This window comes from Pseudomonas sp. NFPP25, from assembly GCF_900116505.1.
Lineage (GTDB): Bacteria > Pseudomonadota > Gammaproteobacteria > Pseudomonadales > Pseudomonadaceae > Aquipseudomonas > Aquipseudomonas protegens.
The window spans coordinates 1-57671 of record NZ_FPBG01000010.1 but is presented as its reverse complement, the minus strand read 5'-3'; the positions used below and the strand labels follow the sequence as shown (position 1 = coordinate 57671).

Here is a 57671-nt window from a genome sequence, read left to right as displayed (position 1 = left end):
CCGGCCTTGAGCACCGCCAACAGGCCCAGCACCATCTCCAGGGAACGCTCCACAGCGATACCCACCGGCACTTCCGGCCCCACGCCACGCGCCACCAGCGCTGCGGCCAGACGGCTGGCACGCAGGTCCAGCTCGCGGTAGCTCAGGCACTGCCCGGCGAATACCAGGGCCGGTGCTTCGGGCTGCGTGGCGACCTGGCGGGCAAAGAGTTCGAGCACCGATTCGGCGCTGAACACCTCTTCTGCGCCAGCCCCCTGGGCCAGGAAGCCCCGGTGCTGCTGGGCACTGAGCAGCGGCAGTTCGGCAAGCGCCGACTGCGGCTCGCGCACCATCGCCCACAACAGGTTCTGCCAGTGGCCGGCCATGCGCTCGATGGTCTGCGCTTCGAACAACTGGCAGTCGTAGGTGAAGGCGGCCTGCAACTGGCCACCGCGTTCGAAAGTGTCCAGGGTCAAGTCGAACTGCACCGTGCGCTCGTTGCGCGGCAAGGCCTGCACTTGCAGCCCGGAGCGGCTGTGCAAGGTGGTCAGTTCGGTGACCTGGGGCTGGTGGTTGTACAGCACCTGGAACAGCGGGCTGTGGCTCAGGCTGCGCTCCAGGTGCAGGGCTTCCACCAGGCGCTCGAAGGGCAGGTCCTGATGGGCCTGGGCGCTCAGGGTAGTCTCGCGGATATCGGCCAGCAGTTGCTGCACTGTCAATTGCGGGCTCAGTTCGGTACGCAGTACCTGGGTGTTGACGAAGAAACCGATCAGCCCCTCGGCTTCCTGGCGCGTGCGGTTGGCGATGGGCACGCCGACCCGGATGTCCTGCTGGCCGCTGTAGCGCGATAGCAGCAGCTTGAAGCCGGCCAACAGCACGGCAAACAGGGTCACCCCCTGCTGGCGCGCCAAGGCGCCCAGTTGCTGGGCCAGGGGTTGTTCCAGGGCAAAATCCAGGCGGCGCCCCTGGCGGCTGGAATGGGCCGGCCGCGGATGGTCGGTGGGCAGTTTCAGCGGCGGATGCTCGTCACCCAGCTTGGCGCGCCAGTAGTCCAGTTGCCGCTCCTGCTCCCCTGCCTCCAGCCAGCTGCGCTGCCACAGGGCGTAGTCGCGGTACTGGATCGGCAGCGCCGGGACGTTCGGCACCTCACCCTGGAGCAGGCTGTCGTAGGCGTGCAGGAACTCTTCGATCAAGACCCCCATCGACCAGCCATCCGCGACGATATGGTGCAGGGTCAGCAGCATCACGTGCTCCTGCTCGCCCAGGCCCAGTACGCAGACCCGCAGCAAAGGCCCCTGTTGCAGATCGAAGGGCCGGCGCGCTTCGGCGTCGGCCAGCTGTTGCACCCTGGTTTCGCGCTGCGCCGGGTCGAGGTCGCAGAGCTCCCGATAATCGATGTCGACCCGCGCCTCCTGGATCACCTGCCGAGGCTCATCGTCCTCCAGGGCAAAGACCGTGCGCAGGCTCTCATGCCGCTCCAGCAGCCAGTCGAAGGCCTGCGCCAGCACTGCCCGGTCCAGCGGCCCGCTCAGGCGGACCGCGTTGGGCAGGTTGTAGGCCGCGCTCTGCGGATCCAGCTGCCAGAGAAACCACATGCGCTGCTGCGCATAGGACAGGGCCTGGCGATCAGGCACCGCAACCCCCGCCGGAATCGGCAGCAGAGAGAAGTCGACGCCTTCCTTGTCCAGAGCCTTCAAGAACAACCGGCGCTTTTCCAGCGGCAGTTCAATGAATCTGCGGGCGAGCTTCAAGGAGTCTTCTGCATTCATCGGGAGTCATCCGTACTTACTTGTTGGGTATCGAGCATTGGCTCGGTCATCCCTACGGAACGGATGAAGGCCGGGGAAAATTAACCCCGCACAGCGCCAGAACAACCCGCTTGCGGGCCCCTCAGGGTGATTGGGCAGGCGCCGCCGGCAGTAAATCACCCCGCTCATCCTTCGTTCCTTCCTTATCCTCCCCTTGCAGCAGGTACCCGCCCATGTCCTCCGCTCAATCGCTGACCGGCCTCCTCACCCAAGGCTTGCGCAAACTGACCGGCATCGACCGGTCCAGGCCAAAGGGCTACCGGGTAATCAACGTCGAGCTCAAGCAGCGCATCCACCTCAGCCCGTCCATGGCCCGCCTGGTGTTTACCGGCGAGGACATCGCCCAAGCGCGCACCCTGGCACCGGACCAGCGCATCAAGCTGCTGTTTCCCGGGGCCGATGGCACGCCCTCGCAACTGCCGGTGGAAGGCGACTGGCAGGCGGCCCGGCGCAAGCTGCCGGCCGAGCAGCAACCGCCGATGCGCACCTACACCATTCGCGCCCTGCGCCTGCAGCCTGCGCAAATGGATGTGGATTTCGTCCTGCACGGGGTCAACGGCCCGGCCTCCGCCTGGGCCACCCATGCCCGGCCCGGCGACCGCCTGCAGATGGTGGTGCCGAACAAGGCCTACAGCGGCGACCCCGGTGGTTATGAATGGCTGCCGCCGGCGGGGATCCGCAAGGTGCTGTTGATGGGCGATGAAACCGCGCTGCCGGCGATTGCCGGCATTCTGGAAGAACTGCAGGGTTATCCGGACCATCCGGATGTGCAGGCGTTTATCGAAGTGCCCTATGAAAGCGATTGCATCGACCTGCGCTGCCACCCGCTGGCGCGGATCAACTGGTTGCCCCGGGACCTGCTGGGCGCACGCCATGGCGAAACCCTGATCCATGCCGCCCGGGAGCTGGCCGAACTGCCGCCGGCCAACAGCCAGCGCCGGCCGATCAAGGTTTCCGAACGCAACGACGAACAGCGCCTCTGGGAAACCGCCCAACCGGCGGACAACGATTTCTACGCCTGGGTGGCCGGCGAGTCGGCCACGGTAATGAACATTCGCCGCCACCTGATCAACGAGCGCGGCCAGGAGCGTCGCAACCTGACCCTGATGGGCTACTGGCGCCTGGGCAGCTCCCTGGGTTGAGCCCCACCAACCGCCCCACCCTCTTCCCTGTAGCCGCTGCCGAGCCCGCGAAGCTGCGCAAAGGCCCGCCGGGCCTTGCTTGGCGATCGCCAGCCGAACCCCTGGCGAACCCGGGATTTTTGCCTCCCTGCGGGCCGTGCGCAGCCTGCGCCAGCGGCTACAGCAAGCAGGTGTGTAGCCGCTAGGAAACCGCGGCTACCGGTTGCAGGTGGCGGCGGCGATGCACCTCCAGATGGCCCTTGAGCAGGCTCAGCACCTTGGCCTCGTGCTCGTGGATGAAGAAGTGCCCGCCCGCCAGCATGTCCACCGAAAAACTGCCGTGGGTTTCCTTGCTCCAGCCGATCAGTTGCTCGGTGGTGGCGCGATCCGTCTTGCCGCCCAGCACATGCACCGGGCAATTGAGCAGTGGCCGTTGCACCGGGCGAAAGCGCCCGCACAAGAGAAAGTCGGCCCGCAGGATCGGCAAGGTCAGGCTCATCAGTTCCTGGTTGGCCAGCACTTCTTCACTGGTGCCGTTGAGGGTGCGCAACTGTTCGATCAGTTGCTCATCGGTCTTGGGCTCGGCAAACCCCCGGTCGTATTCGGTGCGCAGGGTCGGCGCAGCAGTGCCCGAGGCAAACAGCGCCACCGGCTCCGGGCACCCCAGGGCGCGCAGGGCATGGGCCAGTTCGCAGGCCAGCAAGGCGCCCAGGCTGTGGCCGAACAGGGCGTAAGGGGTGCGCAGCGTGCCCCGGATTTCCAGGGCAAGCTGCCGCGCCAGCTCGCGCATGTCGGTGTGCAGCGGCTCGGCATAACGGGCGCCACGCCCGGGCAGCTCCAGCGGTTGCAGGTGCAGCCACTGCGGCAGCTTGCGGCGCCAGCGGCTGTAGACCATGGCGCTGGCGCCGGAATACGGCAGGCACAGCAGGTTCAACTGAGTCACGGTTATTCCCTCGACGGATGGACGCTAAAGAAACGCAGCACGAGGGGAACAAATTAGTCCACCGATCACCTCAGCGCATGCGCCGATAGCTCTGCAACGCCGCCCCCAGTACCACCGCGCCGCCCGCCAGGGCCAGCCAGAAGCCGCTGCGGGCGCCGAACTGGTCCACCAGCGCTCCGGACCCCGCGGCCCCCAGGGCCACGCCGATGCTCAGGCCGGTGACCAGCCAGGTCAGGCCCTCGGTGAGCTTGGCCGGCGGCACGCTGCGTTCCACCAGGGCCATCGCGACGATCAGAGTCGGCGAGAAAAACAGCCCGGCAACGAACACCGCCAGGGACAGGCCGAGGATGTTGCTCGCCAGCAGCAGCGGCAAGGTGGTCAGCGCCGTGGCGATACCGCCGTACATGAACAGCCGGGGCAAGGGCGTGGCCAGTTTCAGGGCGCCAAAGGCGATGCCCGCCAGGCATGAGCCGATGGCGTACACCGAGAGCACGATGCTCGCCGCCGCCGGCTGCCCCTGTTGCTGGGCGAAAGCCACGCTGACCACGTCCACCACCCCGACGATGGTGCCCATGGCGGTCATCAGCAACAGCAGCAGGCGGATTTCCACCGAGCGAATGATCGAGCCAGCGTGCCCTTCCTCGTGAGGATGGACCGGCGGCTCGGTGCTCTTCTGCATGACGAACACACTGACCCCCAGCACCAGCATCAGCAGCGCCGCCAGGGGCCCGGCTTCGGGAAACAGACCGACGCTGAGGCCCACCGACAAGGGCGGGCCGACAATGAAGCAGACCTCATCGAGCACCGACTCCAGGGCATAGGCGGTCTGCAGCTGCGGCTGGCCGCGGTACAGCTCGGTCCAGCGGGCACGGACCATGGCCGACATGCTGGGCATGCAGCCGGCCAGGGCGGCGCAGAGGAACAGGGTCCAATGCGGGGCCTGCAAGCGGGTGCACAGCAGCAGGGCCAGCAGCGCCCCGCCCCCCAGGCCGGCGGCCAGGGGCAATATCCGGCTCTGGCCGTAACGGTCCACCAGGCGCGATACCTGGGGCGCGCAGAACGCCGTGGCCAAGGCGAACGTCGCCGCCACCGAGCCGGCCAGGGCGTACCCGCCGTGCAGTTGAGCCAGCATGGTGATCAGGCCGATGCCGGTCATGGAGATCGGCATGCGCGCGATCATCCCGGCCAGCACAAAGGCCCGGCTGCCGGGGGCCTTGAACAGTTCGCGGTAGGGGTTTGCCATTTACAACGACTCCTTGGGGGGCTGCAACTTGCCACAAAGGGCAGGCACAGTAGAAACACATACGCCTCGTATGTTAAAAATCATGTAAACATACGCCTCGTATGTCAACCCGCCATTTGTTGGAGAACTGTGTCCATGAGCAGCCGCCCACGCGCCGCGATGATCGAGCAAACCCGCGCCAGGCTGATTGCCAGCGCGCGCCAGGCCTTTGCCCGCCTGGGCTACGCCAAGACCTCGATGGACGACCTGACCGCCGAAGCCGGGCTGACCCGGGGCGCGCTGTATCACCACTTCGGTGACAAGCAGGGGTTGCTGGCGGCGGTGGTGGAGCAGATCGACAGTGAAATGGATGAGCGCCTGGAGGCCATTTCCGCAGCGGCCAGTGATCCCTGGCAAGGCTTTGCCCAGCGCTGCCGGGCCTACCTGGAAATGGCCCAGGAAGCCGAGATCCGCCGCATCGTCCTGCAGGATGCCCGGGCCGTGCTGGGGCAACGGCAGCCAGCCGAGGAACACTGCATCGACTCCCTCAGCCGCCGCCTGCAAGCGCTGGTCGAAGCCGGGCTGATCACGCCCGCGCCGAGCCAGGCCCTGGCGCGCCTGATCAACGGCAGCCTGGTGGACGCGGCGCTGTGGATCGCCGCCGCCGAGCAGCCCGGGCAACGCCTGCAACAAGCCCTGCAAGCGCTTGAGCTGCTACTGCGCGGGCTGCAACCACCGCGCTGAACTGAACTCCTGAACCGCGTCCGGGGTCAGCACAACAGGGGCCACTGATGCGTTGCGTGTCGCCTGGGCGCATCAGCCCCGGCCTTCGACAGCGGCGACAGGAGTGCAGTGCATGCAGATATCCCTCGACCAGCAGGTAGCCCTGGTCACTGGCGCCAGCTCCGGCATTGGCGCCGCCACCGCAATCGCCCTGGCGGCGGCCGGTGCCAGCGTGGTGCTCAACTACAACTCCCAGGCCGCGCCGGCCGAGCAGTTGGCCGCGCGGATCAATGCCGAAGGCGGCCGGGCCATTGCCATTGGCGCCGATGTGGCCGATGAGGCCCAGGTCGAGGCGCTGTTCGCCCAGGCCATCGAGGCCTTTGGTTTTCTCGACATCCTGGTGGCCAATTCCGGCCTGCAAAAGGATGGGCCGGCCGCCAGCCTGAGCCTGGACGACTGGAACCGGGTGATTGGCGTCAATCTCACCGGGCAGTTCCTCTGTGCTCGCGCGGCGCTGAACATCTTCCAGCGCCAGGGGGTACGCGCCGGGGTGTCCAAGGCGGCGGGCAAGATCATCCACATGAGTTCGGTGCACCAGTTGATTCCCTGGGCCGGGCACGTGAATTACGCGGCTTCCAAGGGCGGCGTGGACATGCTGATGCGCACCCTGGCCCAGGAAGTCAGCCAGCAGCGGATCCGCATCAATGGCATCGCCCCGGGGGCGATCCGCACCGCCATCAACCGCACCGCCACCGAGGGCGCGGCAGAGCAGGAACTGCTCAAGCTGATTCCCTACGGCCGGGTCGGCGACCCCGAGGATGTGGCCAATGCCGCGCTATGGCTGGCCTCGGACGCCTCCGACTATGTGGTCGGCAGCACCCTGTTCATCGACGGCGGCATGAGCCTCTATCCGGAGTTTCGCGGCAATGGCTGACCAGCATCCCACGGCACAACGCCCCATCGACGCCCACGGCATCATCGGCGACATGCGCAGCGCCGCCCTGGTCGACGACCAGGGCAGCATCGATTTCTTCTGCTGGCCGGAGTTCGACAGCCCGAGCATCTTCTGCTCGCTGCTGGACTCCCCCGCCGCCGGGATCTTCGAACTGGCACCGGTGCTGGCCGACGCCCGGCGCCAGCAGATCTACCTGCCCGACAGCAACGTCCTGCAGACCCGCTGGCTGGGAACCGAGGCGGTGGTGGAAGTCACCGACCTGCTGACCATCGACGACGACCCCGAGCAGCTGCCGCTGCTGATCCGCCGGGTACGGGTGGTCAGCGGCCAGGCCACCCTGCGCCTGCACTGCGCGCCGCGCCTGGACTATGGGCGGGCCGCCACCGGGGCACGACAGGAAGGCGACTCGGTGTGCTTCGAAGCCCCCGGGCAGCCCGGGCTGCGCCTGCTGGGCGACCAGCCGCTTTACCTTGAACGGGACTCGGCCCGGGCCGAGTTCGTGCTGCAACAGGGCCAGGGCGCCGAATTCATCCTCGGTGGCGTCGACGATCTGCGGGTGCGGCACGGCGATAGCGAGCTGCACCTTACGCGCACCCTGAAGTTCTGGCGCGACTGGATCGGCCAGTCCAACTACCGCGGCCGCTGGCGCGAGATGGTCAACCGTTCGGCCCTGGCGCTGAAACTGCTGACCTCCAGGCGCCATGGCGCGATCCTCGCGGCGGCCACCTTCGGCCTGCCGGAAAGCCCCGGCGGCGAACGCAACTGGGACTACCGCTACACCTGGGTACGCGACGCCTCGTTCACCGTCTACGCCTTCATGCGCCTGGGTTTCGTCGAGGAGGCCAACGCCTACATGGGCTGGCTGCGGGGCCGGGTCAGCGACTGCCATGGGCAACCGATGAAGCTCAATATCCTGTACGGCATCGACGGCCGCCAGGAGTTGCCGGAGACCGAGCTTGGTCACCTCTCCGGGCACGGCGGTGCGCAACCGGTGCGCATCGGCAACCAGGCCTACGACCAGGTGCAGCTGGATATCTTCGGCGAGCTGCTGGATGCGGTGTACCTGGTGAACAAGTACGGCGAGGCCATCTCCCACGAAGGCTGGAAACACACGGTACAGGTGGTGGACCAGGTCTGTGACAGCTGGCAGAGCAAGGATGTGGGCATCTGGGAGATGCGCGGCGAGCAGCACCACTTCCTGCACTCGCGGCTGATGTGCTGGGTGGCGGTGGACCGCGCCATCCGCCTGGCCTCCAAGCGTTCGCTGCCGGCCCCCTTCGCCCGCTGGGACCAGACCCGGCAAGCCATCTACGACGATATCTGGAGCCGGTTCTGGAACCAGAAGCACGGGCATTTCGTCCAGCACATCGGCAGTACCGCCCTGGACGGTTCGATGCTGCTGATGCCCCTGGTGCGCTTTGTCAGCGCCAAGGACCCGCGCTGGCTGGCGACCCTGGATGCCATCGAAAAGAGCCTGGTGCGTGACGGCATGGTCTACCGCTACCGCAATGACGACAGCCAGATCGACGGCCTGGCCGGCACCGAAGGCGCCTTCGCCGCCTGTTCGTTCTGGTACGTCGAATGCCTGGCCCGGGCCGGGCGCCTGGAGCAGGCGCACCTGGAGTTCGAGCAACTGCTGCGCTATGCCAACCCCCTGGGCCTGTACGCCGAGGAGTTCGACAGCCACGGCCGTCACCTGGGCAACACGCCCCAGGCCCTGACGCACCTGGCGCTGATCAGCGCGGCAAGTTTTCTCGACCGGCGCTTGAGTGGCGACAAGAGCGTCTGGCAACCTTGATCCCGGCCCCGGTGCTGAGACCGGGGCGCTTTTCCCTTGGTGCCCGACAGAAATGGAACTCGCCCCATGCCCGACTCGCCGATCATCGCCGTGATGATCCATGCCGCCGACTGGCGTGCCGCCACCCATTGGTACGCCCAGGCCTTTCCCCAGGCCCGCCGGGTGCTGCACGAGCCGGATGATTTCGGCCATTTGCAGCTCGCGGGCCTGTCCCTGGAAATCGTCCCCTGCGACGCCAAGGTCGGCCAGGGGCCGGCGGGCACGGTGGTGTACTGGCAGGTCGCCGATCTGCCCGGCCAGGTGCAGCGCCTGACCGGGCTGGGTGGGCGCCTGTATCGCGGGCCCATGGTCATTGAAGGCGGCGACTCGATCTGCCAGGTGCAGGACCCCTGGGGCAACTGCATCGGCCTGCGCCAGCCGGCCCGTTTGGGGCAGGCGTCATGAACCAGGTGCTGCTGATCATCGACGTGCAACCCTGCTTCAACCCTCCGCAGTGGCTGGTGGACGGCATCAACCACCTGCTCGGGCGCATGCCCTCGGTGGCCACGGTGGAGCGCCATGATGAAAGCCGCACGCCCTTCGCCCGGCAACTGGGCTGGCAGCCGGCGGTGGATGACCAGAGCCTGGTGGCCGCCGACAAGGTCTTCATCAAGCACGGCTACGGGCCGACGACGGAGATTCTCGAGCACCTCAAAAGCCTCGCCCCCGAGCGTGTGCTGGTGTGCGGTATCCAGACCGACACCTGCGTGCTGGCCGCAGGTTTTGCCCTGTTCGATGCCGGCTTGCAGCCGACCCTGCTCACCGACCTGACCGTGGGTTCGTCCCTGGACCGCAGCGGCGGCCTGGGCATCGACCTGTGGCGGCATCACTTCAAGCACCTGGCCCGCAGCGACGAACTCTAGGGGCCGGCTTGCGGGCCCCTTCGCTGGCAAGCCAGCGCATACAGCCCTCAGGTGGCGGCGCCGTTGCGTAGGAGCCGGCTTGCCGGCGAAGGCGATCTTGCGGGCCACACAGCGCTAGAGTCCGCATTCGCGCTCCCTCACCAGGCCCCTCATGAGCTTCACCGTCGGCCTGCGCTGCTACGTGCACATCAAGGGCCCCGAACCATAGGGCCTCAGTTCCCTGGAAGACATCCGCCGGCTGCTGGCGCGACGCCCACGGCTGCATGCCGCTGCGGCTTGAGGACAGCACGCAAGTTTTGCGCTAGCTTTTCCCGGCCCACCGGATCCGGAGTCGTCATGCCCAGCCCAGCCTCCCTGCACCAGGTCAGCACCCCCAACCTGCATATCGCCTATGAGCAACATGGCCCGCGCAACGGCGAGCCGGTGATCCTGCTCCACGGGTTTCCCTACGACGTACGGGCCTACGACGAGATCGCCCCGCCCCTGGCCGAGCGCGGCTATCGGGTCATCGTTCCCTACCTGCGGGGTTACGGCCCGACGCGCTTTGCCAGCGAACAGGTGATGCGCTCCGGGCAGCAGGCGGCCCTGGCCCGGGACCTGCTGGAGCTGATGGACGCCCTGCACCTGCCCCAGGCCACCCTCGCCGGCTACGACTGGGGTGGGCGCGCCGCGTGCATCGTTGCGGCGCTGTGGCCGCAGCGGGTCAAGGGCCTGATGAGCGCCGACGGCTACAACATCCAGGACATTCCCCGGGCCATCGAGCCCCGGGCGCCGGAGACCGAGCTGCGGCTGTGGTACCAGTACTACTTCAATACCCAGCGCGGGGTGGACGGCCTGACGGCCAACCGCCGGGAATTCTGCGAGCTGTTGTGGCGCCTGTGGTCGCCAACCTGGAAACAAGGGCCCGGGCTCTATGGCCTGAGCGCGCCCTCCTTCGACAACCCGGACTTCGTCGCGGTGGTGATCCATTCCTACCGTCATCGCTTCGGCTACGTACCCGGCGACCCCAGCCTGGAAAGCATCGAGCAGGCGTTGCAGGCACAACCGCCCATCCAGGTGCCGACCATCGCCCTGTGCGGCGCTGACGACGGCGTCGGCCCGGCCACCGAGCCGGATCCCGATGTCGGCCTGTTCAGTGGGCCCTATCAGCGGCGGATCCTCCCGGGGATCGGCCACAACCTGCCCCAGGAAGCGCCGCAAGCCACCCTCGACGCGCTGCTGGAATTGCTCGGCAAGCCCTGAGATGGGCACCGGCGCACGCCATGGGGCGGAAAAAATCGGTACACTTCGCGGCCTCGATCCCCCCACAGGACATGGAATGTTATCCGTCGCCGCTTCTCCCCGACCCGGCCTGCGCCGGGCCCTGGTGCTCTGGCTGTATGCCGTCGGCGCCGGCCACCTGTTGGCCGGGCTGCTGCTGACCTGGGCCGGCCACAGTGGCCTGTTCAACGATTACCTTGCGGGCATCGAACAGGCCTTCTGGGGCGCTGCCGCGCCGGCACCGGCCCGGGCCCAGCAGATCTGGTGGCTGGGGCTGTTCGGCGCCACCCTGCAAAGCTATTCGCTGTTCCTGCTGGGGCTGGTGCACCTGGGCAACCGCCTGCGGGCCCCTGCCGCCTGGGCCTGGCTGATGGCCGGGATTGTGCTGTGGGCGCCCCAGGACATGTGGCTGTCCTGGCAGATGAACATGACCGCCCACCTGTGGATCGACAGCTTCGCCCTGCTGGTGCTGCTGCCGCCGTTACTGTGGCTGCAGCGCCACGACCGCCGTACCTCTCGTCTTCCCTCGTAAAAGGACTTCACCATCGTGGCTGATTTGCCAATCCTGCAGTGGGCTATCGCCCTGTTGCTCGCCCAGGGCGTGCTCGGCGCCCTGGATACTCTCTACCATCACGAACTCACCGTGGCCCTGCCGCAGCGTCACAGCGCCCGCAAGGAGCTCAGCATCCATGCCCTGCGCTCGTGCTTCTACGGCGTGCTGTTCATGGGCATCGCCCACCTGGCGTTCCAGGGCATCTGGGCCCTGGTGATCGCCCTGCTGTTCGCCCTGGAAATCGGCCTGACCCTGTGGGACTTCGTGGTCGAGGATCGCAGCCGCAAGCTGCCGGCCATCGAACGCATCATGCACACCGTGCTGGCGATCAACGCCGGGGCCTTCTTCGCCCTGTACGGCCTGCAACTGCTGGAATGGTCACGCCTGCCCAGTGCCTTGAATCCCATCGACCTGGGCTGGCAGGGCTGGGCCCTGAGCCTGTTCGCCGTGGGCGTCACCGCCTCGGGCATCCGCGACGGCCTGGCGGCGCTGCGCCTGCAACGCCAGGGCCAGGGCGCCAACCCCTTTGCCGGTGGCAGCGGCAAGCGGGTGCTGGTCACCGGTGGCACCGGTTTTATCGGCGAGACCCTGGTCAACCAACTGCTGGATGCCGGGCACACGGTCAGCGTGCTGGCCCGGGACCCGCTGCGCGCCGCCTACCTGTTCGACGGTCGCGCCCGTTGCCTGCGCTCGCTGAGCAAGCTGGGCCACGGCGAAGCCTTCGACGTGATCATCAACCTGGCCGGTGCCCCGGTGGCCGGGCCGCGCTGGTCGGCCAAGCGCCAGGCGCAACTGCTGGCCAGCCGGGTCGGCACCACCGAAGCCCTGCTCAACTGGCTGCAACACGCCCAGCACAAGCCGGAGCTGTGGATCCAGGCTTCGGCCATCGGCTTCTATGGCGTGCGCGACGCCAGCCAGAGCCTGGATGAAAACGCCGAGCGCGGCGAAGGCTTCATGGCCGACCTGTGCGCGCGCTGGGAATCCTCCGCCGAACCGGCCACCCGCTTCGGCGTGCGCCAGGTGGTGCTGCGCCTGGGGATCGTCTTCGGTCCCGGCGGCGCCCTGAAGCCATTGCTGATGCCCTTCCATTTCGGCTTTGGCGGACGCATGGGCGATGGCCGGCAGATCATGAGCTGGGTGCACCGCGACGACGTGTTGCAGGTGATGGCCCGGGCCATGAACGACCCGTCCCTGTCCGGCACCTACAACATGGTGGCGCCGGAAGCGGTGAGCCAGGGCACCTTCGCCACTACTGTCGGCAAGGTGCTCAAGCGCCCGGTGTGGCTGCACGTGCCGGCTGCGCCGGTACGGGCCCTGGCCGGGGAGATGGCCGAGCTGTTCTTCGATGGCCAGAAGGTAGTGCCGGCGCGCCTGCTGCAGGCCGGCTACCGCTTCCGTTACCCGACCCTGGACGCCGCCCTGCGCGACCTGACCTGAGCTGAGGAATGCCCATGAGCAAGCCCCTGTTGTACCTGCTGGCGGGCAATGGCAGCGCCGCCGACTGGTGGGACGATGCCCTGCCGCACTTCCAGCGCTATCAGGTGCAGGCCCTGGAGCTGCCGGGGTTTGGCGACAACCCGCTGCCGCCCTGCCAGGACCTGGGTGAATACGCCGAGGCCCTGCTGGGCATGACCGAGCCGGGCCAGGGGATTGTCGCGGTGGGGGTCAGCGCGCTGATCGTGCTGCACGCCTTGCAGCGCCGCCCGGGGCACTTCTGCCGCAGTGTGCTGTTGTCGCCGGTGGGGGCCTTTCTCTGGCAACGGCGCTTGCCGGCGCTGATGTCGCCGCTGCCCGCGCGCTTGCTGATTCACGGTTTGCTCAGCCATAAACCGACGTGGTTTGCCGGCAAGTTCTCGCGCCAGCCGTGGAGCCAGGAGCAGTACCGGCGCATGGGCGCCGGCTATGGTCGGTGCCGGGCCTTCGTACCGCTGTGGGAGCAACTGCGGGCCGATACCGCGCTGCCGCTGCTGGAGTGGATCAAGGACCCGGTGCAACTGGTCTGGGGCGACCAGGACCGGCTGCTGGGGATTGCCCAGGCCGCAGCCTGGTCGGCCATCCTGGCCCGGGCCGACCTGCGGGTCAGCCTGCGGCCGGGCTGGGGCCATTACCCCTGGATCGACCACCCCGCCGAGTTCGTCGCCTGGCTGGAATCCGCCGACAACGGCTTCGTCGCCCACACCAAGGGCGGCCGCCTGCGCCTGGCGGAGCTGGCCGGCCAGCCGGTGCCCAGCGCCCTGTCCCTGGACAGCGCCAGCGACCCGCAGCTGCCGGCCCTGCTCGCCAGCCAGCCTGCGGCGCTGTGGGCGGTGCGTTCCTCCAGCTACGGCGAGGACCAGGCCGACTCGGCCAATGCCGGCTTGAGCACCACTTACCTGCGGGTGCCCAGCGAGCAAGTGCCCGGGCGCATCGGCGAACTGCGCGATGCCGGGGTCGAGGAAGTGGTGGTGCAGCGCTTTATCCAGCCGACCCTGTCGGGGATCGCCTTCGTCCGTCACCTGGCGGTGGAACTGGAGTGGGTCGAGGGCCATCTGGAAAGCCTTGCCGACGGTCAGGTCAGCCCGCAGCGGGCGATCCTTTCACGCCTGGGCGCAGCCTGGGAAAGCGGCCATTTCGCCACCACCCGGGGCCTGAGCGCCTGCGCCCTGTGGGACTTCCTGCAAGGGGTGCTCAAGACCTTCCACTACGTGCCCGGTGATGTGGAATGGGCCTGGGACGGCCAGCAACTGTGGCTGCTACAGTACCGCCCCATCAGCGACTACGGCTGGCGCCGGCACCTGACCGCGGCCAATATCGCCGAGATCCTGCCACCGCAACCCAGCCGTTTCGTCGAGTACGGCCAGCGCCGGGCGGCGGCGAGCATTCCGGCGATCATGGCGCGCTGGGACGCCCGTGTACTGCAGGACAACGAGCCCTTCACCGCAGTGTTCGGCGGTGCTTCCTATATCAACAATGACCTGTTCCTGGCGCGGCTGGCCGACTGGGGCCTGCCCTCCTCCAGCTATGCCGGCGAGGTGGGCGGCGCCACCCCGCAGCTGCCCTTGCGGCCCCTGCGCCTGTTGCGCTCGCTGCCACGGTTCCTGCGCATGCAGCACATCGCCCGCGGCCACCTGCTGAGCCTGGAACCGGGCCTGCGGCGCTTCGACCGGGAACTGGCGCAGTTGCGCGCCGCCGGGGCCGACGGCCAGCAACTGGCAGACTGGTTCAGCCGCTTCTATGTGTTCGTGGTGCAGGGCAACCTGTGCATCGCCACCGCCCTGGCCAGCAGTGGCGGCGCGCTGCTGGGGCGTCCGCCCACCGCCTACGACAACCTGGACAACAGCCCCCATCGCCTGCCCTGGGAAACCGACCCAGGCACCCCGCGCCCGCAGTGCGCCGAGTTGCCGTTGCAAGCCTTCCCGCACTGGAGCCCAGCCATCACCCTGGCCCACCGCCTGGGCTTGCCGGGCATGCGCGGCTATTACCTGCAAGTGCGCGAGTGGTACCGGGACAACCTGATGCGGATCTTCTTCCGCCTGCACCACGCCGTGCCCGAGGCTGATCGCGGCTACTGGTTCGCCCCCCATGAGCAGGTGCGCAACCGTGGCGGCAGCTTCTGGCAGGACGGCCGCGAAGGCAGCGAGCAGGCGGCGGGGTTCATGATCTACCCGGGCCAGGTCCAGGGCGTGCTGGGGGTCGACATTCTGCTGGAGGACACCCTCGACCCCGGGCGCCATGCCCACTATCAGCAGGCCCGGGCAGTGATCGCACGCATGGGCGGGCGCCTGTCCCACGGTTCGACCCTGTTGCGCGAACTGCGCAAGCCCTCGGCGGTACTGCCCCAGGTAGACCCGGCCTGGATCGGCCGCGAAGTGCTGTATGCCGACGGCCAACTGAGCCTGGTAGAAGGCTGAAACCCGCGCTCAGGGCTGCGCAATGCTGGCGAAGCGTTCGCGGTAGGCCTGGGGCGTCACGCCCAGGGCCCGCAGCACGCTGCGACGCAGGGTTTCCTCGCTACCGAAACCGCACTGGGCGGCGATGCGCTTGATCGGCAGGGTGCTGTCGGCCAGCAGGCGCCGGGCGCTTTCCACACGGATCAGTTCAATGGCCCGGGCTGGGGTCTGGCCGGTGTCGGCGCGATAGTGACGGACGAAACTGCGCTCGCTCATTCCCGCCTGCTCGGCCAGCACCGGCACCGTCAGTTCGCGGTCCAGGTGCTCGGCGATCCAGGCGTGCAGCCGGTCGAAACGCCCACCCTGGTTCTGCAGCGACAGGGTTACGCTGAACTGCGACTGGCCCCCCGGGCGCTTGAGAAACACCACCAGTTGCCGCGCCACTTCCAGTGCCACTGCGCGCCCCAGGTCGGCCTCCACCAGGGCCAGGGCCAGGTCGATGCCGGCGGTGACCCCGGCCGAGGTCCACACCGGGCCATCGTTGATGAAGATCGGATTGGCCTCCACCTGCAGTTGCGGATACTGCTCGGCCAACTGCTCGCAGCGGGTCCAGTGGGTGACCACCCGGCGCCCGTCCAGCCAGCCGCTGGCGGCCAGCAGAAAGGCCCCGGTGCAGACCGACGCCACCCGCCGTGACGCCGCAGCCCGGGCCGCCACCCAGGCCACCAGTTCAGGATCACGGGCCGCCCCGTAGACGCCCCAGCCACCGGCAACGATCAGGGTGTCGCAGGGCTCTTGCGGCAGCGGCAGCGGCTCGGCCAGCAGCGCCAGCCCCGAGGAGCTCAGGGTCGCCCCGCCCGGGCTGGCAATCACCCGCGGGTTGTAGGGCAAAGGCAGGCCCAGGCCGCGGGCCCGGTCATTGGCCGAGGCGAACACCTGCAGCGGCCCGCTGACATCCAGCAACTGGGCATTGGCAAAGGCCAGGACAAACACGTTTTTCGGCGCAGTGGGCATGGTTGGCGTAAATCGAGGGCTGGTTGGCGTATGCGCCAAATCCTAGAGCGCTAGAGTCAAGCCGTCCACTTCATCGACACAAGGAACAGGCAATGGCAGTGCAGATAGGTTTTTTGTTGTTCCCCGAGGTCCAGCAACTGGATCTGACCGGCCCCCACGACGTACTGGCCTCGCTGCCGGATGTGCAGGTGCACCTGATCTGGAAGGAGCCGGGGCCGGTGGTGGCCAGCTCGGGGCTGGTGCTGCAGGCCACCACAAGCTTCGCCGACTGCCCGCCGCTGGATGTGATCTGCATCCCCGGCGGTACCGGGGTCGGGGCGCTGATGGAAGACCCGCAGGCCCTGGCGTTCATCCGCCAGCAGGCCGCCCGGGCGCGCTACGTGACCTCGGTGTGCACCGGCTCCCTGGTGCTCGGCGCCGCGGGCCTGCTCCAGGGCAAGCGCGCCACCACCCACTGGGCCTACCACGAACTGCTGGCGCCACTGGGGGCGATACCGGTGCATGAGCGGGTGGTGCGTGACGGCAACCTGCTGACCGGCGGCGGTATCACCGCCGGCATCGACTTCGCCCTGACCCTGGCCGCCGAACTGTTCGACGCCGCCACCGCGCAGCGGGTACAGCTGCAACTGGAGTACGCCCCGGCGCCACCGTTCAATGCCGGCAGCCCGGACACGGCCCCCGCCAGCGTGGTGCAGCAGGCCCGCCAACGCGCCGCGGATTCGCTGCACAAGCGCCGGGAAATCACCCTGCGCGCGGCCGCGCGGCTGGCAGCCGGCTGAGCCTTCAGGCACGGCGTACCGGGCCCTGGCGGGCATTGCCCAACAACTGGGTGATGGCGCCATCGCCATAGGTGCGCTCGACCCTGGAAATCACCACCTGATAACCGGCGTACCAGCGCCGGTACTGGCGCTTGGCTTCGATGTGCCTGGGGTGGCTGGCAAAGGCCTGGATCGAGGCTTCGTCCTCCCAGTAATAGCTGGCGTTGATCAGCCCCTGGTCGGCGCTGGTCCAGGATTGGGCGCCGACGAAGCCCGGCAGGCTGATGGCAATTTCGTCGATCAGCGCACTGAGGCGGTGGAACTCCTCGTCGCGCTGGCCCGGCTGGTAGATAAAGGCGGCGATGTACATGGTCAAACTCCATTGGCTGATGAATCAGAGCGGACGCGCCAGCAGCGCCAGGCGCAGGGCCAGGGCCAGCAGCACCGCCGCCAGCAGCCAGGATTGCCAGCGGGCCAGCCGCGAATCGCTGCCGGGCAAGCCACGGCGCAAGGCCGCGCCGAAGATCCCCAGGCTGGTATGGAAGACCCCGCTGACCAGGGTCAGCAGCAAGCCCAGGACCACCAGTTGCACAGCGATGCTGCCGTGCTCGGGGCGCACGAACTGCGGCAGGAACACCATGAAGAACAGCAGCGCCTTGGGGTTCAGCAGGCTGTTGCACAGGGCCCGGACAAACACCGTGGCCAGCGGCACCCGGGGTGTATCGGCAAGGTCCAGGCCCCCCCGCTGGCCCAGGGCCTTCCAGGCCAGCCACAACAGGTAGGCAACCCCGGCATAGCGGATCAGGTCGAACGCCGGCGGCCAGCTGGCCACCACGGCGGTGACGCCCGTGGCCGTGAGCAGGGTCAGGCCGATATCCGCTGCGCCGATCCCCAGCCCCGATGCCACCCCACCGCGCCAGCCATAGGCTGCGCCGTGGCTGATGACAAAGGCCATGTTGGGTCCCGGCGACAGCAGCAACAGCAGCACGGCGCCGAGGAAGATCGACAGGGTGGAAAGGTCCGGCATGTGAGCGCTCCTGCGCAAAAGCCGCTAGATTAGGACGCCTGCCTGATACAAACAAAAAAGTGTTCTAGATACATGAGGTGGCCGAGCATGCGCCGTACCCGTTACAAAACCATCGTCGATCACTTCGCCCAGCGCATCCGCGCCGGCCAGCTGTGCCCAGGCACTCAGCTACCGACGGTGCGGGCGCTGATGGCCAGCGAGCAGGTGGCGCTGGCCACGGCGCTGCGGGTGTATCACGAGCTGGAAGCCATCGGCCTGGTGGTGGGCGAGCCCGGGCGCGGTACCTTTGTCCGCGACACCAGCCTGCCCCGGGGCATGGGCCTGGAACAGCACCCGGCCAGCGCCGCCTCGGTGGACCTGGCGTTCAACTACCCGTCCCTGCCCGGCCAGGCGGAAAGCCTGCGCGAGGGGCTGCGGGCGATAGCCGCCTCCGGCGACCTGGATGCCCTGCTGCATTCCGCGCCCCAGGGCGGCCGCCCCCATGAACGCCAGACCGCGGCGCGGCACCTGCGCAACCGCGAGATCCGCGTCGCCGCCGAGCAGGTGCTGATCGTCAACGGCGCCCAGCAGGGGCTGGCGGTGAGCCTGCTGGCGCTACTCCAGCCCGGGGACATCCTGGCAGTGGACGCCCTGACCTACCCCGGCCTCAAGACCCTGGCCCAGGTCCTTCGCCTGGACCTCGAAGCGCTGCCCCAGCACAACGGCCAGATGGACCTCGACGCCCTGCAGGCCCTGTGCCGCCGGCGCCCGGTGCGGGCGCTGTACTGCATGCCGACCCTGCACAACCCCCTGGGCACGGTGATGCCCCTGGCCGAACGCCGGCGCCTGGCGCAACTGGCCCGCGAGCATGAGCTGCTGCTGATCGAGGACGGCGCCTACGCCTTCCTCGCCGAACCGGCCCCGCCGCCGCTGCAGACCCTGGCCCCGGAGCGAACGCTGTATATTTCCGGGCTGTCGAAAAGCGTCGCCTCGGGCTTGCGCCTGGGGTTTATCGTCGCGCCCCTGGAGATGATCCCGGCCCTGGAACGGGCGATCCGCGTGTCCACCTGGAGCACCCCGTCGCTGACCGTGACCCTGGGCTGCCGCTGGATCGAGTCGGGGCTGGTGGACAGCCTGGAAGAACAGAAGCGCAACGATGCCCGCAGCCGCCAGCAACTGGCCCGGAGGGTGCTCAAGGGCTGCGATTACCAGGCCTATGGCTCATCGTATTTTCTCTGGCTGAAACTGCCGGAAGGACGGCGGGCCGATGCCGTGGTGGCGGCCCTGGAACATCAGGGGGTAACGGTGACCTCGGCCGAGCCCTTCGCTACCACCGCCCATGTGCCCCAGGCGTTGCGCCTGGCCCTGGGCTCCATCGGCCTGCCGCTGCTGGAGCAGGCTCTGGAAAAGGTCCGCAACGAAATCACTCGTTGACCACACCTGCAGGAGCCGGCTTGCCGGCGAAGAGCGCCCGCTCACCGGCGTCAATGGCCGGGGGCATCATCCGTGGCCGGCGGCGCCGCACCCACTACAACGATCTGCCGCAACCACGGCCATTTGCACAGAAGCCCGCGCTTAGCGTCAGGCTGAAAAGAACCTGCCACGTTCATGTTCCGCTGCGTGAAGTATCAAAGCGGCCACCGCACCCAGGCTGCAGGCACGAAATGCCGGACGAAAAAAAACCCGCCGAAGCGGGTTTTTTCCAAGACCATCATGACTTCCTGTCTGCAGCATCCGTGCTAATGGTCGACCTTCCCTGATCCTGAGCGCTTCCTGCGCTGCAGTTGTGGGAAAGAAGATTAAACACAAAGCCCGGTGCGCAGAAGGCGCATTGAATTACAGCGCGTGTAGGAAATTCGCTATACCGCACTTACGCAAACCCCTAGTTCACCCCTCCAGTGCCTGGGCGGCCAAAGCCGCGAGCTTGAGCTGGTGCTGCGCCCCGGGCTGATGATCGTCCTGGAGAAACCAGGCAGCGGACAAACCACTGAAGGCCAGCACCCACTGCACCAGCCGGCGCGGCTCCAGCTGCGCCGCCCGGGCAATCACCTGCACCTGGCGGGCAAAGCGCACAGGGTCGGTGGCGCTGGGCAGGTCCGGGTTGCAGATCAGGTTGGCGAAATCGAAGGTGCGCTCGCCATGGACCCGCTTGGGGTCGATCACCCGCCAGCCGCGCTCGGCGAAGTCCAGCACATTGTCGTGGTGTATATCGCCATGCAGCACCACCGGTTCCCGGGGCGTGGCCAACAGGTGCTCGGCTTCGGCCAGGCAGCGCAGGAACAACCCGCCCTGCTGCGGCGCCGCCTCGCGCAGGTCGGCAAACCAGCGATCCAGCGACACCAGCGGCGGCCGCGGTTGTGCCCGTGGCCGGTGCAACTGTTGCAGGGTGGCGCAGACGATATGGCTGACCTCATCGTGCTGGCCCGCCAGGGCCATGCGCATCAGCGAACCCTTGCCCATGGCGCGCTCCATCAGCAGGGCATCGCCTTGCTGGGCATGAACCCGCGCCGCCCCCTCCCCGGCCCACCAGGCCATCAGCCGGTTGCCGGCCTGCTCGTGTTCATCCAGGGCAATCTTCAACATGGCCGGCGCACCGTCTTGCAGACGCACCGGCAACAGGCGGCTGCCCGGGGTGACGATGGGATCGCCATCGGGCGTCAGGCGCCAGCGTTTCATATAGGTTGCAAACACAGAAGTAGCTCCCAGTAGTAAGCAGCAAGTTTCAAGCTACCGGATATGATTCGCAACTTATCGCTTGAGGCGGCCACTGACGACAGCAACCCAGCCCCTGCTATTGCGCGCCTTTCCTCCCGGTTGGATGAAGTTCTGCCTTACATCCAGCGCCTCCCCCCAAAATGCATGAACAAACCCGAGTCTGAAGTTGATCTAGCGCTCTACTCTCCTCCCTGTACACAAAGCTCCAGCCCCTGTGTTAGGGTGCTCCGGCAAAAAATACTATCGGACCATCAAACTGCTCGCAGCACCCTGCTTACTCTTGCGATCGGCACACTTGAAAAGTAAGGAGTCAAACACTTTATGGAATGGATTCTAAGCAACAAGGAGTGGTTTTTGAGTGGTATTGGGATTGCGATACCCTTGGCGTTCATCACCCTGTTCTTCCAAAAAAAAAATCAGGCAAAGCAGGTCCAGAATCAACGCAGCGGCAACAACAGCAACAACCTGCAAGCAGGCCGAGACATAACCACCGGCAAGAAGAACAGCAAAAAATAACTCAGACCCAGCAGTCCGGAGCTGGCAGCTATAACAATCAGGCTGGCAGAGACCTGACCATCAACCACATCGATTTGCCGCCCGAACTTCTTCAACAGTTCAATCACGCACTCAACAACATAAGAAATTCCGCAGACAGTGAGAAAAAGAACATTCTCCTGCTTCTTGAGCGCCAGGAATTCAGTAAGGCCGAAGCAGCACTGGACGCTTTGCTGACGGAGAGAAAGTCTTCATATGCTCAGGAGCTACTGGAAATTGCGGAGCTATATCTGCCGTTGAACAAAGAAAAGTCCAAGCTTTGTTATGAACAGGCTGCGCAGGCAGGACAGGACAATCCCGAACTGTTGAACAAGTATGCAATCTACTTGATGAATACAGGCAAGCTTGACGAAGCCCACACGGTATTCGACTTGTTGCTCGCAATGAGTCACTGCGACGACAAGGTCAGGGAGCTCGCCCTCGGCAATCGTGGCGTGCTTTATAAAAACCAGGGGAAATGGCAAGAGGCCATTAGCTATTTGCGTCAGGCCCAAGTGCTGTCCATCCGTAACAACAATAAAATCATTGAAACGTCGAACTTGAACAATCTGGGCGCCTGCTTCAACCACATGGGTGAGCTGGGGGAGGCCGACTCCTGCCTTCGACTGGCGCTGGAGAAGATCGAAAACCTGTTGGACCAACCGCAAACCGACCCCGCCCTTGCCAAGCTGAAGTCCATACAAGCCAACGCCTTGAGCAACCTGTCCATAAACAAGAAAAAGCTCTTCTTGCAAAGCGCTAGGAGTGCATACCTGGACGAAGCCGAACAGCTCCTCAAACGCGCCATAGACATTAATCAGTCCAGCGGCAACAAGTCGTTTCTTATCCGCCACCATGGCAACCTGGCCAACATCTACAAGCTGCAAGAACAGTATGAAAAAATGCACAGACACTTGGAAAAAGCCCGCGTGCTTTCCATCAGCCATGGCACCTTGAAAGATAAATTGACGGTACAGGTCAACCTGGCCGAGGCCTACCACAAAGAACACAAGCATCAGCAAGCTTTGCAAACTTACGAAAACTGCTTTGCCAACGAAAAAATCTTAGAGTTTCGCCAGTTGACGGCAACAGCGCTGTCAGGACTGGCCGATGTCCACAGGGCTCTGGATGAAGAACCGCAAGCCAACCACTGTGCGGCACAAGCAAGTGCCCTGTTCGCGGAGCTTGGCTTCAGCAGCGAAGTAGAGCGCATACGCAAGGATTTCCCTATGTCCCGGCCGTGAGGACCTTGCCCAGGTCCTCAAGGCCAAGGCCTTCGTTCTACAGCAATGCCGGGATGAGCGCTTCAACCCTGCTGCAGGTAGTTCTCGATATTGCTCATCTGCTCGTCCCAGCCCCGGCTGTTCATGCGAAAGGCCTTGAGCCGGCGCTCGGCGGGAATGCCGTCGAAGCCCGACTCGGTGACCCGCAGCAAGGTACCACCGGCGTGCTCTTCAAGTTCGAACCGGACCAGGGTGCTGGGCTCTGCCGAATAGTCCTGAGCGGGATCGATGGCGTAGGGGTGCCAGCGGAAGGAGAACAGCTCCTGGGGCAGCATCTGCTCCACCAGGACATCCCAGGTCAGGTGCTCATAGCCTGGGTAAGTCACCGCGCCCCGGGCCCGCTGGCCGGGTATGAACTGCTGGCCGGCCAGGGCCACGCCAAACCAGCGGCCGAAGCGTTCGGCCTCGCTCAGCGCCTGCCAGACCTGGGCCGGGTCGGCCTTGAGCAGGATCTTGCGTTCGATGCGATCTGAAGAATTCATGGGCCACCTCCAGTGATGAACACTAGACGTCTCTGAATCGAGCGCAACCTTTATCTGGCCGAAGGACCCACTGATTACCCAGAACGAAAAATGCTACTGTCGCCGGCGCCAATACCTCTGCAAAGGACCTGCCATGCCCCTCACCCTCACCGACCGCTACCGTGGCAGCCTGCTGGGCCTGGCCTGTGGCGATGCCCTGGGCACCAGTGTGGAATTCAAGCCACGGGGCAGTTTCCCCCCGGTCACCGATCTCTTGGGCGGCGGCCCGTTCAACCTCAAGGCCGGACAGTGGACCGACGACACCTCCATGGCCCTGTGCCTGGGGGAAAGCCTGTTGCGCAAGGACGGTTTCGACCCCGCCGACCAGATGGGCCGCTACCTCAACTGGTGGCAATGGGGCTACCTGAGCGCCACCGGCGAATGCTTCGATATCGGCATGACGGTGCGCCAGGCCCTGGCCGACTATCAGGAACACGGCCAGCCCTTGGCGGGCTCCAGCGACCCGCAGACCGCCGGCAATGGCTCGCTGATGCGCCTGGCGCCGGTGGTGCTGTTCCATTACCCCGACCTGGCCCAGGTCCGCGAGTTTGCCGGGGCCAGTTCGCGTACCACCCACGGCGCCGCCGAAGCCATCGAATGCTGCCAGCTGTTGGCCGGGCTGATCGCCAAGGCCCTGGACGGTGCCAGCAAGCAGCAACTGCAACGGCTCGACGCCCAGGGCTTTCGCGAGAGCAAGGTCGCGGCCCTGGCCCAGGGCAATTACCTGGATAAAACCCGCGACCAGATTCGCGGCAACGGCTATTGCGTCGACTCCCTGGAGGCCGCGCTCTGGTGCTTCCAGCACAGCGACAGCTATGCCGAAGCAGTGCTGGCCGCCGCCAACCTGGGGGACGACGCCGACACCACCGCCGCCATCGTCGGCCAGTTGGCCGGAGCTTTCTACGGGGCCCAGGGCATACCGCCGCACTGGCTGGCCAAGCTGCACATGGGCGAGGAGATCCAGGCCATGGCCGACGACCTGCTGGCCGCCGCCCGGCGTCGCGCGCCTGCCCGGCCGCTGCATGGCAGTTGCCTGTGCAAGGCGGTGCAATACCGGGTCGAGCGCCTGGACATGCCCATCGGCCACTGCCATTGCCAGACCTGCCGCAAGGCCCACGCCGCGGCCTTTGCCTCGACCGCCGGAGTCATGCGCGAACACTTCCAGTGGACCCAGGGCCAGGAACGCCTGAGCACCTACGAATCGTCCCCGGGCAAGCTGCGGCACTTCTGCTCGGTCTGCGGTTCTCACCTGCTGGCGGAGCGCCCGGGGCAGCCCCACGTGATCCTGCGGGTGGCGACCCTGGACGATGATCCGGGGCAGACGCCACAGGTGCATATCTGGACCTCCCACGATGTGCCCTGGCTGGCCGACGAAGCGCTGCAACGCTGGCCCGAGTGGCAACCCAGCCGCGGCTAGACTGTTTCTTCCTCATTGACCGATTGCGAGACTTTCCATGCGTCCGATCCTGTTGCTGGCCCTTGCGCCGCTGCTGCTGCTTGCTCCACTGGCCCAGGCCTATGAGTGCAACAACACCACCCAGACCGATATGAGCCTGTGCGCCAACTTCCAGCACAAGGCCGCGGACAAGGAGCTGAACGCCCTTTACCAACAGATCAACCAGCGCCTGAAAGACCAGCCACACAGCAAAAAGCTGCTGGTCAGCGCCCAGCGCGCCTGGGTGGCGTTCCGCGATGCCGAGTGCAGTTTTTCCACCTCGGGCGTGGAAGGTGGCAGCCTGTATCCGGTGGCCTACAGCAACTGCATCACGGCCTTGACCAAGACCCGCGTGGAGAGTTTCAAACAGTACCTGCAGTGCAAGGAAGGCGACTTGAGCTGCCCGGTCCCCGCACGGTAGGAGCGGGCTTGCCCGCGAAGGCGTCGGCGAGGGCCCTGCACGGCTTGCCGGCCTGTTCGCCGGCAAGCCGGCTCCTACAGGAGCCGGTGGCTGGCGGCGGGGTCAGCGGACGAAGATCTGCGCCGTGGTGATGGCCATGTCGCCGCCCGGCAGGGTGATCTTGCCGATCTGCTTCATGCTCTGCACATCGAAGATCGCCACGTCGTTGAAGGTCCCCGCCAGGTAGATCTTGGTCCCGGCCCGGTTGAACGAGATGCAGTAGTAGGAGTGTTCCAGGGTCGCGGCCTGGAGCAGTTTCTTCTGCTTGATGTCGTACTTGGCCAGGCGGTTGAGCACGCCGAACATCAGGTTGGGGTCCGTGGGCGAGCGCATGCCGCTGAAGTAGATCTCGGTCAGCGGGCCGAAGTCGGTGGTCTCGGTCTTGCCGGTTGCGAGATCGACGCTGAACAGCCCGTACAGCGGCTCGGCGGTAGCCGGGTCCTGCTTCTTGTCCTTGAACTTCGCCGCGGTGTAGAGCAGCGAAAAGTCATGGCGGAAGGTCTGCTGGTTCCACACGTAGAGCACGTCCGGCGCGCTGTAGTTGGGGCGTTTCCAGTGGCGGCTGGGGATCAGCACCTCGAACTTGCCGGTCTTGACGTCGACCTTGTACAGGTCCGGCCCGGCCACATACAGGGTGCCGTCGTCGCCGCTCTGCATGATGGTCAGCTGGCGCGGCGCGGGGAAACTGCGCAGCGGCTTGGCGTCGAGCCCGGCATCGGTGGCGTAGACATCCAGCCGCGGCTCCTTGACCTCATAGCGGTCATTGAGCAACAGGGTCGGGTTGGCCACGGTGTACAGCTCCTTGCCGTCGTGACTGACGGTGAAGGCGAACATCGAGCGCGCCTTCTCCCCCGGATGCTGGGTGATGCTGGCGTGGAACACCTGCTTGCAGCTGTCGAGCTCGACGCCGTAGACATCCGCATAGTGGTTGTTCAGCACGTAGGCGATCTTGCGGTCCGGCGACAGTTGCACGGTGCCGGGGCCGAAGGCGTCGGGCATCTTGCAGGTCTTGTACAGGCTGTCGGTGGCCAGATCGAGAACGTGCAGGTTGTTCGGGTAATTGGTGGTCACCATGTACTCGTGACCGCTGTTGAGGGCCAGGCCCTCGTCGGCCAGGGCGGTGAAAGAACAGGCGCTGAGAACCGCGCCGGCGGCCAGGCCGCACACTGTGATAGCTCGCATGCTGGAATCCTTGTGCTGTCCGGTTACTTGTCTTTGGGGAAGACGGTGCCGAGGTTGCGCCAGTTGTCGTTGGAGGCCTGGGCGTCCTTGTTCCAGTCGGGGTAGGTGCTCATCATGTCCGGCACCTGGGCCGGCCACCAGCAAGGGTCGGAGCAGCCGTAGAGGTCGGCCTCCATCGGTTGGCACAGCGACGAGACGCCGCCAAAGGCATCGATTTCCCAGCCCGGGTCGGTGGTCGAGGCGCAGCCGGCCACGGAGTTCATCGCCAGCACTTCTTCGATACGGTCCTGGGCCGCGGCCTCGGTCAGTTTCTGAGCTTTGTTGTTGATCGGCTTGAGATGTTTCATGTCAGTGAGCCTTGCGCGGAGTGATGTAGCTGCTGATGAACGCAGGGTTGTGCGCCATGATCCGGCTGTAGACTTCGATGCCGAAATCCACCCAGTCACGCATCAGTTCGCAATAGTGATAAGTCGGATGCGCCGGGTCGCCGTAGCGGGCATAGCTCTCGTGGTAGCAGCCGCCGGAACACAGGTTGCGGATGCGGCAGCTGTCGCAGCCGGTGTTGGTGCGGTCCAGGCGCTGGGACAGGAAGTCATTGAGCTCCATCTGCTTGACCCCACCGTCATGCACATTGCCGAAGGTCGGCAGGGATGAGCCGGTGAAGCGGTGGCACAGGTTCAGCTCGCCCTTGTGGTCCACCGCCAGCATCTTCAGTCCGGCGCCGCAGGGCAGCGCCTTCTTGTGGCCCTCGTGGATATCGGTGATCAGCTGGTGCAGGTTGGAGAAGCCGATATTGCGGTGCTCCAGTGCCGCCGCCAGGTAACGCCGGCCCAGGCGCTTCATGCTGGCGAAGACTTCGATCAACTCCTCGCTGCTGAGGTTGAAGCTGCTGATGTCCCCCGAGGTCACCGGGGCGAACCCCACTTCGGCGAACCCCAGCTCGTTGAACAGGTGATCCCAGATGGTCTCAAGGTCGGTGACCCCGGTGGTCAGGGTCACCCGCGCCCCCACCGGCCGGCTGTCGTAGCGTTCCAGAAGCATCTTCGCCTTGCGCCGCACCACGTCATAGGTGCCTTGCCCGCCCACGGTGATGCGGTTGCGGTCGTGCACGGTCTTGGGCCCGTCGATGCTCACCGAAAGCCCGAAGCGGTGGGCGTTGAGGTAGTCCACCACCTCTTCGGTGAGCAGGGTGGCGTTGGTGGTCATGACGAACTCGACGAACTTGCCGGCCGCGGCAAAGCGCTGTTCGCAGTAGTCCACCATGGCCTCGATCAGCGGCCGGTTGCTCAAGGGTTCGCCGCCGAAGAACACCACGGTGTAGCGCTCCTCGTCCGGGGACTCCTGGAGCAGCATTTCCACCGAGGCAATGGCCGTGTCCAGGCCCATCTTCTTGCCCGCCGAGGGCTTGTCCAGGTCTTCCTTGTAGCAGTAGGTGCAGCTCAGGTTGCAGCCGGTATTGACGTTGAGCACCACGGTATTGATCGCCGTGCGTTCGACCCGTTTGACGCCGATTTCCGGGGTCAGGGGCGAGCCGTCGCTGACCAGTTCCAGGGCCATCAGCTCACGCAGGGTGTCGCTGACGTCGGCACCGTCATAGGCGCCGGCCAGACGCTGGATCAAGTCTTCCGGGGTACAGCCCGGGCCGCGCAGCGCATCGATGATGCTGCCGGTCAAGGCATCGCTGGCAAACAGCGAACTGCTGGGGATATGGAACAGCATGCGGTTGGCGTCCACCTGCACTTCATGCAGGTTGCGCTCCACCAGATTCAGAATTGCGCCCATTACAACCTCCTGTGCCTGCCCCGCGTTCGGGGCCTGCGGTCATTGCCTGAAAGTGTCTGTCGGTATCGCTCGACGCCCCTCAGGGAATGGGTGGATTGTTCCAGCGTTGCACGGTGACGATCAGCTGGCCTTCACCGGTCAGGGCCTTGCCCCCCTCCTCCACCGCAGCGATCACCTTGAGGTTGCCGGCGTTGTTGGTGGACATCTTGCGCAGCGGGTTGGGCCCGGCATCCCCTGGGGTGAACACGCCACTGTCAGCCTGCATGCTGCCGGCGTACTTGACGTCTTCATCCTTGGCCGCCTGGGCGTCGAAGGCCTCGACCTTCCACTGCGCCGGCATCACGCCGATGCGGTAGGCCTTGCCGTCGGCCCCCTTGCCCCAGGCTTCGGCATCGAAGCGGCCCTGGACCTTGGGCGTCGAACCGCCGCCGTCACCGATCCGCGCCACGGCAAATGCCGGCACCACCTTGACCTCGGCGATGCGCTGGTACACCGCCAGCGTCGCGCCCTTGAGGCTGCCGACGCTGACTTCCCGCAGTCCCGGCTGGGCGCTGGCCGCCGCCTTGAGCCTGACGCGGATGCGTTCGGGGCTCTGCTCCAGCACCTGCACGACCTCCACCCCTTTGCCGAAGCTCGGAGTGCCCGCAAGGCCCGCGCCCACCAGGGTCACCTCGGCCTCCTCACCGGCCTTCAGGTAACCCGGCTGCACCGCCAGCAACCGCTGGCTGCCTTGCCGGGCGGCGATGAAGTCCAGGCCGCGCTCGTCGTGCTCGGCCTCGAACATCCGCCCTTGCAGTGCATTGCCCTGTGCCGCCAGCACCTGGCGCATGACCACGCCATCCACGGTGACATTGCCGCGCCATTCATAGCCGTTGTAGAGGATCGCGCTGCCCTCGCCATTGAACGGGCTGCCATCGGCGTACTGGCCCTTGACGCTGAGCTTGAACTGATCGCCTTCCCCGGCGCTGACGCTCATCACCCCGGCCAGTTCACCCTTGCCCGGCAGGTGGCCGCTGAAGCTCCAGTCCCCCGCCAGCGCCGCCGCTTGCGGGCGGGCCTGTTGCCAGGCTGTCCAGGCGGGATTGTCGAGGGGATAACGCTGGGCCAGCAGCGGCACCATTTCCTTGAGGGCGGTGGGCAGCCATTCCCGGTCCCGGGACAGCGCCTGGTACTCCAGGGATGGCCATTGCCCAAGGTGGAAATTCACCAGCCGCTCCCATTCCTGGGCCGGCCGGCGTTGCAGGGCGATCCGCGCGCCGGAGTGGCAGCGGGCGCACATCTGGGTGGTCTGTTCGTCGAAATGCTCGACAGTGTTCAGCCGTCGCTCCAGGGCGTAGCGCACGCCGTCGGTCTCGCTGGGCGCCAGGCCCTGGGTATCGGCCAGGTACTTGACCAGGGTGCGGCGGTCGTCATCGCTGATTTGCAGCCCGTGCATGGTCTGCATGCGGGCAATGCTCATCAGCCAGCCTTCCGGGGTCTTGCGCTGGTGGCTGATGCGGCTCAGGGCTTCCCCGGCCTCGGGGGTGTGGCAACCCTGGCAGGTTTCCTTGAGGATGCTCTGCGCATCCCGAGCGGCAAAACTCGAAGGGGCATGCAAGGCGGTACAGGTGGCAATGGCCAGCAGGCTGGCACTGAGCCTCAGGCGCAGTCTTCTCTTCATCAACGTCAAACCTCCCACGGTGCTTTCTTATTTTTAGCGAGTCGTTTTTATGGTTTCTGCCATGCCCGGCACGCCCGGTCATGGAGGCAAGAGAAACGTCTGCTGATATGCAATACACGGAGCGTGCCAGCTTATAAAAGAACCCGGAATCAACGACTTGGGCGAAGACGCCGGTCCCTGGCGGGCTTGCGGGTGTTACCCGACGTTCAATTTCGAGACAAACGTCTCAGTCTGAGACAGCGATTAGCCAGCGCCAGAACAGCTCTCAAGGCCGGCGACGAGGCTGTACCGCTGGTTTTCTTTGCAATTGGATCTTGCATTTATCCGGCGGCGCCGCAGAATCACCCCCGCTTTGCCTGCCCCGTCCCATGGGGTGTGCCGCACCTCCCCTCTTACAAGGAACCTGAAGTTCATGGATAGAAGCGCCTGTGCCCGTCTCGGCTCGCTGATCCTCTCGTTGTCTGCCCTGACCCTGGTCGGATGCAAGGAAGAAACCAGTCCCAAGACTGCAGCCGTCGCTGCGGCCCCCGCTCCGGCGGCCATGGTCATGCCGATCTGCGCCAATGGCGAATGCGCGGTGCTGGACCAGGACGGCAAGGTGCTGGTCAGCGCCGACAACGACTACGACGCCGTGGTTGCCCTGCCCCTGGACAAGACCTTCCTGTTCGCCAAGGACGGTACCTGGAACCTCAGCAGCGCCGATGGCAAGCAGACCCTCAAGGCCGCCTTCACCGATGACCTGCGGCTGCTGACCCCGGGCTACTTCGGCTTCGGCCAGGACGGCAAGCTGGGCATCATCGACCAGAGCGGCAAACAGATTCAGCCACCGCGCTTCGACGATCTGTACGTGGGCGGCAACGACGACTTCATCGTCTACGAGATCGGCGGCAAGCGCGGCATTCTCAGTGCCAAGGGCGAGGTGGTGACCGAAGCCCTGTATGACAGCAGCATGGTCCGCGATGACTTCGCCAAGCGCGGCTGGTGGATGATCGCCGAACGCGGCAACGACAAGTGGGCGCTGAACCTCAAGACCGGCGAGCAGAAGAAGATCGACTTCGACAGCATCGACTACTTTGCCAACCAGCATCTGGTGGTCAGCACCGAACAGGGCAAGGCCCTGGCCGATGCCCAGGCCCAGTTGATCAGCGCCGCCACCTACAACTGGATGGGCGAACCGGGTGACGGCCTGGTGGCCTTCCGGGAAAAATACGACAGCCCCTGCGGCTACATGGATTTCCAGGGCAAGACCGTGATCCAGGCCAAGTTCGGCACCTGCCAGGTATTCGGCAAGCAGGGCGCGCTGGTCACCGCCAAGAACGCCGACGGCAGCTCCGGCAAGGCCGGGCTGATCGACCGCCAGGGCCAATGGAAGGTGCAGCCGGTCTACGACTCGGCGGACCCGGCCGGCTTCAGCCCCCTGGGAATGTTCCGGCAGGTACCGGGGCTGAACCAGGTCGCGGTGCTGCAGAACGTGTTCAGCGCCACCTTCGGTATCTTCGATGTGGACAAGGGCGTCGAGCTGTTCAAGCCCACCTACGCCCAGATCGGCGCGATCAATGCCGACCTGTTCGTCTTCAGCACCGCCAACAGCCCGACCAAGCAGGCCACCCTGTTCGGCCAGGCCACCCAGGTGCGTACCGTGGGCCTGATGGACGCCAGCGGCAAGGTGCTGCTGGAGCCGGGCCAGTACGTCGACATCCGCCTGGACAACAGCGGCCACTACCTGCTGGCCACCGACGACACCTCGGCCCTGGCCACCTCGGCGCTGTACGACCTCAAGGGCAAGCGGCTGATCCCCGGTAAGTGGCAGGAACTGGTGGTGGACGAAACCCGCGGCGCCATCTTCGGCTATGCCGTGGAAGGCATGGGCGACGATCAGTCCCGCAGCCTCAAGGCCCTGTATCGCCTGGACGGCACTCCGAGCTTCCAGGTCAGCCAGGTCGATTGCGGCGCCGAACAGGTGCACGACGGCCATGACCAGGTGCTGTGGCCGGCCACCCCCCAGGACTACTGCCCGCAGCCTGACGAAGTGGAAGACCAGGGCGAAGGCGACAACGCACAGGGCTGAGGCCCCGAGCGAACCGGTCACGGTTGGGATCAAGCCTGCTAGGATGCGGGCTTGATCGATTCAGCCAACCGGCCCGGATGGGGCCCGACAGGAACTGTCCCATGCTCAATGCTCTGCTCTTCGACCTTGATGGCACCCTGACCGACACCGACGCCCTGCACCTGCAGGCCCTGCAGCAGCTGCTGCTGGAAGAGGATGGCCGGACCTTCACCCAGGAAGAATTCGAAGCCCATGTCAGCGGCCAGGCCAATGCCAACATGTGCCGCTACCTGTTCCCCGAGCGCAGCGTGGCGGAACATGAAGCCTTTGCCGAGCGCAAGGAAGTGCGCTTTCGCCAACTCTCCCCGCAACTGATGCCCATGCCCGGCCTGCTGCGCCTGCTGGATTTTGCCCAGGAGCACGGCATCGGCGTGTGCGTGGTCACCAACGCGCCCCGGGCCAATGCCGAGCACATGCTCGAGGTGCTGGGCCTGCGGCAGCGCTTCCAGACGGTGCTGGTGGCCGAGGAGTTGCCTGGGGCCAAGCCCGATCCCCTGCCCTACTTGAGCGGCCTGGAATGCCTGCAGGCCACCGCCGACCAGGCCCTGGCCTTCGAAGACTCGGTACCCGGGCTGACAGCCGCGGTAAAAGCCGGGATCTGCACGTTCGGCCTGGCCACCAGCCAGCGCCCGCAAACCCTGCTGGATGCCGGCGCCCACCGCGTGATCAACGACTTCGACGACCCGCAACTGTGGGCCGAGATCCGGCGCCGGCTCGATCTGCCCTGAAGGGAATGGGATGAGGATATTGGCCAGGCCAAGCAGGAAGGAAACAGCCAGGCAGAAAGAAACGGCAGGAGGGAAAAAGGTGCTCGCCCATCACTTCGGCAGTGGCATCCAGACCGAAGTACCCCCTTTGGCTGGGCGAGCAGGAGGGAATATACGCGGGCTCCAGGGGCAGTAATATCGGACATATCCGAAAACACCCTACGACTTGGGCAAAGATGCTGGAGGTTTATCCCTGCACGACTTTTTTTTCACGGTGCTTTCACCTCGCCGCCCCTATATTGCCAATCACTCCTTAACGAATCCCATTTGGCCCGCGCTACAGCGGGCTTTTTTTTGCCCGGGCTCCAGCGGCCGGCCCCTGGGGCGCCGACTGCTGGTGCGGGTCACTCAGGGAGCCGCCCGCTCCGCAAGCGATGCCTGGGTGGGGACGAATGCCGGCGCCTGCTCGGGATAAAACCGCGCCGCGGCATTGATCACGGCCTGCACCGAGGCGGTGACGATATTGGCGTGACAGCCGGCGCCAAAACGTGACCCGGCAACGCCCGGCCACACCGCTTCGACAATTGCCAGCGCCTGCGCATCGGCCCCCGCCCCCAGGTTGCGCTCTTCAAAACTGTCGATGCGCAGCGGCAAGCCCAGGGCGGCCAGGGCGGCCAGGGCCGCCGCGACAGGTCCGTTGCCCACGCCATGCAAGCACGCCTCCTGGTTCCCGGGGGTGGCGACCCGCAGCTCGATCCCCTGCCCCTCGGGGGCATCGAACAACCGATGAGCGAGATACCGCAGGCCGGCCGTGCCCTCTGCGCACGCCAGATAGGTGCGCTGGAACACCTCCCATAAAGCGTCGCTGCTCAACTCGGCGTCACTGGCATCAGCCAGCTTCTGCACAATGGCGCTGAACTCGATCTGCATGCGCCGGGGCATGACGATGCCGTGGTCACGCTGCAGCAGGAAAGCGATCCCGCCTTTGCCGGACTGGCTGTTGACCCGCACGATGCTGTCGTAGGTCCGCCCCAGGTCCTGCGGATCGATGGGCAGGTAGGGCACCTCCCAGAAACCGTCAGCCGCCTGGGCGGCAAAGCCCTTGGCGATGGCGTCCTGGTGCGAGCCGGAAAAGGCGGTGAACACCAGGTCGCCGACATAGGGATGGCGCGGATGGATCGGTAGCGCCGTGCATTCCTCGGCAACCCGGGCCACTGCCGCGATATCGGAGAAGTCCAGCCCGGGGCTGATGCCCTGGGTATAGAGATTCAGGGCCAGGGTCACCAGATCCAGGTTGCCACTGCGCTCGCCATTGCCGAACAGGCAGCCCTCCACCCGCTGGGCGCCCGCCAGCAACGCCTGTTCGGCACAGGCCACGCCGGTGCCCCGGTCGTTGTGCGGGTGCACTGACAGCATGACCTGGTCGCGGCGCTCCAGGCGCTTGTGCATCCATTCGATCTGGTCGGCAAAGACGTTGGCGGTGGCCACCTCGACGGTGGTCGGCAGGTTGATGATGATCGGGCGCCCCGGGCCGGCGTCCCAGGTACGGATCGCGGTGTTACACATGCGCAGGGACACCTCGAGCTCCGCCATGCAGAAGGTTTCGGGGGAATACTGCAACACCCATTCGGTTTCCGGGTGCTGGTCGGTCAACTCGCGCAACAGCCTGACATGGCGCTCTACCAGGGCCTCGACCTCATCCACCGAAAGCCCGAACACCACGCGCCGCCAGACCGGGGCGATGGCGTTGTACAGGTGGACGATGACCCGGCGCGCACCCTGCACACTGCGTACGGTTTCGCGGATCAGGTCCTCGCGCAGTTGGGTCATCACCATGGGCGTGACATCGGCGGGAATCCGCTGCTGTTCCACAAGCTCGCGGACCACCTCGAAATCGGTGCGCGAGGCGGCGGGGAATCCCACTTCGATTTCCTTGAAGCCCAGGCGCACCAGTTCCTCGAACAGGCGCAGCTTGCGCTCGCGGTTCATCGGCTCGAACAGCGCCTGGTTGCCATCGCGCAGGTCGGTGGACAGCCAGATCGGAGCCTGGGTGATGGTACGTGACGGCCACTGGCGCGAGGCCAGGTCCACGGGAGCAAAGGCACGGTATTTGGTATGGGGATGGGCGAGCATACTGACCTCGAAAGCACAATGGAGAACGCGATGGATCTCCCCTGCTTTCATCATGGAAAGCGCTTCGAGGCCGGAGTCTGGGGGAGATCAGCCTGGGTGCCAGGTTCCTGGCAGCACCGGCAGACCCCGGCCGTAAGGCAGGGGTAGCGCTAGTAGCAGGGTCAGGAACAGGGGGTTCATGGGCGGTTGCAACCGTCGGCGGGCAAGGAGTGATCTGTAGTCTAGGTAGCGATATTCTGAATGTAATGCGCTAAACGCCCTTTGATTATCGCAAAATGGACATTTTCACCTATGATAAGCGCCCCCTGATCCCTTCCAGGACGGAGGCGCTGCGCTGCATGTCCGATCTGCTTGTTGTCTCGTCCATCGACTGCCTGTCCATGCCGGTTACCAGCATCGCCGTGGATTACCCCAACGGCCATGAAATACCTGCCCACAGCCATCCACGCTCGCAGTTGGCCTATGCCATCGAGGGCGTGCTGGTGATCGACACCGAGTCCGGCCGCTGGGTGGTGCCGCCCAGCCGCGGGGTGTGGTTGCAGGCCGGCGTCGAGCACCGGGTACGCATGCGCGGCGCGGTGCGCATGCGCAGCCTGTTCATCAATGTCGATGCCATTGCCGGCCTGCCCGAGCATGACTGCGTGATCGAGGTCTCGCCGTTGCTGCGTGAGCTGATCCTGGCCGCCGCCCAGGTCGGCACGCACTATTCGCCGGACAGCCGCGACGGCCGCCTGATGCGCCTGATCCTCGATGAGATGCGCTCGCTGCCGGTGCTGCCGTTCAGCCTGCCCTGGCCCCATGAGCCGCGCATGCTGCGGGTGTGCCAGGCGCTGGCGGACGATCCTTCGGACAACCGCACCGCCGAACAATGGGGCGACTGCCTGGCCATGAGCGCCAAGACCTTCCATCGCCAGTTCCAACGCCACACCGGCATCACCTTTGGCCGTTGGCGCCAGCAGGCGCGGTTGCTGATGTCCCTGGAGTGCCTGGCCGAGGGCATGCCGGTGGTGCAAGTGGCGCTGCAGCACGGCTACGACAGCCAGAGCGCCTTCGCCGCCGCCTTCAAGCGCCAGTTCGGCACGCCGCCTTCGGAGTTCTACCGCTGAGGGCTCAGGCCCGGCGCAGCAGCACACCGGCCACCACGCACAACAGCATGGCCAGCCCCGCCAGCAAGAAGGCATCGCTGTAGGCCAGCAGCAGGGCGTCGCGGTGCAGCACCTTGTCCACCATGCCCAGGGCTTGCTGGCGCAGGGGCGCCAGCGCCGCCGAATGCAGGGCCGTTGCGTACTCTACCGGTGCCTGGGCCAGCAGGCGCACCAGTTCCACCAGGCGCTCCTGGGTGGCCTGGGCGAACAGGCTGACGGATTCGCCAATGCGCTGGGCGTGGAGTTTCTCGCGCTCCACCACGATCTGGCTGGACAGCGCGATACCGATGGCCCCGCCGACGTTACGCACCATGGAGAACAGTCCGGAGGCCGAGCCCACCTGGTCCTTTTCCAGCCCCTGGATCGCCATCACCCCCAGCGCCACCACCACCAGCGACTGGCCGATACCACGCACCACCAGCGAGGGCACGATGACGTTCACCGAGGCATCGGGGTTGAGGTGGATGTTCATCAGGCAGCCGATGCCAGTGATGGCGAACCCGGCAATGATGATGGTGCGGGCGCTGGTCCAGCGCATCAGCCGCGGGGTGGCGAACGACATGACGAACTGGATCAGGCCGTAGGGAATCATCATCAGGCCGATCTGCCGGGCGTTGTAGCCGTGGATCTGGGCAAAGTAGTTGGGCACCAGGAACACCACGCCGAACACCACCGCACCGAAGGTGAATTGCATCAGGCTGGCAATGCCGAAGTTGTAGCGCCCCAAGAGGCGCAGGTTGATCAACGGCTGCTCGCGACGCAGTTCGATGGCCACGAAGGCCAGCAGGCCGACCGTGGCCAGGATCGCGCAATGGCTGATGAAGCTTGAGGCGAACCAGTCGTAACGGCCACCCTCCTCCAGCATGATCTGCAACGCCGAGAGGCCCACGGCCATGCTGGCGATGCCGCCCCAGTCACCCTGGCGCAACTTTGCCAGGACCATGGGCTGGGGCCGCACCGACCAGCCGATGGCCGCCAGCAGCAACAGCCCCGGCGGCACTTGCAGGTAGAAGATCCAGCGCCACGAATAGGCATCGGTGAGCCAGCCGCCCAGGGACGGTCCCGCGGCCTGGGCGACATTGTTGGCCACGGCGAACAGGGCCATGCCCATGGGATGCCGGGCCGCCGGCAGCTCGGTGACAATCAGCTGGAACGACAGGGGAATCAGCACCCCGCCAAAGGCCCCTTGCAGCACCCGGGCGAAGATCAGGCTGTGGATGTTCGGCGCCAGGGAACAGGCGATCGAAAACAGCACGAAACCGGCGGTGCCGACCATCAGCACCCGGCGCATGGAAAACACCGAAACCAGCCAGCCGGTCATGGGAATGATGATGATCTCCGCCACCAGGTAGGCGGTGGTGATCCACGACCCCTCCTCGAAAGTCGCCCCCAGGGAACCACGCACGTCCGGCAGGGAAGCGTTGGTCACGTGCACGTTCATCCCGGCCATGAAGCAGCCCACCACGCTGCCCAGCACCGCCACCCAGGTGCGCAGGGAGATTGCCTGTGCGGCGGCCTCGCCGGTGCCTTCCGATACGGCCTGGGCACTAGTCATGACGGGTGTCCACGGTCACCACCACCGACATCCCGGGGCGCAGCTGCGCCTGTCGCGGCTGCCCCGGATCGAGGCGGATGCGCACCGGCATGCGCTGCACGATCTTGGTGAAGTTGCCGGTGGCGTTGTCCGCCGGCAGCAGGGCGAATTCGGCGCCGGAAGCCGGGGCGAAACTCTCCACCCGTCCCTCCAGTACATGGCCACCCAGGGCGTCGACCTCGACCCGCGCCGCTTGCCCGGGCCGCATGCCGTCGACCTGGGTTTCCTTGTAGTTGGCCACCACATAGGCGTCCTCAGGCACCACCGCCAACAGCGGCGCACCGACTTCGACGTACTGCCCCAGGCGCAGGCGCCGCTGGCCGGCGATACCGTCCACCGGGCTGCGGATCAAGGTGCGAGCCAGATCGATGCGGGCCAGTTGCCGCTGGGCCGTGACCCGGGCCACGCCCGCTTCGAGCTTGTCCAGTTGCGCCCGGGCGCTTTGCTGTTCGGTATCGAGCACCTGTACCTGTTGGCGCCGCGCGGCCAGGCTGGCGCGGGCCGCGCCCAGGGCGGCATCGGCCTGACGGGCCAGGGCGGCGGCGTTTTCCAGTTGCTGCACGCTGCTGACTTGCTGGCTGGCCAGGTGCTGCTGCCGCCGCCCTTCCTGGCCGGCCCGTTGTGCCTCGGCCTCGGCGGCGCCGACCCGGGCCTGGGCTTCGGCGATCAGGCTCTGCTGCTGTTGCTGGCGGGCGGCCAGATTGGCCAGCCGCGCCTGCCCGGCACGCTGTTCGGCCTGGGCCTCGCGCAGCGCCGCTTCCGCCTGTTCGACCCGGGCCCGGTAGTCGCTGTCGTCGATCCGCGCCAGCAGGTCGCCAGCCTTGAGCGGCTGGTTGTCCCGGACCTCGACCGCCACCAGGTAGCCGGCGACCCGGGGCGCGATGGTGACGATGTCCGAGCGCAGGTAGGCATCGTCGGTCTCCACCAGGAAACGCCCGTTGAACCACCAGCGCAGGCCCCAGGCCAGAATCAGCAGCAACACCAGCGCCAGCCCGGCATAACCGAGTAAGCGACGGCGGGTGACGGCTTGCGCCGGGAAAGCGGGAACAGGGGTCTGGGTCATTGCAAAGGCTCGTTGGGGGTTCGCGGGAAAGAGTTGGCCGCAGCCCGGCTCGGCTGCGGCAGGACAATCGGCGGCGCGCTGCGCCAGCCGCCGCCCAGGGCCTTGAACACCAGCACCTGGGTATCGATGACGGCGGCATCGGCCTGCGCTGCCGCGGCCCGGGTACGTACATCGGTGCGCTGGGCATCGAGGTAATCCAGGGCCGTGGAGGCACCGGCGGCCCTGGCTAGCCCGGCCAGGCGCAAGGCCTGGTGGTCACGTTCGGCTGCCAGGTGCAGGGCTTGCTGGCGCTGCAACGCGGCCTGGTAGTCGCTCAGGGCCTGTTGCTGCTCCTTCAGGGCCGCCAGGATGCTGCGGTCGAAATCCGCCAGCGCCGCGCTTTCTCCGGCGCTGGCCTGGGCGATGCGGGCGCGGGCGGCATTGAGGTTGGGCAAGCTCCAGGACAACAGCGGCCCCAGTTGCCAGACCGACGCGTCGCGGTCATCGAAACCTGCGGGGTGGTGCGCCGACGTGAAGACCCCGGCCCCCAGGCTGACCCTTGGATAGAGGTCGGCCCGGGCCACGCCGATGCGCGCCGTGGCCGCCGCCAGCCGGCGCTCGGCCTGGCTCACGTCGGGACGCCGACGCAGCATGGCCAGGGCATCGCTCTGGGGCATGGGCGAACCCAGGCGCGGGGCCTGGTGACAAGCCTTGGCCGCCGCCGGTGCATCGCCCGGGGGGCGCCCCAGCAAGACGGCCAGTTCGGCCAGGGCCCGCTGCCGCCCGGCCTGCAACGGCGGCAGGCTGGCCTGCACTTGACCCACCAGGCCTTCGGCCCGCACCACATCCAGGGTCACTGCGGCGCCGGCCTGATACAACATGGCACTCAGGGCCCGGCCCTGCTCCACCAGCGCCAGGGACTCGCCCGCCACCTGCAGGCGCTGGCCATAGCTGCAGGCCTGCAACCAGGCACGGGTGGTTTCCGCGGCCACCACCACCCGCAGGCCATCTTCGGCGGCCCGGGCCGCCTCGGCATCGGCCCGGGCGGCATCGGCCAGGCCGTGCAGGCGGCCGAACAGGTCGGCCTCCCACTGCACATCCAGGCCGACCCCATAGCGGCTGCCGGTGCGGATGTGCTGGCTGTCCTGCAAGGCGGCTTCCAGCTGGTCGTCGGCGGTACTGCCGTAGCCGGCGCGGGCCGTCACCTGGGTGGAAGGCTGGCGCAGGGTATCGGTTTCGCGCAGCAGCGCCCGGGCCTGAAGCAGGTTGGCCGCAGCCATCCGCAAGTCGCGGTTCTGGCTCAGGGCTTCCTGTACCGCGGCATTGAGCCCAGGGTCACGGTAGAGCTGCCACCACTGGTCGAGCCCCTGCTCGGCCATTGCGTCCGGGTGGCTCACGGGCAGGGGCACAGTGCTGCCGGGCGGCCGTTCCGGCCCCAGGGTGCAACCGGCCAACAGGGCGCACAGGGCCCATGCAGGCCTCGGGTAAATGGGCATGGGAAGTACTCACGGATTCGAAGCGCCTACTTTAGAAAGGCCAGCTGGCGACCGTCTAACGAGAACTTCTTTTCGATTATCGCGAAATGGTCAACCTTGATCCCAAGCGCGGCCCTTCCGGCCTGGGCCCACAGCTCCAGGCTGTCGGCCAGCTGAACGAACTCACACTGGCCCTGCTGGCGCCAGTGGCCATGGATACAATTTGAAACACCCCCTACCCAGCCGATCGGATCGCCATGACCGAAGACTTCGATGTGCCCAGCCCCCACGAAAAGCACCTGGAACACGTGAGCGAACAAGCCCACGCGCGCAGTGACCGCTTCGCCAGCAAGATCGCGGTGATGACGGCGATCATGGCCACCCTGGGAGCGCTCCTGAGCTATCAGGCCGGCTCCTCGGAAAGCCTGGCGGCGATGGACAAGAACAATGCCGCGATGAAAAAGACCGAAGCCGCCAACCAGTGGAGCTACTACCAGGCCAAGTCCAGCCGGCAGAACCTGGCGGAGCTGGCGACCCACATTCCCGGAGTCGATGCCGCGCACTACGGCATCGAAGCCCAGCGCTACCAGAAGGAAAAGGAAGCGGTGCGCCTCAAGGCCGAGGCCCTGGAAGCCGAGGCCCGGGACTGGGACGAGCAATCGGAAGCCGCGCTGCACCAGCACCATCGCTGGGCCCAGGCGATGATGGCGATCCAGATCGCCATTTCGATGGCGGCCATCACCCTGCTGACCCGCAAGGAATGGCTGAAGAAGCTCGCCTACGGCGCGGCCGGCGGCAGCGTGCTACTGGGCACCCTGGCCTGGCTGCACATCTAGAGCCCCCTGCCGGCCCCCGGAACCTGCCAGCCGATGCGTCTCTTGAATCTCACCGGGCAGTCGCAGTTTGCGAAAAACTGCCGCCGCGCAAGCCCCGGTACTGCGCCCCAGGCCCCGCCATAGCGGGGCCGCGGCGCCTGGGTGGAACTGGCACAGCCATTGCGAAAGCCCCTGCCTCACCTACAACAAGAGGCTTCGCCATGGCTATTGCCCCACTGCTCGCCGCTACCACGGCCTTTATCCAGCGCGCCCCGCGCATGCTGATCGGTGCCCACTGGACCGAGGCCGGCGACGGCCAGACCATGCCCCTGCGCAACCCCGCCACCGGCGAACAGCTGTGCCTGGTGCCCCGGGCCACGGTGGACGATGTCGATCGCGCAGTGCTCGCCGCACGCCAGGCCTTCGACGATTCGCCCTGGACCCGCACCCGCCCCCGGGAGCGGCAGAACCTGCTGTGGAAACTCGCCGACCTGATGCAGCGCGACGCCGAACTGCTGGCCCAGCTGGAATGCCTGAACAACGGCAAGAGCGCCGCCGTGGCCCAGGCCATGGACGTGCAACTGTCCATCGATTTCTTGCGCTACATGGCCGGCTGGGCGACCAAGATCGAGGGTTCAAGCGTCGAGGTCTCGCTGCCCCTGATGCCTGACGATCAGTTCCACAGTTTTATCCGCCGCGAAGCCGTGGGCGTGGTCGGCGCCATCGTCGCCTGGAACTTCCCGCTGCTGCTGGCCTGCTGGAAACTCGGCCCGGCCCTGGCCACCGGTTGCACCCTGGTGCTCAAGCCCGCCGATGAAACTCCGCTCAGCGCCCTGAAACTCGCCGAACTGGTGCAGGAAGCCGGCTACCCCGACGGCGTGTTCAACGTAGTCACCGGCACCGGCATCACCGCCGGCAGCGCCCTGACCCGCAACCCTCTGGTGGACAAGCTGACCTTCACCGGCTCCACCGCCGTGGGCAAGGAAATCGGCAAGATCGCCATGGACTCCATGACCCGGGTAACCCTGGAACTGGGGGGCAAGTCGCCAACCATCGTCATGGCCGACGCCGATCTGGCCAGCGCCGCGGCCGGGGCTGCCAGCGCGATCTTCTTCAACCAGGGCCAGGTCTGCTGCGCCGGCTCCCGGCTGTATGTGCAGCGCAAGCATTTCGACAAGGTGGTAGCCGACATCGCCGGCATCGCCAATGCCATGAAGCTGGGCAATGGCCTGGACACCAGCGTCGAGATGGGCCCGCTGATTTCCGCGCGCCAGCAGGAGCGGGTCTATCGCTACATCGAGATGGGCCGCGAAAGCGGCGCCACCATCGCCTGCGGCGGCGAACAGTTCGGCCCGGGGTATTTCGTCAAGCCGACGGTGATAGTGGATGTGGACCAGAGGCATTCGCTGGTGCAGGAAGAGATCTTCGGCCCGGTGCTGGTGGCCATTCCTTTCGACGATGAGGCCGACGCCCTGCGCATGGCCAACGACAGCCCCTACGGCCTGGGCGCGAGCATCTGGTCCAACGACCTGGCGGCGGTGCACCGGATGATTCCGCGGATCAAGTCCGGTTCGGTGTGGGTCAACTGCCACAGTGCCCTGGACCCGGCACTGCCGTTTGGCGGCTACAAGATGTCCGGGCTTGGTCGGGAAATGGGGCACGCGGCCATCGAGCACTACACCGAGTTGAAATCAGTGCTGATCAAGCTCTGATCCGCCCCGCGCCAACCGCCCCACCCGGGGCGCCGGAGGTGGTCCGGCGCCCCCCGACGACCGTCCTGTTCGCCGTGCAAAGCGCTGCTACGCTCAGCCCGAGCCGGCTGGCCACCTCGTTTGAAGAGCCTGGGCTCATCCCCCCACAACGCCTCATCACCACCGAAAACCCGAGGAAAGCATCATGGGATCAAATGGAAATGATCACGATTACATCCAGTGCGGCTGCCACAACCCCGTCTGGGAAGCCTTGAAAGACACCCTCGACCCCGCCAGCTATATCGCCAGCCACCCCAACGCGGCACAGGGCCCGGCCAGGGACGCGAACGGCGAGTCCCTGGTGTTTCATGACGGCATCATCTACCCCTTGCGCGACGGCAACATGGATGAGCGGGTCGAAGCTCTGGGCATCCATGCCGGCGACGTGGTCGCCGCGGGCACCCTGGCCGCCGTCGAAGCCCGCATGCAGGCCCTGGGCATCGACTACAAGAAGCAGTCGCTGCACGGCAAGACCCTGCTGCCCGGCCTGGTCGAACCCCACGCCCACATCGTGCAGAGCTGCGCCATGGATGGCTGGCTGAACCTGGGCGCCATCGAGCCCGACGACGGCGATAGCCAGCAGGCGCCAGAGAAAAACAGCCAGCGCCTGCGGCCGCTCTATACCTGGGGCTGGCTGAAGGAAACCATCCAGAACAACCTCCCCGATGACAGCACGAGCTGGGTCCTCGGGCACCTGGTCGATCCGGCGCTGATGCCGTTCAAGGTGGTGCCGGGCGGCCTGAACCAACTCATTACCCTGCAATGTGGCGACACGCCCGAAGAGGGCTACCTGGACACCATCGAGGCCAAGCGGCCGATGCTGCTGATCAGTGCCTCCATGCACACCGCCTACATGAACACGGCGGCTCGGGATCTGGTGCATGAAAGAACCGGGGTCATGGTGGAGAACGGCGTGCTGCAGGAAACCCAGATAGTGGCCGGGATCCTGTCGATTCCCGCCAGGCAGAAGCTTGCAATGCTGAAGATCTTCGAGCGCCTGGACACCTTCTTCGCCACCGCGGCCAGTCGCGGGATCACCCTGCTGTACGACGCGATGATGGACCCCTTGTCGAAGCTGGTATTGAACGCCTACTTCCTGTCCCACCCCAGAACGCTGCGGATCGGCTACGCCGCCGCCTGCAACAACTCGCTCGAAGCCCTCAAGCTGCTGCCGGACTATCGGCCGGCCACGCGGGAAGAGGCCAGGCACATGTATCAGGGCTCGATCAAGGTGATCTCGGACGGGTCCAACCAGGGGTTGACCGGCTATCAGGTCGCGCCCTACTGCTGCGAGACCGCCCGCCCGGTGGGCAACTTCAATCTGTGCGACGAGGGCGAGGACACCCCGAAAACACTCCCGGTCAAATACCAGGAATTTATCCACGCGGCGGTGAAAAAAGGCTGGCCGCTGATGATCCATGCCAACGGCGACCAGGCCATCGAATTCACTCTGCAGGCCTATGACCTGGCCCTGCAGGGCCAGAGCGGCCTGGACAAGCGCCATCGCATCGAACACTGCTCGCTGCTGAGCAAAAGCACCCTGGAAACCATGCAGCGCCTGGGCCTGTCGCCGAGCTTTTTGATTGGCCATGTCGGCTACTGGGGCTACGCCTTCGATAAAGCCATTTTCGAAAAGAAGGCACACAACATGCTCGACCTCTGCAAGTCGGCCCTGGACCACGAACTGCGGATTTCCCTGCACAGCGACTATTCGGTGACCCCACTGGGGCCCCTGCGTTCGATGGAGCAGGCGGTGACCCGCAAGATGGAAGGCATCCGCAATCATGACAACCAGTTCGTCCATGACCCGCGCCTGCAACCCATCCTCAATGAGGGCCAGTGCCTGACCCGCAAGCAGGCGCTGAAAGCCATCACCTACGACGCTGCCTGGCAGTGCCATGCCGAGGCCTGGACCGGCTCCCTGCAGGACCAGAACTTCGCCGACTTCGTGATCCTCAAGCAGGACCCACTGGACGAGAAGTTCCCGGCCACCCGGATTCGCGACATCAAGGTCTGCGAAACCTGGAAAGGCGGCCAGCGGGTGTACCTCAACCCCCGTAGCTGACCGCGGCCAGTGCAAGCCCGGGGGCTGCGCCAGCTCCCGGTGCCCCCTGTAGGAGCCGGCTTGCCGGCGAAAAGGACCGTGGGTTCACTCCGGTGGATGGCCGCTGCGCGGTTCGCGAGCAAGCTCGCTCCTACGATCCCCGTTCAGGGGCGGTAGCCTTGGGCCAGCAACCAGCTGCGTATCAGCCGATTCTGGTCCGGGCTCAGCTGCGCCAGGGCCTGGGCCGCCCCCTGGCTGCGCAAACGGCGCAACAGCGGCGCCAGTTCCACGCCCTGTACATGCCAGATGCCCAGGGGCTGGTCCGGGGTGATCACCACTTCGGCTTCATCCACCAGGCCGTCGCGCAGCACCGGGGCGCGCTCGATGCGCAAGGCCGAAAAGTCCACGGCAATGTGCGCCGGCTGGCAATCCGGCCACTGCCGGCGGGCCTGCCAGAACGGCTGCTCGGGCCAGCGTTGCTCGTCGGCGTAGAAGTCCCGGCCGATGCGCGCAAAACGCAGGAACAACTGTTCCACCCGCTGCCCGTGAAAACGCTGCGCCAGCGCTGCACGTTGCGGCTGCTGCAGCAAGGTGTTGATCACCGCCGGGGCCTGCAACGCCGAGGACAGGGATTGGAAAATGCCGTTGCCGGATAAAGGGTCCACGGCCATGGCCGCATCGCCGACCCGCAGCCAGTTCGCGCCACAGGCCTGGGGGTTGAGGATCGCCGTGCTGCTGCGGGCATGCAGGTGCAATTGCTGCTCCTGGCCACCGGCAAAGAATTCCCGGGCCATGGCCGAGCCCAGGCGGCGCTGGCGACAGTACTCCAGCAACTGCGCCTTGCCCGGCAGCCCGGCGCTCTCCACATCCAGGGTCAGCTGCCAGTAGCACTGGCCGTCCTCGCGCCGGGCCATCCAGGCCCAGCCGTCCTCCAGGCTGTGCACCGCGCTGGCGGCGCTGCCGCCAGGGCCCTGCCAGCGGTTGAGCAGGCTGACGGTTTCCGGGCCGCGCAGGCCCTTGCCGCCCCCCTGGCGCAAGGCTTTGTCCAGCACCGGCGCCTGCCGGCCACGGGCCTCCACCAGGAACTCGCCGCGCACCTCGCCCTGCCCTTGCACCTGGACCCGATGCCCGGCCTCGCTGGACTGCACCCCCAGCACCCGGCCCTCGATCAGCTTGACCTGCGCTTCGCGCAAGGCCTCCCGCAGGCCGCGGTCGAAGGCCGGGCGATCCAGCAGGTATTCGATGTTCTGCGCATGTTCTGCACCGTTCCATGCCACCCGCCGCTGGGACGGTTGCAGGGCCTGGGCCAGCGCCTGTTCCAGGCCGGCACCGCGCAAGGCTTCAAGCACCCGCAGCGAGACCCCTTCCAGGGCCGGAAAGCGTCGCCAGTCGCTGACCAGGGTCACCGGGTAGCCGAGGCGGCGCAGCCCCAGGGCCACTGCGGCCCCGGCCGGCCCCGCGCCGAGGATCAGGATGGTGTGCATGGCTGTTGCCGGCGTTCCGGCCCCTGGTAGTGGGCGTTGTCCTGCAGCCACTGCCGGACCTGTGCCTTGTCGGCTTGCGGCTGGGCACCCAGGTAGGCCGCGATATGCCCGCTCAGGGCCGCGCACCCCAGGCTGGCGCCGGATTGCCCCGCGCTGCTGCCGTGCACGCAGGCGGCGAAATCAGCCTGGGCGGTGTTCAGCCATGACCACTGCTGCGCGCTGCATCGCGCATCGCCGGTGACGCGCAGCACCCCGGGGTAACTGGCCGGAAACACCGCCTCGCCCTGGGCCGGGCTGGATGCGCACAACAGCACCCCGCGGGCCTCGGCCGCGGCACAGGCCTGGCGCAGCAGGTCGCGATCCTGGCGCAGGCCCAGGCTCAGGTTGATCAGGCGCACGTCCTGCGCAAGCAACCAGTGCAGCGCGGCGCTGACTTGCGCGGCGCTGGTGACTGCGCGCCGGTCGAACACCTGGGCCACATAAACCTGCGCCGTCGGCGCGCGCTGGCCGATGGCCTCGATGATCGCGCTGCCATGGCCCAGGGCGTCTTCCTGCAAGGGGCCCTGGCCTATCCCTTCGGGCTGCAGGAAGAAGCGTCGTCCGCCCGCCACCCGCTGATGGGCGGCATGGCCGCTGTCGATCACGCCGATGCGCAGCTCAGGCTTCATGGGCCACCTCCAGCGCATGCAGTACGCCATCGCGCAATTCGAAGCGCAGTTCGGCATCGGCTAGGGTCGAGGGTCGGTGGCTGATGAGGATCCGCGTGCGCCCGGCGAACAGGTGGTCGATGGCCTCGATCACCTCGCGCTCGGTGGCCTCGTCCACCGCCGAAGTGGCTTCGTCCAGCACCAGGATCATCGGGTCCTGGAGCAATGCGCGGGCGATGGCGATGCGTTGTTTCTGGCCGCCGGACAATTGCTGGCCGCGCTCCCCCAGGGGGCTGTCCAGGCCTTCGGGCAGGGACTCGATCAGCCCTTGCAACTGCGCCAGCCGCGCCACTTCGGCCACGGCTTCGCGGCTGGCATCGGGCACGCTGTAGGCCAGGTTGTCCGCCAGGCTGCCGCGAAACAGCACGATATCCTGGCTGACCACCGCCACCCGCCGGCGCAACTGCGCCAGGTCCAGCTGACGCAGATCGACGCCGCCCAGCAGCACCTGCCCGGACTGGGGGTCGTGGTGGCGCTGCAAGAGGTCGATGAGCGTGCTTTTGCCTGCGCCCGAGGTGCCGCTGAGGGCCACTTTGCGACCGTAGGGAATACGCGCCTCGATGCCCTGCAGGGTCGAGCCGCGGCCCGGGTGGCAAAAGTGCACTGCGTGAAAATGCAGCTCGCCCTGCTCCGGCACCGGCAGCGGCGCCTCGGGGTTGCTGATGCCCGGTTCCTCGCCACGCAGCTCCATGACCCGGCCGAGGCTCACGGTCATGCGCTGGATTGCCACATACAGGCCCAACAGGCTCTGCACCGGGCCCACCGCCATGCCCAGGTAGGTGGAAAAGGCAATCAGCGCCCCCAGTTGCCAGGTGCCCTGTACCACCCAGTAGCCGCCGATCAGGAAGGCGCAGGCCCGGGACAACGAGGTCAGGGTACCGGGCACCGCCTGGGTGAAGAACTCGGTGACTTGCAGTTTCAGCAGCTGTTGCAGGTAGCCCTGGCCAAGGCCATCCAGGCGCCGGGCCTCGCGCTGCTGCTGGCCGGCGCTCTGGATGAACTTCATCACCGGCAGGGTTTCCACCATGAACGAGGACATGTCCGCCGAACGCTCGCGCAACTGGCGCACATCGCGCTCCACCTTGCGCCGCATCCAGCGCAGCCAGAGCACATCCAGGGGAATCAGCACCAGGGCCAGCAGCGACAGTTGCCAGGACAGGGTCAGGAGCATGGCCAGCGCCACCACCAGGCCGATCACGCTGGACACGGCGGAGAACAATGAGTCCACGGCAAAGCGCTGGATCTCCGCCACATCGCCATCCAGGCGCGACATCAGGTCGCCGATCCGCCGCTGGCCGTAGAAGCTCGGCGACAGGCGCTGCAGATGCCGATAGAGGTCGTCGCGCAGGGCGAACAGGATGCGCCCGGACAGCCGCGTATGCAGGTAGCGGTTGACCCCGGAGAGCACGGTGCCCAGCAGCCCGGCGCCGATCATCAGCGCGGCGATCAGCACCAGCCGCGGGAAGTCCCGGGCCAGCAGGCCGTCGTCGATCAGCAGCTTGGTCAGCCAGGGCTGCACCAGCACCAGCAGGGAAGCGCACACCGACAGCCCCAGCAGGCCGCCGATGGCCAGCCGGTGGGGCCGCACGAAACTGTAGAGCCAGCCCAGGGCGGCACTCAGGGCCTGGGGGTCGCGGCTGTCCACCAGCCGGGTGATCAGGCGCCGCATCAGGCGCGCAACTGTTTGAGCTTGCGGTACAGGGTCGCGCGGCTGATGCCCAGAGCGTCCGCTGCCGCCGAGACATTACCCTGGTGGTTGTCCAGGGCACTGCGGATCAGCTCCAGCTCGTTCTCGCGGATGCTCCCGGTCTGCGGTCGGGCACTGGCATTGAGGTCATCGAGCATGCTGTCGGGCAGGTGCTCCAGGCCGATGTGGCACTCACCGTCTTCGCGCAGGGCCAGGGCTGTGCGCAGGACCATCTCCAGCTGGCGGATATTGCCCGGCCAGTGGTAGTCCGCCAGCAGCCGACGCAGCTCATCGCTAAGGCTCACCTGGGCGCCACCGAGCTTGGCCAGCAAGCTGTCCACCAGGGGCTGCAGGTCTTCGCGTTCGCGCAGGGCCGGCAACAGCACACTGATGCCGTTGACCCGGTAAAACAGGTCTTCGCGAAAAGCCTTGTCCTGCACCTGCTGCTTGAGGTCGCGGTGGGTGGCGCAGATCAGGGCGATGTCGATGTCCTGTTCTTCGCCGGCCCCCAGGGGCGCCACCTTGCGGTCCTGCAGCACGCGCAGCAGGCGGGCTTGCAGGGCCAGGGGCATGTCGCCGATCTCATCGAGGAACAGGGTGCCGCCGTGGGCCTGTTGCAGGCGCCCGATCATGCCGCCACGACGCGAGCCGGTGAAGGCGCCTTCGCGATAGCCGAACAGTTCCGACTCGATCAGGCCTTCGGGGATCGCCGCGCAGTTGACCGCGACAAAGGGTTTCTCGGCGCGGCTGCCGGCGCGGTGCAGGGCCCGGGCCAGGACTTCCTTGCCGGTGCCGGTTTCGCCCAGTAGCAACACCGGCAGGTCATTGGCCAGGCCCTGACGGGCCATGCGCAAGGTGCGGGCGTAGCGGCTGTTGCCCCCGGCCAGGGCTTCCAGGTCCTGGGGCATGGCTGCGGCTTTCGGAGCGCTGCGTTGCGCGCGGTGCAGGTTGAGCGCTGGCTGCGGCGCCCGCAGGGCCTTGTAGAACAGCTCGCCCTTGGCGGTTTGCAGGCTGCCCACGGCGCCCTGTTGCAGGCGTGCGAGCAGTTGCAGGCCATCGACCCCGAGGAACTCTTCGCAGCGCCGGCCCACCAGGGCAGCGCGCGGGGTGTTGAGCAACTGGCAGGCCTGGCCGCTGACCGCGAGGATCTGCCCGCCCAGGCTCAGGGCCAGCAGCCCCTGCCACGGTGATTCGAGGTATTGCCGGCGGCTGTGGAAGGCCAGGACGATCTGCTCCGGGTAGGTGGCATGGAACACCCGGGCTTCGATCTGGCTGACCGCCATGGCCAGCAGCGCGGTGCTGTCCTGGGCCCGGCCCAGGGGGCCTTCGCGGGTCAGGTCGAGCACGCCCAGAATCTCGCCCTGGGGGCACTGGATGGGCACCGAGGTGCAGGAGAAATGGCTGAGACGGTCCAGGTAGTGCTCGCCGCAGTCGATCAGGGTCGGCCGGGCCTCCACCAGGGCCGTGCCCAGGGCGTTGGTGCCGCGGGTGGCTTCGCTCCAGCAGGCGCCAAGGGTGATGTCCTGCACGCCGCTGTCCTTGAGACGGTCGGCGCGGCCTTCGATCGCCAGGATGGTGGCGTCGGCATTGGCCAGGATGATCATCCCGTCCTTGCCCTGATGCTGGCTCAGGTAGTCGATGGCCGGGATCGCCGCGTCCAGCAACAGGCGGTTGCTGGCCAGCAGCACTTCGAGGCTGGCGCTGGATTCCAGGGTCAGTTGGTGCTGGCTGCCAAAGTGCACGCCATGGCTGAGGCTGCGCCGCCATGAGGCATCGATTTCCGCACGCAGAACCCCGTCGGGGATCTGGCCTTCCAGGTGCAGCCGTTCCCGGGCCAGCCGGGCTTCGTGTTGCTGCTCACCCTTTATTGTTTTTATAAGAGTCATCAAGCGCTCCGAATCGGTCCGCCCGCTGCATCCCGCTCCACTCCCTTGGATTGCGCGAAGCACGCAAGCCGTGGTCAATGTCTACACCGGGTTCAGGGGGCAGTAAAGGGGCTTTGCCCGGATCATCGGGCAGCCCTGAATTGCTTACCCTGTCATTGGAGATCAAGCAAAACCTGCGCCAGTGGTACGGGCGCCCGAGCATCTTGACGTTAACGTAAAGCAAATGGCAAGTACCGCACGCCCCCCTCCCGTTGGCACTGGCCTGCCAGCGAAGAGGGCCCCGAGACGAGCGCAGGGCTTGAGACCCCTTAGCCGGCAGGCCGGCTCCTAAGACGAATGCATGCCAGTTTGTGCAGGAACTGGCTTGCCAGCGAACGAGAGCCTTTAGTCGGGTGCAAGGCGTAAGGCCCCTTTCGCGGGCAAGCCGGCTCCTGCGAGCGGGCGGGGCTGGTGGTGCCTACAGGGCCCAGGCGCCAGAATCGGCGAAGAAGGCGCGGGCGTTGTCCTCCAGGCTTTCCAGGTGATAGCCGCCTTCCTGGACGATCAGGCACGGCAGGCCAAGGCTGCGGATTCGCTGGCCAAGGATGGCGAAGCCGTCGCGGGTCACTGCTACCTTGCTCTGCGGGTCGAGTTCATAGATATCGAACCCCAAAGACAGCACCAGCACCTCGGCATCGAACGCCTTCACCGCCGCCAGGGCCTGTTCCAGATGGGCGAGGAAATCCCCTTCGCTGGCGCCATGAGCCATCGGCAGGTTGAGGTTGTAGCCCTCCCCTGCCCCGGCGCCACGCTCCTCGGCGAACCCGGCCACCCCCGGGTAGAAGTTGGTCGGGTCGCCGTGCACCGAGACATACAGCACATCGGCGCGCTCGTAGAAGATTTCCTGGATGCCCTGGCCGTGGTGCATGTCGGTGTCCAGCACCGCCACCCGGGCGTATTTGTCCCGCAGGACCTGGGCGGCGATCGCCGCATTGTTCAGGTAGCAGAAGCCTCCCGCCGCCTCGGCCCGGGCATGGTGCCCCGGCGGCCGGCACAGAGCGTAGGCGGCCGGCTCGCCGTCGAGCAACGCCTGGGCCCCGGCGACGGCACTTTGCGCCGACCAGTAGGCTGCACGCCAAGTCGACTCACCCACCGGGCAACTGCCGTCGGCCAGGTAGCACGCGGCCTGGGCCAGGACCCCGCGCAGGGCATTGGGCTCACGCACGAAGATGTTGGACATCACCTCATCGCCCCAGTCTTCGGGGATGTCCTTCCAGCCCTGGTGCGCATCCTGCAGGAACGCCAAGTACGGCGCGCCGTGTACCGCCAGCAATGGTGCCATCCCGGCATCCCGTGGCTGCTCGACGGCAAAACCCAGGGAGTGTGCGGCCTGCACCAGGCGCTGGGCGCGCTCCGGCACCTCCTGGGGTATGCGCATCTGGCCGCGCGAGTAGTAGCTGCGTGGATGGTGGAGCAACTGTTCGGGGTGGAAAAAACTGCGCATGACCTTCTCCTTATTCAACCTGGCCAGCACGGGCCAGCACGGCGTTAAGCAATACATCGGCGCCCTGGCGCACGTCTTCGGGCAACACGTCTTCGGCTTCGTTGTGGCTCAAGCCACCGACACAGGGAATGAACACCATGGCCGTCGGGCAATAGCGGGCCAGCAAGATGGCGTCGTGGCCAGCGCCGCTGACGATGGACTGCTGAGGGTAGCCCAGGCCATCCACCGCCTGCTGCACCGCCGCCACGCACTCGGCATCAAATGGCGTGGCCGGGCTGACCCAGTGCCGGCTGATACTGACCTTGAGCCCGCGCTGGCCGGCGATGGCCTGCAGGCGTTCCTCGACCTGCTGCTCCATGGCGGCGATCTGCCGATCCTGGTGGTGGCGCAGGTCGACGGTGAAGCTCAACAGGCCGGGAATGGTATTGCGCGACGACTTGGCGATGCTCAGCTCACCCACGGTAGTCAGACCCTGGGGGGCAAAATCCGCTGCCAACTGCTCCACTGCAAGAATCATCTGCGCCGCGCCGTACAGCGCATCCTTGCGTAGCGGCATCGGCGTGGTACCGGCGTGGGCCGCCAGGCCTTCGACCTGCACATCGAGCCAGCAGATGGCCTGGCCGCCGCTGACCACGCCGATGCTCTTGGCGTTATCTTCAAGGATCGGGCCCTGTTCGATATGGGCTTCGAAGTAGGCATCCACCGCTGCGCCCAGGGGCCGGCTGCCGGCATAACCGGTGCGCTGCAGGGCCTGGGCGACGCTGATGCCATCGGCGTCACGCACCGCCAGGGCGGCGTCCAGGGCCATGACCCCGGTGAACACCGCCGAGCCGAACATCGCCGGGGTGAAACGCGCGCCCTCCTCGTTGGTCCAGACCGCCACTTCCAGGGGCTTGCGGGTCTGGATCCCTAGGTCATTGAGCGTGCGTACCACTTCCAATCCGGCCAGCACACCGTAGACCCCATCAAAGCGCCCGCCTTCGGGCTGGGTGTCCAGATGGCTGCCCATCATTACCGGGGCAGCGTCCGGGTCGCTACCTGGGCGCCGGGCAAACAGGTTGCCAATGGGGTCGACGCTCAGGCTCATGCCGGCCTCGGTGCACCAGTGGGCAAACAGTTCGCGACCGGCCCGGTCTTCATCGCTCAAGGCCAGGCGGCAGCTGCCGCCACGGGCCGTGGCACCGATTTCGGCCATGGCCATCAGGCTCGCCCAGAGGCGCTGGCCATTGATTTTCAACATCATCAGATTCTCCAGACAATCAGGCGTGGGATGCCATTTCCAGGCGATGGGCGTGAGCGTGCCGGCGTGCCAGGGCCAGCACGCAGATCAGCGAAACGGCAGCGATCAGGCTGTAGAACACCGCCATCGGCCACCATTGGCCAATGAACCGATGGGCCAGCCAGGTGCCGATCAGCGGGGTCAGGCCGCCGGCCAGGGCACCGCAGACCTGATAGGCCAGGGAGATCGCGGTGTAGCGCACCCGGGTCTCGAACATGCCGCTGACGTAACCGGCGATCACCGCATAGAAGGAAGCCATGCACACCACCGCCAGGGCGATGCCGAGGATCATCAGCGGCGCCTGCCCGGAACTCACCAGCACGAACATCGGATAGGGCGAGGCCATGGCCAGTACTGACACCAGGCATAGAAAGCGCGTGGCGCCGATTTTCTCGGCGGTCCAGGCCGCCAGGGGCTGGATGCAGAACTGGATGATCGCCACCACGAACAGGCATTCGAGAATCAGCGAACGGGGTATCTCCAACTGCTGGGTGGTGTAGGCAATCATGAAGGTGTTGGTGAAATACACCCCGGCAATCCCCAGGGTGTTGGCGCCGATGCACAGCAGCAAGGGACGCCAGGCGGTGCGCAGCACCTCCATTACCGGAGCCTGCTCCTTGCGTAGCGACCTGGCCGCCAGCTCGCGACTGGCGAGGAACTCCGGCGACTCGTTGACCCCCAGGCGAATCGCCAGGCCCACCAGCAGCAACAGCGCACTGGCCAGGAACGGCAGGCGCCAGCCCCAGCTCATCAGGGCGTCCTCGGGCAGGCGGGTCACGGCGCTGAAGGCCAGCAGCGAAAGGATCAGCCCCGCCGGGCTGCCCAGCTGGGCGAAAGACGCGAAGAAATTGCGCCGCCCCTTGGGCGCGTGCTCGCCGGCCATCAACACCGCCCCGCCCCACTCACCGCCCACGGCAATGCCCTGGACGATGCGCAGCAGGATCAGCAGCACCGGCGCCAGGGCACCGATCTGTGCATAAGTTGGCAACAGGCCGATGCAGACCGTGACCACGCCCATCATCAGCAGGGTGATGACCAGGGATTTCTTGCGGCCGATGCGGTCGCCGATATGGCCAAAGATGATGCCCCCCAAAGGTCGGGCGAAGAAGCCCACGGCAAAGGTGCCGAAGGCGGCCATGGTGCTGAACAGCTTGTCGTCGGAGGGGAAGAACAAGGCACCGAACACCAGCGCCGCGGCGGTGGCGTAGATGTAGAAGTCGTACCATTCGATCATGGTGCCGATAAAGGCGGCGGCCGCAGCCCGGCGAGGCTGAGGCGAAGCGGAAGGCTTCATGGTTGGCTCCCTTGATTATTTTTTTGGCAGGAGGAAGGGTCGGGCGCAGGGGCTTCTGCTGGCACCTGTCTGGGGTGGATTTATCCGTTCCGGGGGATAATTAGTCAATTTTCTATTGGTTATCTCGATTATTATCCTGGCTTATTATTCAGCTACAGCCCGAACCAGAGCCCCTGCCATGTCCGACCGCGATGCCCGCCGCCTGCTCAACGACCGCCTCGACTGGAACCTGTTGCGCACCTTTCGGGTGATTGGCCAGGAGCTGAGCATCAGCCGTGCAGCGGCGCGCCTGCACTTGACCCAGCCGGCGGTCAGCCAGGCCCTCAAGCGCCTGGAAGAACAACTGGGCCGGCAGTTGATTGCCCGGCGCGGCCCACGCTTTGCCCTGACCGAAGTGGGTGAGCAGATTTTCGCACTGGCCGGAGAGATCTACGGCCAGATGTCCCAGGTCAGCAGCATGCTGGAACAGCCCGCCGACGAAGTGATCGGCAAAGTGCGGCTGTTGATCATCAGCCGGATCTTCAGCGAACGTTTCGACGACTTCCTGGCCGACTTCCATCGTCAGCACCCGCGGGTCGATCTGGAGGTGGAAGTGATGCGCAGCTCGGATATCGTCAGCGCCCTGCAGGAAAAGACCGCGACCCTGGGCTTGAGCCTTAACCGCCGGCCACAGCCGCGCCTGGAACAGCGGCTGTTCCTGCGTCAGCGCTATGCGTTTTTCTGCGGCAAGCACCACCCGCTGTTCGGCCGCGGGGATGTGGCCGAGGGCGATCTGCAACGGGAGAATTTCGTCAGTTTCACCAGCGACCAGATCGGCGGCATGCTCTCGCCGCTGACCATCTTTCGCGATCAGCAGGGCTTCAGCGGGCGCATCGTCGCCTCATCCCCGAGCCTGGAAGAAGTACGACGCCTGGTGATCGCCGGCTTTGGCATCGGTTGCCTGCCGGAGCATGTGGTGGCCGCCGATGTCGACGCCAGGCTGCTGTGGCGCCTGCCGCCACACGAAGGCATTGCCGATGTCGACATTCACCTGCTGTGGAACCGCGAGCAGCGCATGAGCCGGGCCGAGGTACTGTTTCTGCAGAGCATCCAGCACATGCTCAGTCAGCATGAGCCGGCGCCGGGTAGCCTGATGTTGAAATGATTCAGACGTGGGGATCGCCAGGGGCCTTGGCCGGGGCCGCGTACTGCGGCTTGAGGTGGCCGTTCTGGTCCAGTAGCCAGGCGTCCATGATCTGCCGCACCACGGGGCCGGCCACCCGACCACCGGCTTCGCCGTTCTCGATCATCACCGAAATCACGATCTGTGGATGCTCCGCCGGGGCGAAGCCCACGAACAGGGCGTTGTCACGGTTGCGCTCGCGGGTCTTGAGACGGTCATAGCGCTCGCCCTGCTTGATCGCCACCACCTGGGCCGTACCACTCTTGCCGGCGATGCGGTACTGCGCCCCGGCTGCCGCGGCGCGGGCGATACCGCGGGGATCGTGCATCACCATCTGCATGCCGTGGTTGACCTGATCCCAGTCACGGGGATTCTTCAGCAGGATGTTGGGCATCGGATGCTCGTCCACCGGGGCCACGCCATCGATGGTCTTGGCCAGGTGCGGACGGTTCCACACGCCCTTGTTGGCAATCAGTGCGGTGGCCTGGGCCAATTGCAGCGGCGTGACTTGCATATAGCCCTGGCCGATGCCGAGGATCACGGTTTCCCCCGGGAACCATGGCTGGCGACGGGTGGCGCGTTTCCAGGCCTGGGAGGGCATCAGGCCGGGAGACTCTTCGAACATGTCCAGAGAGACCTTCTCGCCCAGACCGAACATCGCCATGTAGTCGTGCAGGCGGTCGATGCCGAGCTTGTGCGCCAGGTCATAGAAGTAGGTGTCGTTGGAACGCATGATCGCTGCGTCCATGTCCACCCAGCCATCGCCGCTGTGGTTCCAGTTGCGGTACTTGTGGTCGAAGTCCGGCAGTTGGTAATAGCCCGGATCGAAGACCCGGGTCGAAGCGGTAACCACGCCGCTATCGAGGCCGGCAATCGCCACTTCCGGCTTGATGGTGGAGCCCGGCGCGTAGAGCCCCCGCAGCACCCGGTTGAACAGGGGCCGGTCGATGGAGTCGTGCAGCGCAGCGTATTCCTTGAAGCTGATGCCGGTGACGAACAGGTTGGGGTCGAAACTTGGCTTGCTGACCATGGCCAGGACTTCGCCGGTGGCCGGGTCCAGGGCCACCACGGAACCACGGCGATCGCCCAGGGCCTCCTCAGCGGCTTCCTGGAGCTTGATGTCCAGGCTCAGGACGATGCTCTTCCCGGGGATCGGATCGGTGTGCTTGAGCACTCTCATCACCCGGCCCTGGGCGTTGGTTTCTACTTCCTCATAACCGACATGGCCGTGCAGTTCGGCTTCGTAGAACTTCTCGATGCCGGTCTTGCCGATGGATTGGGTGCCACGGTACTCCACCGAGTCCAGGGTCTTGGCTTCTTTCTCGTTGATCCGCCCGACGTAACCGATGGAGTGGGCAAAGTGTGCGCCTAGGGGATAGTGACGGACGAACTGGGCTTCCACGTCCAGGCCGGGCAACCGGTATTCGTTGACCGCGAGCACGGCGATCTGCTCTTCGGTGAGCTCATAGAACAGGGTCACGGGGACGAAGGGATGACGGGCCTGCTTCATCTCCTTGTCGAACAGCGTGCGGTCTTCCGGGGGCAAGTGCAGCAGATCGACCACGGTGTCCAGCTCGCCCTTGAGGTCGGTGGTGCGTTCGCGAGTGATCGTCAGGTTGAAGCTGGGGCGGTTGTCCGCCAGGACCACTCCGTTGCGGTCGTAGATCAACCCACGGGTGGGAGTGATCGGCAGCACATGGACGCGGTTGTTCTCGGAAACGGTGGAGTGGTAGTCGAACTCCACCACTTGCAGAAAATACATCCGCGCCACCAGGGCGCAGGTGATGGCCACCACCAATACGGCACAGGCCAGCAGCCGTTTGTTGACCAGGCGGCTTTCTTTCTCGTGGTCCTTGATCGGAATCGCTTCGGGCATTGCTACAGCTTCTCGGTGAATAGAGGTCGACGCTGTTCCGTGCGGATGAACTCAAGTCCTTTAAAAAGAGCTGCACCATACCAAAAACCACCCACGGACTTTGAGGGGATTTCCATCGCGGCTGATCAATGGCGCCTTGGCGGCTACTTGGATAGCGCAAGTTTTTCCACGCGCAAAAACAAAACCCCAACTGCATGTGCAGTTGGGGTTTCGGAATTTAATCTTGACGATGACCTACTCTCACATGGGGAAACCCCACACTACCATCGGCGATGCATCGTTTCACTTCTGAGTTCGGGATGGGATCAGGTGGTTCCAACGCTCTATGGTCGTCAAGAAATTCGGTAGCCAGTCCGTTGCTTATGCAACGTGCCAGCGAATGGGTATGTAATAGGTTTGTGTGTTTGCAAACTTTCGGTTTGTATCGTCTTCACACACCGCAACTCGCTTCTTAAGCAAATTGCTTGGGTGTTATATGGTCAAGCCTCACGGGCAATTAGTATTGGTTAGCTCAACG

Annotated in this window: 46 protein-coding genes, 1 rRNA gene and 1 pseudogene (1 of these 48 running past the window's edge); 23 read left to right on the top strand and 25 right to left on the bottom strand. The window is 66.0% G+C overall.

The window, feature by feature from the left end:
• Positions 1-1748, bottom strand: part of the annotated coding region (locus tag BM382_RS30695) for a non-ribosomal peptide synthetase (RefSeq protein ID WP_139238035.1) (this coding region is incomplete at its 3' end). 4626 nt of the annotated region lie to the left of the window's left edge; 1748 of its 6374 annotated nt are in view.
• Positions 1749-1960: 212 nt separating this feature from the next.
• Here BM382_RS30695 and BM382_RS30690 point away from each other — a divergent pair.
• Positions 1961-2929 (top strand): siderophore-interacting protein, encoded by a 969-nt coding sequence (locus BM382_RS30690; RefSeq protein WP_015636427.1) that lies wholly within the window; start codon positions 1961-1963, stop codon positions 2927-2929.
• A 181-nt stretch (positions 2930-3110) separates the two neighbouring features.
• On the opposite strand, the gene BM382_RS30685 is transcribed toward BM382_RS30690, so the two are convergent.
• Together BM382_RS30685 and BM382_RS30680 are read right to left on the bottom strand one after the other, a co-directional pair.
• The gene (locus tag BM382_RS30685) at positions 3111-3851 is read right to left on the bottom strand and encodes a thioesterase II family protein (RefSeq protein WP_015636428.1); all 741 of its coding nucleotides are present in this window, start codon (positions 3849-3851) and stop codon (positions 3111-3113) included.
• Between the two features lie 70 nt (positions 3852-3921).
• Positions 3922-5094 carry an MFS transporter gene (locus BM382_RS30680; protein ID WP_011062379.1) on the bottom strand — a complete coding sequence of 391 codons (1173 nt, stop codon included), beginning with the start codon at positions 5092-5094 and terminating at the stop codon, positions 3922-3924.
• Positions 5095-5229: 135 nt separating this feature from the next.
• On the opposite strand from BM382_RS30680, the gene BM382_RS30675 reads away from it, so the two are divergent.
• The 9 genes from BM382_RS30675 to BM382_RS30635 all read left to right on the top strand — a co-directional run bounded on the left by BM382_RS30675 (position 5230) and on the right by BM382_RS30635 (position 15154).
• Positions 5230-5817 (top strand): TetR/AcrR family transcriptional regulator, encoded by a 588-nt coding sequence (locus BM382_RS30675; RefSeq protein ID WP_011062380.1) that lies wholly within the window; start codon positions 5230-5232, stop codon positions 5815-5817.
• Positions 5818-5929: 112 nt separating this feature from the next.
• On the top strand, positions 5930-6730 hold the full coding sequence (locus BM382_RS30670; protein ID WP_011062381.1) for a glucose 1-dehydrogenase: 801 nt from the start codon (positions 5930-5932) through the stop codon (positions 6728-6730).
• On the top strand, positions 6723-8549 hold the full coding sequence (locus BM382_RS30665) for a glycoside hydrolase family 15 protein (RefSeq protein ID WP_011062382.1): 1827 nt from the start codon (positions 6723-6725) through the stop codon (positions 8547-8549). Before BM382_RS30670 ends, BM382_RS30665 begins: the two co-directional genes overlap by 8 nt.
• Positions 8550-8615: 66 nt before the next feature.
• On the top strand, positions 8616-8993 hold the full coding sequence (locus tag BM382_RS30660; protein ID WP_011062383.1) for a VOC family protein: 378 nt from the start codon (positions 8616-8618) through the stop codon (positions 8991-8993).
• Complete coding sequence (locus tag BM382_RS30655) at positions 8990-9451, top strand: cysteine hydrolase family protein (RefSeq protein WP_072445058.1); 462 nt, start codon at positions 8990-8992, stop codon at positions 9449-9451. The genes BM382_RS30660 and BM382_RS30655 overlap by 4 nt, the downstream gene beginning before the upstream one ends.
• 336 nt (positions 9452-9787) lie before the next feature.
• Positions 9788-10693, top strand: coding sequence for an alpha/beta fold hydrolase (locus tag BM382_RS30650; RefSeq protein ID WP_072445056.1), 906 nt, complete (start codon positions 9788-9790; stop codon positions 10691-10693).
• A gap of 76 nt (positions 10694-10769) precedes the next feature.
• A complete protein-coding gene (locus BM382_RS30645) occupies positions 10770-11243 on the top strand; it encodes a hypothetical protein (RefSeq protein ID WP_015636431.1) in 474 nt (157 codons plus the stop codon).
• A gap of 15 nt (positions 11244-11258) precedes the next feature.
• Positions 11259-12701: a TIGR01777 family oxidoreductase gene (locus BM382_RS30640; RefSeq protein ID WP_011062387.1), complete on the top strand. Its 1443-nt coding sequence runs from the start codon at positions 11259-11261 to the stop codon at positions 12699-12701.
• Positions 12702-12715: 14 nt separating this feature from the next.
• The gene (locus BM382_RS30635; protein WP_072445054.1) at positions 12716-15154 is read left to right on the top strand and encodes an alpha/beta fold hydrolase; all 2439 of its coding nucleotides are present in this window, start codon (positions 12716-12718) and stop codon (positions 15152-15154) included.
• A gap of 9 nt (positions 15155-15163) precedes the next feature.
• Here the strand turns inward: BM382_RS30635 and BM382_RS30630 are convergent, their stop codons facing one another.
• Positions 15164-16147, bottom strand: a complete 984-nt coding sequence (locus BM382_RS30630) for a GlxA family transcriptional regulator (protein ID WP_072445052.1) — start codon at positions 16145-16147, stop codon at positions 15164-15166.
• Positions 16148-16239: 92 nt separating this feature from the next.
• Here BM382_RS30630 and inhA point away from each other — a divergent pair, with 92 nt between their 5' ends.
• The gene (gene inhA, locus BM382_RS30625) at positions 16240-16926 is read left to right on the top strand and encodes an isonitrile hydratase (RefSeq protein WP_011062390.1); all 687 of its coding nucleotides are present in this window, start codon (positions 16240-16242) and stop codon (positions 16924-16926) included.
• A 4-nt stretch (positions 16927-16930) separates the two neighbouring features.
• Here the strand turns inward: inhA and BM382_RS30620 are convergent, their stop codons facing one another.
• Both BM382_RS30620 and BM382_RS30615 read right to left on the bottom strand, forming a co-directional pair.
• Complete coding sequence (locus BM382_RS30620) at positions 16931-17275, bottom strand: antibiotic biosynthesis monooxygenase family protein (RefSeq protein ID WP_011062391.1); 345 nt, start codon at positions 17273-17275, stop codon at positions 16931-16933.
• A 24-nt stretch (positions 17276-17299) separates the two neighbouring features.
• Positions 17300-17932 carry a LysE family translocator gene (locus tag BM382_RS30615; RefSeq protein ID WP_011062392.1) on the bottom strand — a complete coding sequence of 211 codons (633 nt, stop codon included), beginning with the start codon at positions 17930-17932 and terminating at the stop codon, positions 17300-17302.
• Between the two features lie 87 nt (positions 17933-18019).
• On the opposite strand from BM382_RS30615, the gene BM382_RS30610 reads away from it, so the two are divergent.
• Positions 18020-19345, top strand: a complete 1326-nt coding sequence (locus BM382_RS30610) for an aminotransferase-like domain-containing protein (RefSeq protein ID WP_072445050.1) — start codon at positions 18020-18022, stop codon at positions 19343-19345.
• A 453-nt stretch (positions 19346-19798) separates the two neighbouring features.
• Here BM382_RS30610 and BM382_RS30605 read toward each other — a convergent pair whose 3' ends face one another.
• The gene (locus tag BM382_RS30605; RefSeq protein WP_083541096.1) at positions 19799-20602 is read right to left on the bottom strand and encodes an aminoglycoside phosphotransferase family protein; all 804 of its coding nucleotides are present in this window, start codon (positions 20600-20602) and stop codon (positions 19799-19801) included.
• 350 nt (positions 20603-20952) lie between these two features.
• On the opposite strand from BM382_RS30605, the gene BM382_RS30595 reads away from it, so the two are divergent.
• A complete protein-coding gene (locus BM382_RS30595; protein ID WP_170866364.1) occupies positions 20953-22404 on the top strand; it encodes a tetratricopeptide repeat protein in 1452 nt (483 codons plus the stop codon).
• Between the two features lie 62 nt (positions 22405-22466).
• Here the strand turns inward: BM382_RS30595 and BM382_RS30590 are convergent, their stop codons facing one another.
• Positions 22467-22925 (bottom strand): SRPBCC family protein, encoded by a 459-nt coding sequence (locus BM382_RS30590; RefSeq protein ID WP_011062395.1) that lies wholly within the window; start codon positions 22923-22925, stop codon positions 22467-22469.
• 133 nt (positions 22926-23058) lie between these two features.
• Here BM382_RS30590 and BM382_RS30585 point away from each other — a divergent pair.
• The 3 genes and pseudogenes from BM382_RS30585 to BM382_RS30580 form a co-directional block, all read left to right on the top strand.
• Positions 23059-23958: pseudogene (locus BM382_RS30585) on the top strand (ADP-ribosylglycohydrolase family protein); the annotation flags it as partial.
• Entirely contained in the window at positions 23932-24381 is a 450-nt protein-coding gene (locus BM382_RS32145) for a GFA family protein (protein WP_239690439.1), read from the top strand. The pseudogene BM382_RS30585 and the gene BM382_RS32145, both read left to right, overlap by 27 nt.
• 37 nt (positions 24382-24418) lie before the next feature.
• Positions 24419-24820: a lysozyme inhibitor LprI family protein gene (locus BM382_RS30580; RefSeq protein WP_011062397.1), complete on the top strand. Its 402-nt coding sequence runs from the start codon at positions 24419-24421 to the stop codon at positions 24818-24820.
• A 102-nt stretch (positions 24821-24922) separates the two neighbouring features.
• On the opposite strand, the gene peaD is transcribed toward BM382_RS30580, so the two are convergent.
• From peaD to peaA, 4 genes are all read right to left on the bottom strand, one after another.
• On the bottom strand, positions 24923-26041 hold the full coding sequence (peaD, locus tag BM382_RS30575) for a quinohemoprotein amine dehydrogenase subunit beta (protein ID WP_011062398.1): 1119 nt from the start codon (positions 26039-26041) through the stop codon (positions 24923-24925).
• Positions 26042-26064: 23 nt separating this feature from the next.
• On the bottom strand, positions 26065-26388 hold the full coding sequence (qhpC, locus tag BM382_RS30570) for a quinohemoprotein amine dehydrogenase subunit gamma (protein ID WP_011062399.1): 324 nt from the start codon (positions 26386-26388) through the stop codon (positions 26065-26067).
• A gap of 1 nt (position 26389) precedes the next feature.
• Positions 26390-27823, bottom strand: coding sequence for a quinohemoprotein amine dehydrogenase maturation protein (peaB, locus tag BM382_RS30565; protein WP_011062400.1), 1434 nt, complete (start codon positions 27821-27823; stop codon positions 26390-26392).
• A 79-nt stretch (positions 27824-27902) separates the two neighbouring features.
• Positions 27903-29483, bottom strand: a complete 1581-nt coding sequence (gene peaA / locus BM382_RS30560) for a quinohemoprotein amine dehydrogenase subunit alpha (protein ID WP_072445041.1) — start codon at positions 29481-29483, stop codon at positions 27903-27905.
• Between the two features lie 412 nt (positions 29484-29895).
• Between peaA and BM382_RS30555 the strand changes: the two genes are divergently transcribed.
• Entirely contained in the window at positions 29896-31551 is a 1656-nt protein-coding gene (locus BM382_RS30555; protein ID WP_072445039.1) for a WG repeat-containing protein, read from the top strand.
• 101 nt (positions 31552-31652) lie between these two features.
• Positions 31653-32318, top strand: a complete 666-nt coding sequence (locus BM382_RS30550; protein WP_072445037.1) for an HAD family hydrolase — start codon at positions 31653-31655, stop codon at positions 32316-32318.
• A gap of 387 nt (positions 32319-32705) precedes the next feature.
• On the opposite strand, the gene BM382_RS30545 is transcribed toward BM382_RS30550, so the two are convergent.
• The gene (locus tag BM382_RS30545; RefSeq protein ID WP_072445035.1) at positions 32706-34430 is read right to left on the bottom strand and encodes a 2-isopropylmalate synthase; all 1725 of its coding nucleotides are present in this window, start codon (positions 34428-34430) and stop codon (positions 32706-32708) included.
• A gap of 275 nt (positions 34431-34705) precedes the next feature.
• On the opposite strand from BM382_RS30545, the gene BM382_RS30540 reads away from it, so the two are divergent.
• Positions 34706-35536, top strand: coding sequence for an AraC family transcriptional regulator (locus tag BM382_RS30540; RefSeq protein WP_072445033.1), 831 nt, complete (start codon positions 34706-34708; stop codon positions 35534-35536).
• A 4-nt stretch (positions 35537-35540) separates the two neighbouring features.
• On the opposite strand, the gene BM382_RS30535 is transcribed toward BM382_RS30540, so the two are convergent.
• Genes BM382_RS30535 through BM382_RS30525 form a run of 3 tightly spaced genes read right to left on the bottom strand, consistent with a single transcriptional unit; the run spans position 35541 to position 39707 of the window.
• Positions 35541-37130 (bottom strand): DHA2 family efflux MFS transporter permease subunit, encoded by a 1590-nt coding sequence (locus BM382_RS30535; protein WP_011062406.1) that lies wholly within the window; start codon positions 37128-37130, stop codon positions 35541-35543.
• Complete coding sequence (locus tag BM382_RS30530; protein ID WP_072445031.1) at positions 37123-38232, bottom strand: HlyD family secretion protein; 1110 nt, start codon at positions 38230-38232, stop codon at positions 37123-37125. The genes BM382_RS30535 and BM382_RS30530 overlap by 8 nt, the downstream gene beginning before the upstream one ends.
• The gene (locus tag BM382_RS30525) at positions 38229-39707 is read right to left on the bottom strand and encodes an efflux transporter outer membrane subunit (RefSeq protein WP_072445029.1); all 1479 of its coding nucleotides are present in this window, start codon (positions 39705-39707) and stop codon (positions 38229-38231) included. The genes BM382_RS30530 and BM382_RS30525 overlap by 4 nt, the downstream gene beginning before the upstream one ends.
• A gap of 236 nt (positions 39708-39943) precedes the next feature.
• Between BM382_RS30525 and BM382_RS30520 the strand changes: the two genes are divergently transcribed.
• From BM382_RS30520 to BM382_RS30510, 3 genes are all read left to right on the top strand, one after another.
• A complete protein-coding gene (locus BM382_RS30520; RefSeq protein ID WP_041774389.1) occupies positions 39944-40522 on the top strand; it encodes a DUF4337 domain-containing protein in 579 nt (192 codons plus the stop codon).
• A gap of 200 nt (positions 40523-40722) precedes the next feature.
• Positions 40723-42213 carry an aldehyde dehydrogenase family protein gene (locus BM382_RS30515; protein WP_072445027.1) on the top strand — a complete coding sequence of 497 codons (1491 nt, stop codon included), beginning with the start codon at positions 40723-40725 and terminating at the stop codon, positions 42211-42213.
• 184 nt (positions 42214-42397) lie between these two features.
• Positions 42398-44317, top strand: a complete 1920-nt coding sequence (locus BM382_RS30510) for an amidohydrolase (protein ID WP_072445025.1) — start codon at positions 42398-42400, stop codon at positions 44315-44317.
• 143 nt (positions 44318-44460) lie between these two features.
• Here the strand turns inward: BM382_RS30510 and BM382_RS30505 are convergent, their stop codons facing one another.
• From BM382_RS30505 to BM382_RS30475, 7 genes are all read right to left on the bottom strand, one after another.
• Complete coding sequence (locus tag BM382_RS30505) at positions 44461-45780, bottom strand: flavin-dependent monooxygenase QhpG (protein ID WP_072445023.1); 1320 nt, start codon at positions 45778-45780, stop codon at positions 44461-44463.
• Positions 45765-46448, bottom strand: a complete 684-nt coding sequence (locus tag BM382_RS30500; protein WP_072445021.1) for a subtilisin-like serine protease QhpE — start codon at positions 46446-46448, stop codon at positions 45765-45767. Before BM382_RS30500 ends, BM382_RS30505 begins: the two co-directional genes overlap by 16 nt.
• Positions 46438-48156, bottom strand: a complete 1719-nt coding sequence (locus tag BM382_RS30495; RefSeq protein ID WP_019094086.1) for an ABC transporter ATP-binding protein — start codon at positions 48154-48156, stop codon at positions 46438-46440. Before BM382_RS30495 ends, BM382_RS30500 begins: the two co-directional genes overlap by 11 nt.
• A complete protein-coding gene (locus BM382_RS30490) occupies positions 48156-50060 on the bottom strand; it encodes a sigma-54-dependent Fis family transcriptional regulator (protein ID WP_072445019.1) in 1905 nt (634 codons plus the stop codon). Before BM382_RS30490 ends, BM382_RS30495 begins: the two co-directional genes overlap by 1 nt.
• Positions 50061-50517: 457 nt before the next feature.
• The gene (locus tag BM382_RS30485) at positions 50518-51543 is read right to left on the bottom strand and encodes a histone deacetylase family protein (RefSeq protein ID WP_019094085.1); all 1026 of its coding nucleotides are present in this window, start codon (positions 51541-51543) and stop codon (positions 50518-50520) included.
• 10 nt (positions 51544-51553) lie between these two features.
• Entirely contained in the window at positions 51554-52783 is a 1230-nt protein-coding gene (locus tag BM382_RS30480) for a Zn-dependent hydrolase (RefSeq protein ID WP_053152963.1), read from the bottom strand.
• Between the two features lie 19 nt (positions 52784-52802).
• Positions 52803-54116 (bottom strand): MFS transporter, encoded by a 1314-nt coding sequence (locus BM382_RS30475; RefSeq protein ID WP_011062419.1) that lies wholly within the window; start codon positions 54114-54116, stop codon positions 52803-52805.
• Positions 54117-54294: 178 nt separating this feature from the next.
• On the opposite strand from BM382_RS30475, the gene BM382_RS30470 reads away from it, so the two are divergent.
• Entirely contained in the window at positions 54295-55260 is a 966-nt protein-coding gene (locus tag BM382_RS30470; protein ID WP_015636460.1) for a LysR family transcriptional regulator, read from the top strand.
• Between the two features lies 1 nt (position 55261).
• Here BM382_RS30470 and mrdA read toward each other — a convergent pair whose 3' ends face one another.
• Both mrdA and rrf read right to left on the bottom strand, forming a co-directional pair.
• On the bottom strand, positions 55262-57154 hold the full coding sequence (gene mrdA / locus BM382_RS30465) for a penicillin-binding protein 2 (protein ID WP_011062421.1): 1893 nt from the start codon (positions 57152-57154) through the stop codon (positions 55262-55264).
• Between the two features lie 221 nt (positions 57155-57375).
• Positions 57376-57491, bottom strand: a 5S ribosomal RNA gene (rrf, locus tag BM382_RS30460).
• Positions 57492-57671: the final 180 nt, after the last annotated feature.

Coding starts and splice junctions, on each gene's coding strand:
- BM382_RS30690 (WP_015636427.1), top strand. CDS start 1,961: ATGTCCTCCGCTCAATCGCTGACCGGCCTCCTCACCCAAGGCTTGCGC.
- BM382_RS30680 (WP_011062379.1), bottom strand. CDS start 5,094: ATGGCAAACCCCTACCGCGAACTGTTCAAGGCCCCCGGCAGCCGGGCC.
- BM382_RS30675 (WP_011062380.1), top strand. CDS start 5,230: ATGAGCAGCCGCCCACGCGCCGCGATGATCGAGCAAACCCGCGCCAGG.
- BM382_RS30670 (WP_011062381.1), top strand. CDS start 5,930: ATGCAGATATCCCTCGACCAGCAGGTAGCCCTGGTCACTGGCGCCAGC.
- BM382_RS30665 (WP_011062382.1), top strand. CDS start 6,723: ATGGCTGACCAGCATCCCACGGCACAACGCCCCATCGACGCCCACGGC.
- BM382_RS30660 (WP_011062383.1), top strand. CDS start 8,616: ATGCCCGACTCGCCGATCATCGCCGTGATGATCCATGCCGCCGACTGG.
- BM382_RS30655 (WP_072445058.1), top strand. CDS start 8,990: ATGAACCAGGTGCTGCTGATCATCGACGTGCAACCCTGCTTCAACCCT.
- BM382_RS30650 (WP_072445056.1), top strand. CDS start 9,788: ATGCCCAGCCCAGCCTCCCTGCACCAGGTCAGCACCCCCAACCTGCAT.
- BM382_RS30645 (WP_015636431.1), top strand. CDS start 10,770: ATGTTATCCGTCGCCGCTTCTCCCCGACCCGGCCTGCGCCGGGCCCTG.
- BM382_RS30635 (WP_072445054.1), top strand. CDS start 12,716: ATGAGCAAGCCCCTGTTGTACCTGCTGGCGGGCAATGGCAGCGCCGCC.
- BM382_RS30630 (WP_072445052.1), bottom strand. CDS start 16,147: ATGCCCACTGCGCCGAAAAACGTGTTTGTCCTGGCCTTTGCCAATGCC.
- inhA (WP_011062390.1), top strand. CDS start 16,240: ATGGCAGTGCAGATAGGTTTTTTGTTGTTCCCCGAGGTCCAGCAACTG.
- BM382_RS30620 (WP_011062391.1), bottom strand. CDS start 17,275: ATGTACATCGCCGCCTTTATCTACCAGCCGGGCCAGCGCGACGAGGAG.
- BM382_RS30615 (WP_011062392.1), bottom strand. CDS start 17,932: ATGCCGGACCTTTCCACCCTGTCGATCTTCCTCGGCGCCGTGCTGCTG.
- BM382_RS30610 (WP_072445050.1), top strand. CDS start 18,020: ATGCGCCGTACCCGTTACAAAACCATCGTCGATCACTTCGCCCAGCGC.
- BM382_RS30595 (WP_170866364.1), top strand. CDS start 20,953: ATGGATTCTAAGCAACAAGGAGTGGTTTTTGAGTGGTATTGGGATTGC.
- BM382_RS30590 (WP_011062395.1), bottom strand. CDS start 22,925: ATGAATTCTTCAGATCGCATCGAACGCAAGATCCTGCTCAAGGCCGAC.
- BM382_RS32145 (WP_239690439.1), top strand. CDS start 23,932: ATGGCCGACGACCTGCTGGCCGCCGCCCGGCGTCGCGCGCCTGCCCGG.
- BM382_RS30580 (WP_011062397.1), top strand. CDS start 24,419: ATGCGTCCGATCCTGTTGCTGGCCCTTGCGCCGCTGCTGCTGCTTGCT.
- peaD (WP_011062398.1), bottom strand. CDS start 26,041: ATGCGAGCTATCACAGTGTGCGGCCTGGCCGCCGGCGCGGTTCTCAGC.
- qhpC (WP_011062399.1), bottom strand. CDS start 26,388: ATGAAACATCTCAAGCCGATCAACAACAAAGCTCAGAAACTGACCGAG.
- peaB (WP_011062400.1), bottom strand. CDS start 27,823: ATGGGCGCAATTCTGAATCTGGTGGAGCGCAACCTGCATGAAGTGCAG.
- peaA (WP_072445041.1), bottom strand. CDS start 29,483: ATGAAGAGAAGACTGCGCCTGAGGCTCAGTGCCAGCCTGCTGGCCATT.
- BM382_RS30555 (WP_072445039.1), top strand. CDS start 29,896: ATGGATAGAAGCGCCTGTGCCCGTCTCGGCTCGCTGATCCTCTCGTTG.
- BM382_RS30550 (WP_072445037.1), top strand. CDS start 31,653: ATGCTCAATGCTCTGCTCTTCGACCTTGATGGCACCCTGACCGACACC.
- BM382_RS30545 (WP_072445035.1), bottom strand. CDS start 34,430: ATGCTCGCCCATCCCCATACCAAATACCGTGCCTTTGCTCCCGTGGAC.
- BM382_RS30540 (WP_072445033.1), top strand. CDS start 34,706: ATGGACATTTTCACCTATGATAAGCGCCCCCTGATCCCTTCCAGGACG.
- BM382_RS30535 (WP_011062406.1), bottom strand. CDS start 37,130: ATGACTAGTGCCCAGGCCGTATCGGAAGGCACCGGCGAGGCCGCCGCA.
- BM382_RS30530 (WP_072445031.1), bottom strand. CDS start 38,232: ATGACCCAGACCCCTGTTCCCGCTTTCCCGGCGCAAGCCGTCACCCGC.
- BM382_RS30525 (WP_072445029.1), bottom strand. CDS start 39,707: ATGCCCATTTACCCGAGGCCTGCATGGGCCCTGTGCGCCCTGTTGGCC.
- BM382_RS30520 (WP_041774389.1), top strand. CDS start 39,944: ATGACCGAAGACTTCGATGTGCCCAGCCCCCACGAAAAGCACCTGGAA.
- BM382_RS30515 (WP_072445027.1), top strand. CDS start 40,723: ATGGCTATTGCCCCACTGCTCGCCGCTACCACGGCCTTTATCCAGCGC.
- BM382_RS30510 (WP_072445025.1), top strand. CDS start 42,398: ATGGGATCAAATGGAAATGATCACGATTACATCCAGTGCGGCTGCCAC.
- BM382_RS30505 (WP_072445023.1), bottom strand. CDS start 45,780: ATGCACACCATCCTGATCCTCGGCGCGGGGCCGGCCGGGGCCGCAGTG.
- BM382_RS30500 (WP_072445021.1), bottom strand. CDS start 46,448: ATGAAGCCTGAGCTGCGCATCGGCGTGATCGACAGCGGCCATGCCGCC.
- BM382_RS30495 (WP_019094086.1), bottom strand. CDS start 48,156: ATGCGGCGCCTGATCACCCGGCTGGTGGACAGCCGCGACCCCCAGGCC.
- BM382_RS30490 (WP_072445019.1), bottom strand. CDS start 50,060: ATGACTCTTATAAAAACAATAAAGGGTGAGCAGCAACACGAAGCCCGG.
- BM382_RS30485 (WP_019094085.1), bottom strand. CDS start 51,543: ATGCGCAGTTTTTTCCACCCCGAACAGTTGCTCCACCATCCACGCAGC.
- BM382_RS30480 (WP_053152963.1), bottom strand. CDS start 52,783: ATGTTGAAAATCAATGGCCAGCGCCTCTGGGCGAGCCTGATGGCCATG.
- BM382_RS30475 (WP_011062419.1), bottom strand. CDS start 54,116: ATGAAGCCTTCCGCTTCGCCTCAGCCTCGCCGGGCTGCGGCCGCCGCC.
- BM382_RS30470 (WP_015636460.1), top strand. CDS start 54,295: ATGTCCGACCGCGATGCCCGCCGCCTGCTCAACGACCGCCTCGACTGG.
- mrdA (WP_011062421.1), bottom strand. CDS start 57,154: ATGCCCGAAGCGATTCCGATCAAGGACCACGAGAAAGAAAGCCGCCTG.